This window comes from Dokdonella ginsengisoli (assembly GCF_042652785.1).
GTDB classification, from domain to species: domain Bacteria; phylum Pseudomonadota; class Gammaproteobacteria; order Xanthomonadales; family Rhodanobacteraceae; genus Dokdonella_A; species Dokdonella_A ginsengisoli.
This window is the reverse complement of sequence record NZ_JBHSHD010000001.1, coordinates 1-57,149: the sequence shown is the minus strand read 5'-3', so window position 1 is coordinate 57,149 and position 57,149 is coordinate 1. Positions and strand designations below refer to the sequence as shown.

49 protein-coding genes and 2 pseudogenes (1 of these 51 running past the window's edge) are annotated in these 57,149 nt (G+C 69.7%); 37 read left to right on the top strand and 14 right to left on the bottom strand.

Annotation, left to right across the window (positions count from 1 at the left end; genetic code table 11):
- Positions 1-3,465 carry the 3' portion of an InlB B-repeat-containing protein gene (locus tag ACFO6Q_RS00255; RefSeq protein ID WP_380018465.1) on the top strand. 1,410 nt of this gene lie to the left of the window's left edge, so 3,465 of the gene's 4,875 nt are visible here — the last part of the coding sequence; its start codon lies beyond the left edge, outside the window; the stop codon is at positions 3,463-3,465.
- A gap of 173 nt (positions 3,466-3,638) precedes the next feature.
- Here ACFO6Q_RS00255 and hemE read toward each other — a convergent pair whose 3' ends face one another.
- The 4 genes from hemE to ACFO6Q_RS00235 form a co-directional block, all read right to left on the bottom strand.
- Positions 3,639-4,682, bottom strand: coding sequence for a uroporphyrinogen decarboxylase (hemE, locus tag ACFO6Q_RS00250; protein WP_380018464.1), 1,044 nt, complete (start codon positions 4,680-4,682; stop codon positions 3,639-3,641).
- Between the two features lie 127 nt (positions 4,683-4,809).
- A complete protein-coding gene (locus tag ACFO6Q_RS00245) occupies positions 4,810-5,070 on the bottom strand; it encodes a WGR domain-containing protein (protein ID WP_380018463.1) in 261 nt (86 codons plus the stop codon).
- A gap of 130 nt (positions 5,071-5,200) precedes the next feature.
- Positions 5,201-6,277, bottom strand: a complete 1,077-nt coding sequence (gene aroB, locus ACFO6Q_RS00240; protein WP_380018462.1) for a 3-dehydroquinate synthase — start codon at positions 6,275-6,277, stop codon at positions 5,201-5,203.
- Positions 6,274-6,825, bottom strand: a complete 552-nt coding sequence (locus ACFO6Q_RS00235) for a shikimate kinase (RefSeq protein WP_380018461.1) — start codon at positions 6,823-6,825, stop codon at positions 6,274-6,276. Before ACFO6Q_RS00235 ends, aroB begins: the two co-directional genes overlap by 4 nt.
- A 72-nt stretch (positions 6,826-6,897) precedes the next feature.
- Here ACFO6Q_RS00235 and xrtH point away from each other — a divergent pair.
- From xrtH to ACFO6Q_RS00200, 7 genes and pseudogenes are all read left to right on the top strand, one after another.
- A pseudogene (gene xrtH / locus ACFO6Q_RS00230) lies at positions 6,898-7,431 on the top strand (exosortase H); the annotation flags it as partial.
- 134 nt (positions 7,432-7,565) lie between these two features.
- Entirely contained in the window at positions 7,566-7,769 is a 204-nt protein-coding gene (locus tag ACFO6Q_RS00225) for a dodecin family protein (RefSeq protein ID WP_380018459.1), read from the top strand.
- A 52-nt stretch (positions 7,770-7,821) separates the two neighbouring features.
- Positions 7,822-8,526 carry a response regulator transcription factor gene (locus ACFO6Q_RS00220; RefSeq protein WP_380018458.1) on the top strand — a complete coding sequence of 235 codons (705 nt, stop codon included), beginning with the start codon at positions 7,822-7,824 and terminating at the stop codon, positions 8,524-8,526.
- Between the two features lie 225 nt (positions 8,527-8,751).
- Positions 8,752-9,303, top strand: a complete 552-nt coding sequence (locus tag ACFO6Q_RS00215; RefSeq protein ID WP_380018457.1) for a hypothetical protein — start codon at positions 8,752-8,754, stop codon at positions 9,301-9,303.
- A 25-nt stretch (positions 9,304-9,328) separates the two neighbouring features.
- On the top strand, positions 9,329-11,128 hold the full coding sequence (locus tag ACFO6Q_RS00210; protein ID WP_380018455.1) for a hypothetical protein: 1,800 nt from the start codon (positions 9,329-9,331) through the stop codon (positions 11,126-11,128).
- A gap of 1 nt (position 11,129) precedes the next feature.
- On the top strand, positions 11,130-11,624 hold the full coding sequence (locus tag ACFO6Q_RS00205; RefSeq protein ID WP_380018454.1) for a Rab family GTPase: 495 nt from the start codon (positions 11,130-11,132) through the stop codon (positions 11,622-11,624).
- Positions 11,621-13,186, top strand: a complete 1,566-nt coding sequence (locus ACFO6Q_RS00200; protein ID WP_380018453.1) for a hybrid sensor histidine kinase/response regulator — start codon at positions 11,621-11,623, stop codon at positions 13,184-13,186. Before ACFO6Q_RS00205 ends, ACFO6Q_RS00200 begins: the two co-directional genes overlap by 4 nt.
- 267 nt (positions 13,187-13,453) lie before the next feature.
- Here the strand turns inward: ACFO6Q_RS00200 and ACFO6Q_RS00195 are convergent, their stop codons facing one another.
- Complete coding sequence (locus tag ACFO6Q_RS00195; protein WP_380018452.1) at positions 13,454-14,335, bottom strand: kinase; 882 nt, start codon at positions 14,333-14,335, stop codon at positions 13,454-13,456.
- On the opposite strand from ACFO6Q_RS00195, the gene pdxH reads away from it, so the two are divergent.
- From pdxH to ACFO6Q_RS00175, 4 genes are all read left to right on the top strand, one after another.
- Positions 14,334-14,945: a pyridoxamine 5'-phosphate oxidase gene (gene pdxH / locus ACFO6Q_RS00190; RefSeq protein ID WP_380018451.1), complete on the top strand. Its 612-nt coding sequence runs from the start codon at positions 14,334-14,336 to the stop codon at positions 14,943-14,945. The two genes, ACFO6Q_RS00195 and pdxH, sit on opposite strands and share 2 nt — an antisense overlap.
- Complete coding sequence (gene aac(6'), locus ACFO6Q_RS00185) at positions 14,942-15,400, top strand: aminoglycoside 6'-N-acetyltransferase (protein WP_380018450.1); 459 nt, start codon at positions 14,942-14,944, stop codon at positions 15,398-15,400. Before pdxH ends, aac(6') begins: the two co-directional genes overlap by 4 nt.
- Before the next feature lie 6 nt (positions 15,401-15,406).
- Positions 15,407-16,393 (top strand): NAD-dependent epimerase/dehydratase family protein, encoded by a 987-nt coding sequence (locus ACFO6Q_RS00180; RefSeq protein WP_380018449.1) that lies wholly within the window; start codon positions 15,407-15,409, stop codon positions 16,391-16,393.
- A 166-nt stretch (positions 16,394-16,559) separates the two neighbouring features.
- Positions 16,560-17,369, top strand: coding sequence for a cobalamin-binding protein (locus ACFO6Q_RS00175; protein WP_380018448.1), 810 nt, complete (start codon positions 16,560-16,562; stop codon positions 17,367-17,369).
- A 238-nt stretch (positions 17,370-17,607) separates the two neighbouring features.
- Here the strand turns inward: ACFO6Q_RS00175 and ACFO6Q_RS00170 are convergent, their stop codons facing one another.
- From ACFO6Q_RS00170 to ACFO6Q_RS00150, 5 genes are all read right to left on the bottom strand, one after another.
- Positions 17,608-18,009 (bottom strand): VOC family protein, encoded by a 402-nt coding sequence (locus tag ACFO6Q_RS00170; protein ID WP_380018447.1) that lies wholly within the window; start codon positions 18,007-18,009, stop codon positions 17,608-17,610.
- 11 nt (positions 18,010-18,020) lie between these two features.
- The gene (locus tag ACFO6Q_RS00165; RefSeq protein ID WP_380018446.1) at positions 18,021-18,599 is read right to left on the bottom strand and encodes a YggT family protein; all 579 of its coding nucleotides are present in this window, start codon (positions 18,597-18,599) and stop codon (positions 18,021-18,023) included.
- Positions 18,600-18,611: 12 nt separating this feature from the next.
- The gene (gene proC, locus ACFO6Q_RS00160) at positions 18,612-19,460 is read right to left on the bottom strand and encodes a pyrroline-5-carboxylate reductase (RefSeq protein WP_380018444.1); all 849 of its coding nucleotides are present in this window, start codon (positions 19,458-19,460) and stop codon (positions 18,612-18,614) included.
- 113 nt (positions 19,461-19,573) lie between these two features.
- On the bottom strand, positions 19,574-20,287 hold the full coding sequence (locus tag ACFO6Q_RS00155; protein ID WP_380018442.1) for a YggS family pyridoxal phosphate-dependent enzyme: 714 nt from the start codon (positions 20,285-20,287) through the stop codon (positions 19,574-19,576).
- On the bottom strand, positions 20,284-21,801 hold the full coding sequence (locus ACFO6Q_RS00150) for a hypothetical protein (protein ID WP_380018441.1): 1,518 nt from the start codon (positions 21,799-21,801) through the stop codon (positions 20,284-20,286). The genes ACFO6Q_RS00155 and ACFO6Q_RS00150 overlap by 4 nt, the downstream gene beginning before the upstream one ends.
- Before the next feature lie 176 nt (positions 21,802-21,977).
- Here ACFO6Q_RS00150 and ACFO6Q_RS00145 point away from each other — a divergent pair, with 176 nt between their 5' ends.
- From ACFO6Q_RS00145 to ACFO6Q_RS00100, 10 genes and pseudogenes are all read left to right on the top strand, one after another.
- Positions 21,978-23,015, top strand: coding sequence for a type IV pilus twitching motility protein PilT (locus ACFO6Q_RS00145; RefSeq protein ID WP_380018440.1), 1,038 nt, complete (start codon positions 21,978-21,980; stop codon positions 23,013-23,015).
- A 514-nt stretch (positions 23,016-23,529) separates the two neighbouring features.
- Positions 23,530-23,952, top strand: a pseudogene (locus ACFO6Q_RS00140) (DUF6531 domain-containing protein); the annotation flags it as partial.
- A gap of 588 nt (positions 23,953-24,540) precedes the next feature.
- Positions 24,541-28,035 carry an RHS repeat domain-containing protein gene (locus ACFO6Q_RS00135; RefSeq protein ID WP_380018480.1) on the top strand — a complete coding sequence of 1,165 codons (3,495 nt, stop codon included), beginning with the start codon at positions 24,541-24,543 and terminating at the stop codon, positions 28,033-28,035.
- Between the two features lie 964 nt (positions 28,036-28,999).
- Positions 29,000-29,242 carry a hypothetical protein gene (locus ACFO6Q_RS00130; RefSeq protein WP_380018439.1) on the top strand — a complete coding sequence of 81 codons (243 nt, stop codon included), beginning with the start codon at positions 29,000-29,002 and terminating at the stop codon, positions 29,240-29,242.
- A 739-nt stretch (positions 29,243-29,981) separates the two neighbouring features.
- Entirely contained in the window at positions 29,982-30,326 is a 345-nt protein-coding gene (locus tag ACFO6Q_RS00125; protein ID WP_380018437.1) for a hypothetical protein, read from the top strand.
- A 193-nt stretch (positions 30,327-30,519) separates the two neighbouring features.
- Positions 30,520-31,023 (top strand): hypothetical protein, encoded by a 504-nt coding sequence (locus ACFO6Q_RS00120; protein ID WP_380018436.1) that lies wholly within the window; start codon positions 30,520-30,522, stop codon positions 31,021-31,023.
- 217 nt (positions 31,024-31,240) lie between these two features.
- Complete coding sequence (locus ACFO6Q_RS00115) at positions 31,241-32,512, top strand: alpha/beta hydrolase family protein (RefSeq protein ID WP_380018434.1); 1,272 nt, start codon at positions 31,241-31,243, stop codon at positions 32,510-32,512.
- 111 nt (positions 32,513-32,623) lie between these two features.
- Positions 32,624-35,047: a winged helix-turn-helix domain-containing protein gene (locus ACFO6Q_RS00110; protein WP_380018433.1), complete on the top strand. Its 2,424-nt coding sequence runs from the start codon at positions 32,624-32,626 to the stop codon at positions 35,045-35,047.
- A gap of 365 nt (positions 35,048-35,412) precedes the next feature.
- Positions 35,413-38,721 carry a S8 family serine peptidase gene (locus ACFO6Q_RS00105; RefSeq protein WP_380018432.1) on the top strand — a complete coding sequence of 1,103 codons (3,309 nt, stop codon included), beginning with the start codon at positions 35,413-35,415 and terminating at the stop codon, positions 38,719-38,721.
- Between the two features lie 434 nt (positions 38,722-39,155).
- Entirely contained in the window at positions 39,156-40,346 is a 1,191-nt protein-coding gene (locus ACFO6Q_RS00100) for an NAD(P)/FAD-dependent oxidoreductase (protein ID WP_380018431.1), read from the top strand.
- A 25-nt stretch (positions 40,347-40,371) separates the two neighbouring features.
- On the opposite strand, the gene ACFO6Q_RS00095 is transcribed toward ACFO6Q_RS00100, so the two are convergent.
- The gene (locus ACFO6Q_RS00095) at positions 40,372-40,809 is read right to left on the bottom strand and encodes a universal stress protein (protein WP_380018430.1); all 438 of its coding nucleotides are present in this window, start codon (positions 40,807-40,809) and stop codon (positions 40,372-40,374) included.
- 325 nt (positions 40,810-41,134) lie between these two features.
- Here ACFO6Q_RS00095 and ACFO6Q_RS00090 point away from each other — a divergent pair, with 325 nt between their 5' ends.
- The 4 genes from ACFO6Q_RS00090 to ACFO6Q_RS00075 all read left to right on the top strand — a co-directional run bounded on the left by ACFO6Q_RS00090 (position 41,135) and on the right by ACFO6Q_RS00075 (position 44,714).
- Positions 41,135-42,166 carry a hypothetical protein gene (locus ACFO6Q_RS00090; RefSeq protein ID WP_380018429.1) on the top strand — a complete coding sequence of 344 codons (1,032 nt, stop codon included), beginning with the start codon at positions 41,135-41,137 and terminating at the stop codon, positions 42,164-42,166.
- Between the two features lie 106 nt (positions 42,167-42,272).
- Positions 42,273-42,824 (top strand): SH3 domain-containing protein, encoded by a 552-nt coding sequence (locus tag ACFO6Q_RS00085; RefSeq protein WP_380018428.1) that lies wholly within the window; start codon positions 42,273-42,275, stop codon positions 42,822-42,824.
- Positions 42,825-42,946: 122 nt separating this feature from the next.
- Positions 42,947-43,966: an N-acetylmuramidase domain-containing protein gene (locus tag ACFO6Q_RS00080; RefSeq protein ID WP_380018427.1), complete on the top strand. Its 1,020-nt coding sequence runs from the start codon at positions 42,947-42,949 to the stop codon at positions 43,964-43,966.
- Entirely contained in the window at positions 43,899-44,714 is an 816-nt protein-coding gene (locus tag ACFO6Q_RS00075; protein WP_380018426.1) for a hypothetical protein, read from the top strand. The genes ACFO6Q_RS00080 and ACFO6Q_RS00075 overlap by 68 nt, the downstream gene beginning before the upstream one ends.
- A 21-nt stretch (positions 44,715-44,735) precedes the next feature.
- On the opposite strand, the gene ACFO6Q_RS00070 is transcribed toward ACFO6Q_RS00075, so the two are convergent.
- Positions 44,736-45,470, bottom strand: a complete 735-nt coding sequence (locus tag ACFO6Q_RS00070; RefSeq protein ID WP_380018425.1) for a 16S rRNA (uracil(1498)-N(3))-methyltransferase — start codon at positions 45,468-45,470, stop codon at positions 44,736-44,738.
- 124 nt (positions 45,471-45,594) lie between these two features.
- On the opposite strand from ACFO6Q_RS00070, the gene ACFO6Q_RS00065 reads away from it, so the two are divergent.
- Positions 45,595-46,923, top strand: a complete 1,329-nt coding sequence (locus ACFO6Q_RS00065) for an FG-GAP repeat domain-containing protein (protein WP_380018424.1) — start codon at positions 45,595-45,597, stop codon at positions 46,921-46,923.
- A gap of 104 nt (positions 46,924-47,027) precedes the next feature.
- Here ACFO6Q_RS00065 and ACFO6Q_RS00060 read toward each other — a convergent pair whose 3' ends face one another.
- On the bottom strand, positions 47,028-48,401 hold the full coding sequence (locus tag ACFO6Q_RS00060; protein ID WP_380018423.1) for an adenosylmethionine--8-amino-7-oxononanoate transaminase: 1,374 nt from the start codon (positions 48,399-48,401) through the stop codon (positions 47,028-47,030).
- A gap of 47 nt (positions 48,402-48,448) precedes the next feature.
- On the opposite strand from ACFO6Q_RS00060, the gene gspG reads away from it, so the two are divergent.
- From gspG to ACFO6Q_RS00015, 9 genes are all read left to right on the top strand, one after another.
- Entirely contained in the window at positions 48,449-48,895 is a 447-nt protein-coding gene (gene gspG / locus ACFO6Q_RS00055) for a type II secretion system major pseudopilin GspG (protein ID WP_380018422.1), read from the top strand.
- Entirely contained in the window at positions 48,892-49,485 is a 594-nt protein-coding gene (gene gspH / locus ACFO6Q_RS00050; RefSeq protein ID WP_380018421.1) for a type II secretion system minor pseudopilin GspH, read from the top strand. Before gspG ends, gspH begins: the two co-directional genes overlap by 4 nt.
- Positions 49,482-49,850 carry a type II secretion system minor pseudopilin GspI gene (gene gspI / locus ACFO6Q_RS00045; protein ID WP_380018420.1) on the top strand — a complete coding sequence of 123 codons (369 nt, stop codon included), beginning with the start codon at positions 49,482-49,484 and terminating at the stop codon, positions 49,848-49,850. The genes gspH and gspI overlap by 4 nt, the downstream gene beginning before the upstream one ends.
- Positions 49,847-50,485, top strand: coding sequence for a type II secretion system minor pseudopilin GspJ (gene gspJ / locus ACFO6Q_RS00040; protein WP_380018419.1), 639 nt, complete (start codon positions 49,847-49,849; stop codon positions 50,483-50,485). Before gspI ends, gspJ begins: the two co-directional genes overlap by 4 nt.
- A complete protein-coding gene (gene gspK / locus ACFO6Q_RS00035) occupies positions 50,482-51,438 on the top strand; it encodes a type II secretion system minor pseudopilin GspK (RefSeq protein ID WP_380018418.1) in 957 nt (318 codons plus the stop codon). Before gspJ ends, gspK begins: the two co-directional genes overlap by 4 nt.
- A gap of 73 nt (positions 51,439-51,511) precedes the next feature.
- Positions 51,512-52,696, top strand: coding sequence for a type II secretion system protein GspL (gspL, locus tag ACFO6Q_RS00030; protein WP_380018417.1), 1,185 nt, complete (start codon positions 51,512-51,514; stop codon positions 52,694-52,696).
- Positions 52,693-53,184: a type II secretion system protein GspM gene (gene gspM, locus ACFO6Q_RS00025; protein ID WP_380018416.1), complete on the top strand. Its 492-nt coding sequence runs from the start codon at positions 52,693-52,695 to the stop codon at positions 53,182-53,184. Before gspL ends, gspM begins: the two co-directional genes overlap by 4 nt.
- A 46-nt stretch (positions 53,185-53,230) precedes the next feature.
- The gene (locus ACFO6Q_RS00020) at positions 53,231-53,998 is read left to right on the top strand and encodes a type II secretion system protein N (protein ID WP_380018415.1); all 768 of its coding nucleotides are present in this window, start codon (positions 53,231-53,233) and stop codon (positions 53,996-53,998) included.
- Positions 53,995-54,804, top strand: a complete 810-nt coding sequence (locus ACFO6Q_RS00015) for an inositol monophosphatase family protein (protein WP_380018414.1) — start codon at positions 53,995-53,997, stop codon at positions 54,802-54,804. Before ACFO6Q_RS00020 ends, ACFO6Q_RS00015 begins: the two co-directional genes overlap by 4 nt.
- A gap of 9 nt (positions 54,805-54,813) precedes the next feature.
- On the opposite strand, the gene ACFO6Q_RS00010 is transcribed toward ACFO6Q_RS00015, so the two are convergent.
- A complete protein-coding gene (locus tag ACFO6Q_RS00010; RefSeq protein WP_380018413.1) occupies positions 54,814-56,319 on the bottom strand; it encodes a dioxygenase family protein in 1,506 nt (501 codons plus the stop codon).
- Between the two features lie 124 nt (positions 56,320-56,443).
- Between ACFO6Q_RS00010 and ACFO6Q_RS00005 the strand changes: the two genes are divergently transcribed.
- On the top strand, positions 56,444-57,007 hold the full coding sequence (locus ACFO6Q_RS00005; RefSeq protein ID WP_380018412.1) for an RNA polymerase sigma factor: 564 nt from the start codon (positions 56,444-56,446) through the stop codon (positions 57,005-57,007).
- The last annotated feature ends 142 nt before the right edge of the window (positions 57,008-57,149 follow it).

Sequence of the window (57,149 nt, the reverse complement as noted above, 5' to 3'; positions counted from 1 at the left end):
CACGGCAAGCCGGAAGCTTTCCTCGTCACGCCGAAGGTGTTCCCGCTCGGCACGGGCACGACGAATCCGGCTGCTCCGCAACCCGTCGCGCACAGCGGGTTCGTGTACTTCACGCTCACGCCGGCCGCCGGCTACGCAATCCAGAACGTCACCAGCAACTGCGCCGGCACGCTGCTCGGCGACGTGTTCGTCGCCGGTCCGGTCACCGGCAATTGCTCGGTGAACGCGACGTTCGCCGCCGACGTCACCCTGACGTACCGGCCGGACGAGAACGGCATGCTGCACTGGGAGCAGGGATACGTGCAGCCGGGGCAGGAGATCGTGAAGATCGTGCCCTACGGCGGCAGCGGACCTTCGGTCGAAGCGATCCCGCTGGAGGGCTACAAATTCCTGAAATGGAATGACGACAGCGTCGCCAATCCGCGCGTGGATGCGAACGTGATCGGTTCGCTCAACGTCACCGCGAAGTTCGTGCCGAAGACGTACCTGGTTTCGCAGCAGCTTCCCAAGCCGGTCGGCGGCGACATGATGCCGTCGAGCCGGATCGTGAAGCACGGCAACCACGCGCCGTTCTCGATCCTGCCGGATCCGGGCTACGGTGTGGCGGCGGTGTCCAGCCCGGGCTGCGACGGAGTGCTGGCCGGAAGCACCTACGTCACCGGCGCGGTCACGGCCGATTGCCAGATCGACGTCGATTTCGTGCCCAGCGACGTGCACTACACGCTGACCTACCGGGCCGGATCGCAATGCGACATCGAGGGCGCCGTCGACGGCGTGCTCGAACAGAAGGTCGCTTCCGGATACGACGGCGCCACCGTCAAGGTCACTCCGAAGCCGGGTTACCAGTTCGTGGGATGGAGCGACAACTTCTCCGGCGAGATGGTCGGCGAAGTCGGCCAGCGCACCGACGCGCACGTGTTCGGACACCTCGACGTGACGGCGCAGTGCGCGCCGCTCGACGCCACGCTCCACAGCGTCACGCCCGTGTACGGCGACGGCGGCGTGCTCGATCCGCACGATCCCGTGCTGGTGCCCGCCGGCCATTCGCTGCAGTTCAAGGTGCTGCCCGCCGCCGGCCACGCGCTCGACACGATCGGCGGCTGCAATGGCGGCACGCTGGAAGCAAACGTCTTCACGACGGCACCGATCACCGGCGATTGCGAGATCCACGCCGCGTTCGTCGCCAGCCAGACGCAGTACCAGCTGCACTACGCGGCGGGCGACGGCGGCCTGCTCGAAGGCGTCGCCGAGCAGTCGGTGATCGCCGGCGGTTCGGGGGCCGCGGTCGAAGCGGTCGCCCATCCGGGGCACTTCTTCGTGCAGTGGAGCGACGGCTCCACCGACAACCCGCGCCAGGACGCAAACGTCATGGCCGACGTGGACGTGGTCGCGCAGTTCGCGGCCGAAGGCCAGCTGACGGTGACGCCGTCCGCCGGCGCCGGTGGCTCGATCTCGCCGGACCTGGTGCAGGCCGTCGCGCCCGGCACGGTGCTGCAGTTCACAGTCACGCCCGATCCGCATTTCGGCATCGCCGAGGTGTCCGGTTGCGGCGGCGTGCTGCAGGGCAAGCTCTACACGACGGCGCCGATCCAGGCGGACTGTCATGTGCAGGCGCAATTCGTCGGCAGCGACGTCACCTACTGGCTGACCTACGCGGCCGGCGCGCACGGCTCGCTGGAAGGGCAGCTCGTGCAGCAGGTGTCGTCCGGCGGGAGCGGCAGTGCGGTCCTGGCCAAGCCGGAAGCCGGTTACCAGTTCGTGCAGTGGAGCGACGGCTCGACCGTCAATCCGCGCACCGATGCCGGCGTCGTCGCCGACCTCGACGTGATCGCGCAGTTCGCGCAGAGCGGCAGTTTCGTGGTCAAGCCGGTCACCGGCCCGGGCGGATCGCTGTCGCCGGCTCTGGCGCAGGCCGTCGCGCCCGGCAACGTGGTCCAGTTCGGCGTGCATCCGGACGACGGCTTCCTGATCGGCGAGGTCGCCGGCTGCGGCGGCGCCCTCGTCGGCAACATCTACGTCACCGCGGCGATCCAGGCGAACTGCGAAGTGCACGCGAGCTTCGTCGCCAGCAGCGCGCAGTTCCAGCTGACCTATCTCGCCGGCCCGAACGGCAGCGTGGTCGGTGCGGTTCAGCAGAGCGTGCCGGCCGGCGGCGACGGCGAGCCGGTCACCGCGGTGCCGGCGGACGGCTACTTCTTCGTCAAGTGGAGCGACGGCTGGAGCGAGAGCGAGCGCACCGATGCCGACGTCTCGGCGGACCTCACCGTCACCGCCGAGTTCGCCGCGATCGGCACGCCGGTGCACGTCGTCACGCCGATCGCCGGCGCCGGCGGCTCGCTGTGGCCGGACGTGCCGCAGAACGTGGTCGACGGCGACAACGCGGTGTTCACGGTGAAGCCGAACCCCGGCTTCGCGATCGCGCAGGTGACCGGCTGCAACGGCACGCTGATCGGCAACCAGTACGTCACCGCGCCGGTGCTGGGCGACTGCGAGGTGCAGGCGAGCTTCGTCGCCAGCGCCGAGGTGTTCGTCCTGGACTATCACGCCGGACCGAACGGTGCGGTCAACGGTCAGGCGCAGCTGTCCATGCAGGTCGCGGCGGGCGGACAGGGCGAGCCGGTCACGGCGACGCCGGCGGCCGGCTTCACGTTCGTGCAGTGGAGCGACGGCAGCGTCGCCAATCCGCGCCAGGACAAGAACGTCGCCGGCGATCTCGACGTCACCGCCGAATTCGCCGCGGAAGGCACGACGATCCACGCGGTCGTGCCGCTGTCGGGCGAGGGCGGTGCGCTGGCGCCGCCGGTGCAGCAGCACGTCGCGGACGGCGACACGGCCGTGTTCGAGGTGGTGCCGAACGAGGGTTACGCGATCGCCGCGATCGGCGGCAGCTGCGGCGGCAGCCTGGTCGGCAACCAGTACATCACCGCGCCGGTGACCGCCGATTGCACGGTCGAGGCGTCATTCGTGCCGAGTTCGCAGACGTTCGCACTGGTCTACAACGCCGGCCCGAACGGCCGCGTCAACGGTCAATCGGCGGTCGCGCAGAACGTCGTCGCCGGCGGGTCGGGACCCCTCGTCGAGGCGCAGCCCGACGCAGGTCATCAGTTCATCCAATGGAGCGACGGCATGCTGGCAAATCCGCGTCAGGACACGAACGTGGCGGCCGATCTCGACGTCACCGCGAAGTTCGCGCCGGTCGGCGCGACCCTCTACACGGTGACTGCGATGGCGTCGGCCGGAGGCGGCATCTCGCCGGCCGTGCCGATGCAGGTGATCGCCGGCGAGACGGCCGCCTTCACGCTGCTGCCGAACCCGGGCTACGGCATCCAGAGCGTGGCCAGCAGCTGCGGCGGCACGCTGGTCGGCAACGTGTTCACCACCGAGCCGGTGCACGCGAACTGCCTGATCGAGGCCGCGTTCTTCGACGATCGCATCTTCGCCAGCGGTTTCGAAACCGCTCCGTAGGCGCAGCTTGTGCGGTCGGGGCGTTTCTCCGCGCGCCACGACCGTACGGTCCAGGGACGGACCTCTTTCACCGTCGACGGCGGCCGCTGCGGCCGCCGTCCATCCCAGCGGACGACTCCTTCCGGAACACGGATGCGCAAGGCCCAGGGAAGGGCCGCTTTGCGCGAGGCGTTTTACTCGCCGTGCACCGCGTCGACCAGCACCGCGACGCGCTCCGGATCGATGTCGGGCGTGATGCCGTGGCCGAGATTGAAGACGTGGCCCGGATGCGCGCCGAAACCGTCGAGGATGCGGCGCGCCTCGGTGCGGATCGCCTCCGGCGAGGCGGCGAGCACGGCTGGATCGAGATTGCCCTGCAGCGCGACGCGCGCGCCGACGCGGCGGCGCGCTTCGTCGATGTCGATCGTCCAGTCCAGGCCGAGCGCGGCGCAGCCGGTGTCGGCCAGCGCTTCGAGATGGCCGTTGGCGCCTTTCGAGAACAGGATGACCGGCAGGTTGCGCGCGACGCGGTCGGACTTCAGCAAGGCCACCACTTCGGCGAGGTAGCGCAACGAGAAGTTGCGGAACGCCTCCGGGGCGAGCAGGCCGCCCCAGGTGTCGAACACCATCAGCGCCTGGGCGCCGGCCGCGGCCTGGGCGCAGAGATAGCGGGCCACCGACTGCGCCAGCGTGTCGAGCAGGCGGTGCATCGTGGCCGCGTCGTCGAGCGCCAGCGCCTTCGCGCGCGAGAAGCTCGACGAGCCTTCGCCTTCGATCATGTAGCAGGCCAGCGTCCACGGGCTGCCGGAGAAGCCGATCAGCGGCACGCGCTCGGCCAGTTCGCGCCGGATCAGGCGCACCGCGTCCATCACGTAGCGCAGATCCGTTTCCGGATCCGGCACGCCCAGGCGCGCGACGTCGGCGACGCTGCGCAGCGGATGGCGCAGCTTCGGACCCTCGCCGTCGACGAAGTGCAGGCCCAGGCCCATCGCGTCGGGAATGGTCAGGATGTCGGAGAACAGGATCGCCGCGTCGAGCGGGAAGCGCGCCAGCGGCTGCAGGGTCACCTCGCAGGCCAGCTCGGGCGTCTGCGCCAGCGCCAGGAAGCTGCCGGCGCGTTCGCGCGTGGCGCGGTACTCGGGCAGGTAGCGGCCGGCCTGGCGCATGATCCAGATCGGCGTCTTGTCGACGGGTTCGCGACGCAGGGCGCGCAGGAAGCGGTGGTCGGGCGTAGTCATGCGGAAATCCACGGTTGAAATCGGAAAGGAAGGCCGGCGCCATTGTCGCCGGGCCGCGCCGGCGGCGGGCCGGGGGTGCGACGGTTGGTCCCGGCGGCGGCGCGCCGCACGCCGGGCCGCGGCGCGCTCAATTCGCGCGGCGCCCGTCGAAGCCCTGACTGAACATGACCTGGAAGCCGCGCTTGAGCTGCGCGTCGCGCGCGCGCTCGAAGGCGAGGATCGCCGCGTCGCGCTCGAGGAACAGCTCGCGCTTGCTGCTCGCGCGGCTGCCTTGCTGGCCCCATTCGCGGAACAGCATCCAGCCGCCGAGCAGGTCCTGCTCGAGCACGATCTGGTAGTAGCGCGGCGCTTCCGCGCCGGCGGCCTGGGTTTGCATGAAGAGGCGCATGGTCGGCGGCCATTGTAACTGCGCGCGCGCGATCGCCGACATGGCCGTCACGCATCGGAAGAGTTCCACGAGCCGAACGCCGCGGCGGCGGACCCGGATGGGGAGCGCCGCGCGCCGATCAGCGCGCGCCTCACCCCGCGGCGAGGCTGCGGCGGATCGCGTCCTCGTCGACGTCCGGCACGATCCCGGCGCGGCCGATGCCGCGCCACAGGATCAGGCGCAGGCGGCCGCTGAGGTTCTTCTTGTCCAGCCGCATCAGTGCGAGCAGGCGTTCGGGATCGTTCGGCGGCGGCGCCACCGGCAGGCCGAGCGCGACGAGCAGCCGTTCCAGCCGCGCGGCGTCCTCGCGCGGCGCCAGGCCGAGGTCGGCCGACAGCTGCGCCGCGAGCACCATGCCGATCGCCACGGCTTCGCCGTGCAGCAGGTGGCCGTAGCCGGTCGCGGTTTCCAGCGCGTGGCCGAAGGTGTGGCCGAAGTTCAGCAGCGCACGCTCGCCGTGTTCGTGTTCGTCGCGGGCGACCACGCCGGCCTTGTGCCGGCAGCTGGTCGCGATCGCCTCGACCAGCGCCGCCTCGTCGCGCGCATTCAGCGCTCCGGCGTGCGCCTCCAGCCAGCCGAAGAACGCGGCGTCGCCGATCGCGCCGTACTTGACGACTTCGGCGAGCCCGGCGCGGTACTCGCGCGGCGGCAGCGTCGCCAGCGTGGCGGTGTCGGCGACGACCGCGCGCGGCTGGTGGAACGCGCCGACCAGGTTCTTGCCGGCCGGCAGGTTCACGCCGGTCTTGCCGCCGACGGAGGAGTCGACCATCGCCAGCAGGGTGGTCGGCATCTGCACGAAATCGATGCCGCGCATCCAGCACGCCGCGGCGAAGCCGGCGAGATCGCCGATCACGCCGCCGCCGAGGGCGAGCAGGGTCGCGTCGCGGCTGGCACCCAGCCGCGCCAGCGCGTCGAACACCACGCCGCCGCTGGCGAGCGTCTTGTGCGCCTCGCCGTCCGGCAGGACGAGGGCGGAATGGGTGAACCCGTCCAGGCCGGCCTGCACACGCTGCAGGTACAGCGGCGCGATCGTCTCGTTGGTCACCACCAGCACGTGGCGGCCGCCGATCGCCGTGCGCCAGCGCGCCGGATCGCCGAGCAGTCCGGCGCCGATCCAGATCGGGTACGTACGCGCGCCGAGCGCGACCTCGACCGTCGTCGCATTCATGCCGTGGTCTCCGCGCGGCCGCGCTGCCAGCGCGCTTCGAGCAGGTCGAGCAGGTCGTGCGCGGCGTGCATGCTGTTGCCGACGCCGACCGAGTCCAGGTGCAGGTCGGCCGTTTCCGAATACAGGCCGTTGCGCTGCGCGGCGAGGTGTTCGAGCCGCTCGCGCCGGTCGGGCGCCTGCAGCAGCGGACGGTTGCGGTCGCGCGCCAGGCGTGCGAGCTGCGCGTCGACGCTGGCGTCCAGCCAGATCACGTAGCCGCGTTCGCGCAGCAGCCGGCGGTTGTCCGCGTCGAGCACGGCGCCGCCGCCGGTGGCCAGCACGATGCCCTGGCGCGCGGTGAGCTCGGCCAGCAGGGCGCTCTCGCGGCGGCGGAAGCCGGCCTCCTGCTCGAGTTCGAAGATCAGGCTGATCGCGGCGCCGGTGTGCGCTTCGATCTCGTGGTCGAGGTCCAGGAACGGCATGCGCAGCAGCTCGGCGAGATGGCGCCCCACGGTCGACTTGCCGGCGCCCATCGGCCCGATCAGGAACAGGTTGGGCGCGGGATTCATGCCGGAATGCTAGCAGTCGCGTCCGATGCGGGCACGTACCTGGCGTAGACTTGGCGACCATCCGGGCCACCCGTCCTCGACATGCTGCGCTTCATCGTCCTGTTCCTGTTCTTCCTGGCCGCGCTGTTCGTGCTCGAACTGCTGCAACCGGTCGAGCACTACGTGATCCTGCCGTTCACCGCGGCGATCGCGCAGGTGTGCGTGTGGATCGTCAGCCTGTTCGATCCGCACGCGATCGCCTACGGCAAGATCCTGCAGAGCACGACCAGCGATTTCGCGATCTCGATCGAGCGCGGCTGCAACGGCGTGGAGGCGGTCATCATCCTGGTCTCGGCGATGCTGGCGTTCCCGGCGCCGTGGAAGCACAAGCTGGCCGGCATCGGCATCGGTTTCGTCGCGATCCAGGCGCTGAACCTGGTGCGCATCATCAGCCTGTTCTATCTCGGCCAGTGGAGCCGGCTGTGGTTTGAGTGGTTCCACCTGTACCTGTGGCAGGCGCTGATCGTGCTCGATGCGCTGGTGGTCTTCCTGATCTGGCTGCGCTACCTGCCGCGCCCGGCGCCGGCGCCGACTCAGGCACCGACTCAGGCGCCGGCCGGGGCCTGAGTCGGCGCGCTCCGCGGGGGCGGAGTGTGCGCGCAGTCACACTGAACGGAAGCCTCGCCAACGGTCAACGGCTGGGCTTTCGCCGCGTTTGGGCTTTGTTATAGTGTCGGAGTCGAATCCTGGGAGATGACGCCATGTCGGTTGCCAAGGTTATCGAACTGAGTTGTTCATCGCCGAAAGGCATCGAGGACGCAGTGCAGAAGGGACTCAGCAAGGTGTCGCAGACCGTCAAGAACATCAAGGGAGCGTGGGTCAACGACATCAAGGTGTTGACCGACGGCGACGGCCGCGTCACCGAATGGCGCGTCAACATGCGCGTCAACTTCGTCGTCGAGTGAAGCGAGGACACGACCGATTGACGCCCCCCTGCGCCCGGAACCAGGCGATCGCATGAACAAGCTCGGCGTGGTCGTGGGCCTGCTCGAGGACGATCCGGACATGGCCGCCCTGGTCGGCCAGTGGCTGGAGGAGTCCGGCTACACGGTGCGCCTGTTCCGCAACGCGACCGAGTTCCGGCGCCGCCAGGGCACCGAGGCGATCGACCTGCTGCTGCTGGACTGGATGCTGCCCGACAGCACCGGCATCGAGGTCATCGGCACGATCCGCTCGTCGGCCAACGGCAAGCTGCCGGTGGTGTTCCTGACCGCGCGCGACGCCGAGGACGACATCGTCCGCGGCCTGGCCAGCGGCGGCGACGACTACGTCATCAAGCCGCCCAAGCGGCGCGAGCTGCTGGCGCGCCTGGGCGCGGTGCTGCGCCGGCACGGCGGCGACACCGACACCGGCACCAGCGAGGTCGTCGAGCTGGCGCCGTACCTGGTCGATTCCAAGCGGCGCAAGGTCAGCATCGACGGCCGCGAGATCGACCTGACCCAGCGCGAGTTCGATCTCGCCAACTTCCTGTTCCGCCGCCACGGCCGCATCGTCAGCCGCGACGCGCTGCTGGAGAACGTGTGGAACCTCAGTGCGGCGGTGTCCACGCGCACCGTCGACACCCACGTCAGCCGCCTGCGCAAGAAGCTCGACCTCAACGGCGAAAACGGCTGGCGCCTCGCCGCGATCTACCAGCACGGCTATCGTCTGGAGCAGGTCTAGGGCGCCTGCCGGCCGCCGCGTCCCGGTTCGCCGCCGTCCGTACGGGTGGGCAGCGGCGCCCGCGCAATGCCACAATGTGGCTCGTGATGGCGCCCGTCAGGGGGGATCGTGGCAACCACAGCGAAGTCGCTTCCACGCAGCAGCAAGAAGGCCGGTTCGCGCACGCGCGCGCCGGTGGCGGCGCGCCGGACGGCCGCGCCGCGTCCGCAACCCAGGAGCAAACCCATGGCAGACCCGAAGAAGCCAGCCGCCGATGCCGGCGCCGACCGCAATGTCGACCAGATCCGCGACATCCTGTTCGGCGGCCAGATGCGCGACTACGAGCGCCGCTTCCAGGAGCTGAACCAGCGCCTCGAGGCCGAGCTGACGCGCATGCGCGAAGCGCAGGAAAAGCGCCTCGCGCAGATCGACAAGCGCATCGACGACCAGCTCGACAAGCTCGGCAAGCTCGTGCGCCAGGAAGTGCAGGACCGCAACAGCGCCGTCGACGATCTCGAGTCGCGCCTGCAGCAGGCCGCGCGCACCGCGCGCGGCGAGGTCAACAAGGCGCTCGAGGCGCTCGAGCAGGAACTGGCCAACGGCGACGAGCGCCACCGCGCCGCGCTGGCCGACCTGGAGGCCAGCACCACGACGCGCGTCGGCGAGACCGAAGCGGCGATGTCGCGCGGCAACGAGGAACTGCGCGCCGAGAAGGTCGGCCGCGACGATCTCGCCGCGCTGCTGACCGAATTCGCGCTGCGCCTGAAGGGCGATTTCGACCTGCCGACGCTGAAGTAAGATCGGCCCGCGGTCGACCGCCGACGTGACCTCGTCAGGACCCGGCCAGGACTCGCGCGAGCCGCCTGCGCAGGCCGCGGCGTCCGTCGCGCTTCCGCAGGCGGAGGCGTCGCCGTCCGCCGGCGACTTCGAACGCCTGCGCGAACTCCTGCTCGGCGACGAGCGGCGCGAGCTGCTCGCCGCGCGCGCGCGCATCGCCGAACTGGAGCGGGCGCAGCAGGCCCTGCCGCAGCGCCTGCCCGGCGCGCTCGAATCGCTCGCCGACGAGGCCTCCACCGCGCGCGTGGCGAACGCGCTCGCCGAACCGGTCTCGCAGGCGCTCGGCGCCGCCGTGCAGCGCAATCGCCAGAGCCTGATCGACGTGCTGTTCCCGATCATCGGCCCGCTGATCCGCAAGTCGATCGCCGAGGCGCTGCGCAACCTCGTCGCCGACCTCAACGGCGCGATCGAGAGCAGCTTCACGCCGCGCGGCATCAAGTGGCGGATCGAGGCCTGGCGCGCCGGCGTGCCGTACGCGCAGGTCGTGCTCAAGCACCGCCTCGCCTACGCCATCGACCACGTGTTCCTGATCGAGCGCGAGTCCGGTCTCGTGCTGCACCACGAAGCCGCACCGGGCCTGCCCGAACTCGACAAGGACGCGATCGCCGGCATGCTGACCGCGCTCGGCGACTTCGTCGGCGACTCGGTTGGTCGCGACGCCGGCGGCACGCTGGAATCGGTGCGCGTGGGCGAGCATCTGGTCTGGATGCTGCACGGCCCGCGCGCCAACCTCGCCTGCTTCATCCGCGGCGTACCGCCGCCGGCGCTGCACGGCCTGCTCGAGCAGCGTCTGGAGGAAATCCACGCGCGTCTCGCCGCGGCGCCGGACGACGATCCGCGCACGCCGGAAAACCAGATCGCCTGGCACGACGCGCTGCAGCCGCCGGCGCTGGTGCAGGAGGCCGGCAACGCGGAGCAGGCCGAGCCGCGCACCTCGCCATCGCGGCTGCCGCTGTTCCTGATCCTGCTGGTGCTGGCCGCCGGCCTGTTCGCCTTCGCGCTCAGCCGCGAGCGCTGGAACACGCGCGTCGAGGCGCTGCGCGGTCGGCTCCAGGCGCATCCCGGCTTCGTGCTCGGCGCGATCGAGGCGAAGCCGTGGCGGCGCGTCGTCGTGCACGGCCTGCTCGATCCGGACGCCGCGCCGCTGGCGCCGCTGCTCGACGCGGCCGGATTCGGCGGCGTGGAGCCGGTGGTGGACGCGGCCGGTTACCTGTCCACCGAAGACGCCGTGATCGAACGCCGTGCGCAGCGCCTGCTGCAGCCGCCGGCCAGCGTGCGCGTCGCGGTCGAGAAGGGCGTGCTGAGCCTGTCCGGTTCGGCGCCGCAGGCCTGGCTCGACACGACCGCGCAGCGTGCCGGCTGGATCGCCGGTGTGGCGCGCGTGGAGTCCGCGCTGACGCCGGAAGTCGACGCCGTCGCCGCGGCCCGCGCCGAACTGGAACGATTGACGAAGGCGCTGCCGGCGATGCGGATCGAGTTCGTCGACGACGCGGCGCCGGCCGACGGCACCGCGAATGCGGTCGACGCGATCGCGCGCGAGGTGCGGCGCGCGGTCGAGCTGGGCAAGGTCGCGGGCGTCCGCGTCGGCCTGACCTGCGTCGGCACCAACACCCACGTCGGCAGCGAGCAGACCAACCAGCGCCTGCGCGCCGAGCGCGCCCAATGGCTGGCGCTCGCGCTGGCCGCACGCGGCGTCGCCGGCGCCGACGGCGGCGCGCTCGCCGTCGAAGGCGACGGCGGACTGGATCTGCGCGCGGCCTTCGTGCGCCTGTCGGTCGGGGACTGACGTGCGCACCCACAAGCTCTGCATGCTCGGCGACTTCGGCGTCGGCAAGACCAGCCTGGTCGCGCGCTTCGTGCGCAGCACGTTCTCGGCGAAGTACCTGACCACGGTCGGCGTCAAGGTCGACAGCAAAGAAGTCGCCCTGCCCGGGCGCGAGGTGCTGAAGCTCGTCGTGTGGGACATCGCCGGCCGCGGCGCGCTCGATGCGCCGAGCGAGAACTACCTGCGCGGAGCCTCGGCGCTGCTGCTGGTCGCCGACGGCACGCGCGAGGCGAGCCTCGCCTCGGCGCTGAACCTGCTCGAGCAGTCGCGCCGCAGCCTGCCGCACGCGGCCGTCGCGCTCGTGGTGAACAAGCTCGATCTGATCGACCGCTGGGAAGTCGCGCCGGCGACGCTGGCCGAGCTGCGCCGCAGCCTGCCGGTGTTCGAGACCAGCGCGCTGTCGGGCGACGGCGTGGAAGCGGCGTTCGCCGATCTCGCCGCGAGGCTGGCGCCGTGACGTCCGCGCTGCCGCAGGCGGTCGAGGGATACCTGCGCGACACGCTGATGCGGCGCGCGCACCCGCTGCTGCTCAGCTTCGACGAGGACTGGCGCCTGCGCGACGTGCACGGCGACGCCGCGTTCTACGGCCTGGACGCGACCGACGCGGAGCGCGGCCTGCGCGAGCTGCAGGACCTGTTCATCGGCCTGCCGCTCGACGATCACCACGATCTTCCGTTCGTGGAGTTCTCCAACGGCCGCAGTGCGCACGTGCACCTGATCGCCGATGCGCCGGGCTTCCACGTCATGCTGATCGATGCCGACGAGGAGCGCGAGCGCCAGCGCGCGCAGCAGCAGCTCGGCCACGACGCCGTGCTGGCCGGCCACGAGAAGTCGAAGGCGATCGGCAGGCTCACCCAAATCCGCAACGAGCTCGAACGCCAGCGCGCCAGCCTGGAGGAGGCCAATGCGCTGAAGAACGCGCTCATCGCGACGCTCAGCCACGAGTTCCGCACGCCGCTGACGTCGATCTTCGGCTACCTGCACCTGCTCGAGCGGCGCCTGGGCGGCGGCGACAACGCGGCGCAGGCGCTGCAGGCGGTGCGCCGCAACGCGACCTACCTGTTCACGCTGGCGGAGAACCTGCTCGAGTACGGCCGCGGCGAATCCGGCGCGGCGCTGCTCAATCCGGTCGAGGTCGACCTGGCCCTGCTCGCGCGCGACCTGGACGCGATGTTCCGGCCGCTGGCCGAGGACAAGGGCATCGCCTTTCGCGTCGACCTGGTCGTCGAGGAACCGGCGCCGCCGGTGTTCGACGAGGTGAAGCTGCGCCAGATCGTCGTCAACCTGCTCTCCAACGCGGTGCGCTACACCTCCGTGGGCGGCATCTCGTGCGACATGGCGTGGCGCGCGGGGCGCTTGCACGTCGACGTCGCCGACAGTGGCATCGGCATCTCGGCCGAGTTCCGCGACAGTGTGTTCAAGCCGTTCAATCGCGGCGGCCAGTCCGGCAGCAAGGGTGCCGGGCTCGGGCTGAGCATCGTGCGCCGGCTGATCGAGCAGATGCATGGCGAGCTGCAGCTGGAATCGGAGCTCGGCCGCGGTACGCGCTTCCACGTCGAACTGCCGCCGCTGCAGCGCTCGCGGACATCCGCCACGGCCGCCGCGCGTGCGGACGCGCCGTTCCGGCCCGGCGCCAGCGCGCTGGTCGTGGACGACGATCCCGACGTCGCGCAGCTGCTCGAAGTGCTGCTGGTCGACCTCGGTTTCCGCGTGCGGCTGGCCGAGGACGCCGCGGGCGCCATCGCCGAGGCGACGCGGCAACCGCCGGACGTGCTGCTGATCGACGTCGAGATGCCGGGCCTGTCCGGCAACGCGGCCGTGTTCCAGCTGCGCTCGCACGGCTATCGCGGGCGCATCGTCACGTTGTCGGCGACCTCCACCGGCGATGCGCGCGACGCCTCGCTGCGCGCCGGCGCGGACTACTACCTGACCAAGCCGCTGAACCTCGATCAGTTCGTCGGCGTGATGCAGCGCGCCTTGCAGAGTGAGACGTCGGAGCAGAGCCCGGGCGCGGATTGACGCGAACGAGTGCGGACCAGTGGGATGAACGCGGGTCGATTCGAGTGAATGCGCATCGATGCTCATCTATGCGCATCAGCCCGCGCGCCGTCATTCCCGCGAGAGCGGGAATCCATTTTGATACACGAGCAAGAGCAAGATGGATTCCCGCTTTCGCGGGAATGACGGGACGCTTCGCGCTTTCACCGGATCCGTGTCGCTCCGAGCCTTCGCCAAGCAGCGAGAGCGGCGACGTCCAGACTCGCCGCCGCGCCGACACGCAACGAATCAGGCGGACACGTCCGCCCCGCGTTCGTCGACATCGATCCGCATCCAGCTGGCCTCCACCACGCGACGTTCCCGATCGAGCCGCAGGCGAAGATCCGCGCGCGCCGGCAGCTCGCGCAGCGCGACGCGGCTCAGGCGTTCGTAGTGCATCAGGAAACGCGCCAATGCGGCGCGGTCCATCGCCTGCGGCGCGCCGCGGCGGCGCAGTGCGCGTTCCTGCTCGTCGCGCCAGCGCGTCACCACGTCGAAGCCCGGCGCCTGCAGCAGCACCAGCGCGTCGAAGCGGCGCCACAGGCGCGCGTAGCCGTGCGCCAGCTCTTCGTTGACGCGACCGCGCCAGCGCCGCTCGCCGTCCTCGTCGCGTTCGAGCGCGTTCAGCGGGCGCCGCAGCGTGGCCTCGTCCTGCGCCGGCACGCCGACGCACCAGCCTTCGAGCAGGATCAGCCGCGGCGGTACGTGCACGCGCCGCCAGCGCGACGGCGCCACGCGCGTGTCGCGGCCCTTGTCGAAGCGCGGCAGCAGGGCGGGGCTTCGCGCGCTCGCGCGGCGCAGGGCGTCCAGCGTGCGCGTCAGCAGGGCCAGATCGTGCGTGCCGGGTACGCCGCGCGTGGCGAACAGCGGATGCACGCGGCGCGCGAGCTGCCGACGCGCGCGGCGGCCGAGATAGAAGTCGTCGAGCGAGAGCACGACGCAGCCGATGCCGCGCGCGTTCGCCGCCGCGGCGAGTTGTCGCGCGAACGTGCTCTTGCCCGAACCCTGCAGGCCGGACAGCCCCGCCAGCCACGGCGGCCGGCGCGACTTCAGGCGCGCGAGCAAGGCGTCGAGCGTCGCCGCGACGATCGCATCGGCGTAGCCGGAACGCGTGCTAGCATCGCTGCGCATGACTCCTTCCTCCGACGATTCTTCCGCACTCTACCAAGAGGCGCTGCAGACCTTCCGCCGCCTGCTCGACGAGGCCGGCGCGAGCGGTGATCCCGAACCGACCGCGATGACCCTGGCCACCGTCGAGGACGGTCGCGTCAGTGCGCGCACGGTCCTCAACAAGGGCGTGGACGAGCGCGGCTGGCGCTTCTTCACCAACTACGATAGCGACAAGGGCGCGCAGCTCGCCGCACATCCGCGCGCCGCGCTGTGTTTCCACTGGAAGACGCTGCGCAGCGGCGTGCAGGTGCGCGTCGAAGGCGACGTGACGAAGCTGCCGGCAGACGAGTCCGACGCGTACTTCGCCAGCCGCCCGCGCGGCAGCCAGATCGGCGCCTGGGCCTCGCGGCAATCGCACACCCTGCGCGACCGCGCCGAATTCGAGGCGCGGCTGGCCGAGATCGAGCGCCGCTTCGACGGCGTGCCGGTGCCGCGGCCGCCGCACTGGGGCGGCTTCGTGCTCGCGCCGCGGCGCATCGAGTTCTGGTACGGCGCGGATTTCCGCCTGCACGAGCGCGTGCTGTACGAATCGGGCGCGCAGGGGTGGACGAAGCGGCTGCTGTACCCGTGACGGCAGCGACGATCCGCACGGTCGACGCCGGCAGCGTCGCCGTGCTGGCGCGACTGCGCGCCGAGCTGTGGCCCGACGAGGACGAAGCCGGACACCTGGAAGAAGCGCGCGACGCGCTGGATCACGCCGATCGCGCCGCCGCCTTCCTTGCCTTCGACGCCGACGGCACGGCGATCGGCTTCGCCGAGGCGAGCCTGCGCCACGACTACGTCAACGGCACGGACGATTCGCCGGTCGGTTTCCTCGAGGGGCTCTACGTGGCGCCGGCCGCGCGCCGCCGCGGTGTCGGCGCCGCGCTCGTCGCGGCGGTCGAACGCTGGACGCGCGAGCGCGGCTGCGCCGAACTGGCCTCCGACGCCGCGCTCGACAACGCGGACAGCCACGCCGCGCACGCTGCGTACGGTTTCGAGGAAACCGAGCGCGTGGTGTACTTCCGCAAGCTTCTGGGCGGGTAGCCGGACATGAGCATCCTCGTCACCGGCAGCGCGGGTCATCTGGGCGAAGCGCTGATACGAACCCTGCGCGCGCAAGGGCGCGCGGCGGTCGGGCTCGACCTCGTCGCCTCGCCGTACACCGATCTGGTCGGTTCGATCGTCGACCGCGCCTTCGTCGATCGCGCGATGCGCGGCGCGCGGGCCGTGCTGCACGCGGCGACCCTGCACAAGCCGCACGTCGCCACCCATGCGCGGCAGGATTTCGTCGACACCAACATCAGCGGCACGCTGAACCTGCTCGAGGCGGCCGCCGCGAGCGGCGTCGAGGCTTTCGTGTTCACCAGCACCACCAGCACGTTCGGCGATGCGCTGGTGCCGCCGCCCGGTGCGCCGGCGGCGTGGATCACCGAGGACGTCGCGCCGGTGGCGAAGAACATCTACGGCGCGACCAAGACCGCCGCCGAGGACCTGTGCCGGCTGTTCCACCGCAAGCAGCGCCTGCCGTGCCTGGTGCTGCGCACCTCGCGCTTCTTCCCCGAGCCGGACGACGATCCGCAGCGGCGCGAGGGGTATTCCGACGCGAACCTGAAGGCGAACGAGTTCCTCTACCGCCGCGCCGACGTGCAGGATCTGGTCGATGCCCATGTGCTGGCGATCGAGCGCGCGCCGGCGATCGGCTTCGGCCGCTACATCCTCAGCGCGACGACGCCGTTCCTGCCCGAAGACCTGGCCGAGCTGCGCGCCGACGCGCCGGCCGTCGTGCGCCGCCGCGTGCCGCAATACGAGGAGACCTACGCGCGGCTCGGCTGGCGCATGCACGCCTCGATCGACCGCGTCTACGTCAATGCCAGGGCGCGCGAGGAACTCGGCTGGCGGCCGCGCTACGACTTCGCGCATCGGCTGGAAAGTCTGCGCACGGGCGAGGATCCGCGCAGCCCGCTGACGCAGTCGATCGGCGTCAAGGGCTATCACGGCGACGCGTTCGCCGACGGACTGTATCCGGTCGAAGGCTGAATTCCATTCGACGCCGCGGCCTGCCTTCTCCCGGCGGGAGAAGGTGGCGCGCAGTGCCGGATGAGGGAGGCCTTGCGAATCCTCGTCCGACGGCCGGTGCGGCGGATGTCGGTACCTCTACGCAATCGATCGCGCTTCGAGGCGGAGCGGATGCGACAATCGCCGCATGTCCCGACCCATCGGCCCGCGCCGCATCGTCTGCCTCACCGAAGAACCGACCGAGGTGCTGTACGCGCTCGGCGAGCAGGAGCGCATCGTCGGCATCTCGGGCTTCACCGTGCGGCCGGCGCGCGCGCGCAAGGAAAAACCCAAGGTCTCGGCGTTCACCAGCGCGAAGATCGAGGCGATCCTGGCGCTCGAACCGGATTTCGTCGTCGGCTTTTCCGACATCCAGGCCGAGATCGCGCGCGATCTGGTCAAGGCGGGCGTGGAGGTGTGGATCAGCAATCATCGCAGCGTCGAGGGCATCGTCGAGTACATCCGGCGCCTCGGCGCGCTGGTCGGCGCGGCCGAGCGCGCGGACGCGTACGCGCGCCGCGCCGAGGCGCATCTGGCCGAAGTCGGGAAGGCCGCCGCCGCGCTGCCGCGGCGGCCGCGCGTCTACTTCGAGGAATGGGACGAGCCGCCGATCACCGGCATCCGCTGGGTGGCCGAGCTGGTGCGCATCGCCGGCGGCGACGACGTCTTTCCCGAGCGCGCGGAGAAGCCGCTGGCGCGCGATCGCATCCTGGCCGACGCGAGCGAGGTGGTGCGGCGCGCGCCGGAGCTGATCCTCGGCTCGTGGTGCGGCAAGAAATTCCGGCCCGACAAGGTCGCCGCGCGGCCGGGCTGGGACGCGATTCCCGCAGTGCGCGACGGCGAGCTGCACGAGATCAAGTCGCCGATCATCCTGCAGCCGGGGCCGGCGGCCTTGTTCGACGGGCTCGATGCGATCCACCGGATCGTCGCCGCGTGGGCCAGGCGGCGCTCGCCGTAAGGGCGTTCGCCGTGATGCGCGCATGCGCGAGACTCGCGCCTTCCTTCTCCCGCGCGCGGGATCGACGGTCGCCTTCCGACGGCCGGAGGGTGGCCCGGAGGGCCGGATGAGGGAAACTCGGTGTGAGGCGCCTTACGTCGAAAGCCCTCACCCGCGCCTGCGGCGCGACCTCTCCCGCAAGCGGGAGAGGTAAGCATTTGCCAGCCTGCGCATGCGCGGAGTTCGAGCCTGGCGTGTTCTATTCGGCGGGACCGGCGAACAGGATCAGGTTGCCGTCGGGATCGAGCACGATGAAGGTGCGCGCGCCCCAGGGTTCGGTTCGCAGCGTCTGGTGGAAGCGCGCGCCGGCGTCGCGGTAGTCGAGGAACAGCTGCTCGATCTCCGACGCCGTCTCGACCGTGATCGATGCCGACAGCAGATCCTCGCGTGCGCGGACGCCGTCGATGAACACCGGCTGGTGCACCTGCCGCAGCGCGAGCTTGGCGCGGTCACGGCCGACCTGGGCGTAGAACGGCGGGTCGCCGTAGGCGAAATCGAGCGCGAAACCGAGCGTGCCGACGAAGAAGTCGCACGACGCGCGCACGTCGGCGACGAACAGCTGTGCGGCGACCGAGCTGAGCGTGACCTCGACGGGATTCATCGCGATGGTCCTCAGGCGCCTTGCGACAGACGCAGGCCGAAATCCAGCACCGGCCCGACCAGCAGCACGCGCGCGAGCAGGATCACCAGCATCGCCACCATCGGCGAGAGGTCGATGCCGGAGATCGCCGGCAGGCGCCGGCGGATCGGCCGCAGCACCGGATCGGCGAGCTGGTACACCAGCGGCACGACCGGATTGGCGCGGTCGACGTTGACGAAGCTGAGCAGCACGCGCACCAGGATCAGGCCGAAGTACAGCATCAGCACGAAGTCGAGCAGATCGGCCAGCGCGATCAGCGGCAGCCCGGCCAGGCCGAGATGGCGGCCGTCGAGCGCGTACAGCAGATACAGCTTGATCGCGCTGAGCAGCCAGGCCAGCAGCACGCCGGCGAGGTCGAGGTTGCGCCAGGCCGGAATCAGCTTGCGCATCGGCATCAGCACCGGATTGGTCACCTTGTACAGGAACTGGCAGACCGGGTTGTAGAAGTTCGCGCGCACGATCTGCAGCAGTACGCGCAGCACGATCAGCGAAATCAGGATGACGAAGGCGAAGTTGACGAGGATCTGACCGGCGCTGGCGAAATAACCCATCGTTTCTCTTCCTCAGGACTGGGACGCCGAGAGCTCGCGCCCCCGTGCGGTCGCCGCGGCGACCGCGTTCGCAACGAGTTCGCGCAGGCCGCCGGCGGCGAATGCATCGAGCGCGGCGGCGGTGGTGCCGTTGGGCGAGGTGACGCGCTCGCGCAGGATCGACGGCGCCTCGCCGCTCTCCACCAGCATGCGGCCGGCGCCGAGGCAGGTCTGCGTCGCCAGCGCACGGGCGGTCTCGCGCGACAGGCCCTGCGCCACCGCGGCGTCCTCGAGTGCTTCGACCAGCAGGAAGAAATACGCCGGCCCCGAACCCGACAGCGCGGTCACCGCGTCCATCAGTTCCTCGCGCTCGATCCAGGCGGTGCGCCCGGCGGCGGCGAGGATCGCCTCGGCCTGTGCGCGCCGCGTCGCGTCGGCGGTGGCATTGGCGATCAGCCCGGTCGCGCCGGCGCCGATCAGCGCCGGCGTGTTCGGCATGCTGCGCACGATCGGCAGCTCCACGCCGAGCCACTCGCGCAGCTGCGCGATGCGCACGCCGGCGGCGATCGAGATGACCAGCGGGCGCGTGTCCGCGACGAGCGGCGCCAGCGACCGGCAGACGTCCTTGAGGACCTGCGGCTTGACCGCGAGCACGAGCACGTCGGCGTTCGCCGCGGCGGTGTCCGCGCGTTCGTGCGCGGTCACGCCGAAGTCGTTTGCCAGCGCTTCGCGCAGGGCGGCGTTGGGTTCGGCCACGGCGATCGAGGCCGCCTCCGTGCCGCCGCGCACCAGCGCGCCGATCAGGCTGCGTGCCATGTTGCCGCCGCCGACGAAGACGATCCGGCGGGAGCCGGAGAGAGGGGATTCCGGATTCGAGGGCATCGGTCCGTCAGGTTCGATATCGTCCGGCTAGCATAGCAAGCCGGATTGCGGCGCATGCATCCGGGGCCCTCCCGCCGCACAGGGAGGAGAAGCGACAGGGCTGCGCCGTTCTCTTACCCCGGCCCGCCCGTGCCAGCGGAAACACGACGAGCCCCGAACAGCGCCGTGCCGATGCGCACCATCGTCGCGCCGTGCGCGATCGCCGGCTCGAAATCGTCGCTCATGCCCATCGACAGGGTGTCGACGCCCTCGTGCTCCGTGCGCAGCGCGTCGAACAGCGCGCGCATGCGGTCGAAGGCGGCGCGGCGATGCGCCGGGTCCGGCGAGGGCTCGGGAATGGCCATCAGTCCGCGCAGGCGCAGTCCCGGCGCGGCAGCGACGCGGCGGGCGAGTGCGTCGACCGCGTCCGGTGCGCAGCCGGACTTGCTCGCCTCGCCGTCGACGTTGACCTGGATCAGCACGTTCAGCGGCATCGCCGCGGCGGCGCGATGGCGCGACAGCGCATCGACCAGCTTGTCGCGGTCCAGACTCTGCACCCAGTGGAAATGCTGCGCGGCCTCGCGCGCCTTGTTCGATTGCAACGGCCCGATCAGATGCCACTCGATCGCGTCCGCGGCGACGCCAAGCGCCGCCAGCTCGCGCTGCTTGGCGAGGGCCTCCTGCACGTAGTTCTCGCCGAACGCGCGCTGGCCGAGTTCGTGCAGCGCGCGGATCGCCGCGGCGGGCTGCGTCTTCGACACGGCGAGCAGACGCACCTCGCCCGGCCGTCCGGCGGCGCGCGCGGCGGCGTCGATGCGGTCGAGTACCGGTTGCAGCAGCGACGTCACGGCGGCGCGTCCTCGGCGAGCTTCTCGTCCCAGCGGTGGCGGCGCAGGAACTCTGCGGAATACACGTTGAGGCCGCCGCGCTTGAGCACGTCGATGACCGAATGGCGCCGCTGCGGCGGCCAGCTGCAGATCTCGATGCGGTTGAGCGGGCACGCGTTCGGCTCGTCCGGGCCCTGGCGGCCGAGCGCGAGGATCTGCCGCCCGATCTGCAGCTCGTACCAGCGCAGGTGGCCCATTTCCTGGTAGCGCACGCAGTACATGAAGAACAGCGCCAGGCCGGTCAGCACGCCGACTGCGCCGGCGAGGAAGGCGGTCGGCGGCGCACGCAGGCCCGCCGGCGCGTCCGCGGCGCGCGCGCGGCCGACCAGGAACGCCCACATCAGCAGCATCGCCACCACCTGCAGCGCGTAGAACGCCAGGTAGCGCGGCTGCGTCAGGTAGTCGAAGCCTTCCTTCGGCACGCGCGCCCAGACGATGCCGGCGAGCGTGGCGTAGAAGAACAGCATCAGCCCGGCGGCGAGGAACGGCAGCCGTTCCTGGCGATGTGCGGCACAGCGCCGCCAGAACCAGACGTGGCCGAGGATCACCAGCAGTGCGCACGGAACCGCGACCGGCCAGACCCAGCGCGGACCGAATTCGGCGTGCACGCGGCTGGTGGAGATCAGCGCGTCGCCGGCCGGGATCACCAGCAGCTTCCAGGCGTCGCCGATCCGCCCGAACAGGCCGGCGAACTGCCCGGCCGCGCTGATCGGCGAGCCGGCCGCGCCGGGCATCAGCAGGCCGTAGGCGATGCGATAGAGCACCACGCCGCCGGCGATCGCGGCGAGGCGGCCGGCCGCCGCCGCGTAGCGCCGGTCGCGCAGCGCGGCGAAGGCGACCAGCGCACAGCCCGCCGCCGCGGCGAGCACGCCGGAGGTGTCGAGCAGGGTGCAGCAGGCGAGGGTGGCGGCGAACATCGGCCAGCGCCGGTCGCGCGCCATCGCGCCCTGCAGCACGAGGAAATACAGCGAGATGCCGAGCAGGTACACGAACACCAGGGTGGCCAGCGGCCAGGTGAACAGGTCGCGGTTGTTGAACGAGAACACCGTGACCGCCAGGCCGATCAGCACCAGCTCGCGCGTCGCCAGCGTGTTCGGCTTGCCGCGCAGCTCGCGCGCGACCAGGGTCGCCAGCAGCCCGAAGAAGGCGATGCCGAACAGCGCGCCGACCAGGCCCTCGAAGGTGAAGTCCATGTCGAACCAGGCCAGGTTCGCCAGCAGCACCAGCCGGTGCACGGGCTGCGCGTGATCGAAACCGCCGCGTTTGTTGAAGAAGTCGGCCACGCCGAGCTGGCCGTCGACGTAGTGGCGCACGAAGGTGTCGGTGAACCACCAGCCGTCCGCGAACACGGTGGGCACCGCGGCGCGCACGACGTAGGCGAGCGTGCACAGGACGACGAAGGCGACGAACGCGCGCGAGGCGACGACGAGGGCAGCACGCGCCCAGCGGGATCGCTCGAGATTCAGGACCGGCATGGACGGACGGGCAGGGATCGGCAGGGGTCGTCCGGCTCGGACGGGCGCGAGTTTGCCACATCGGCGGCGAGCACCGGTGTCGTTCCGCGCGGCTTCGCAGATTGCCGCGATGCGGATTACATATACTCGGCCGCGGCGGCAGGGGCCGCGACCTAACCATCTATCCGGGGGAACGCATGGACATCGCCGAGCTGCTGGCGTTTTCGGTCAAGAACAAGGCGTCGGACCTGCACCTTTCCGCAGGCCTGCCGCCGATGATCCGCGTCGACGGCGACATCCGCCGCATCAACATCCCGGCGCTGGACCACAAGCAGATCCACTCGCTGATCTACGACATCATGTCGGACAAGCAGCGCCGCGACTACGAGGAATTCCTCGAGGTCGACTTCTCCTTCGAGATCCCCAGCCTGGCGCGCTTCCGCGTCAACGCGTTCAACCAGAACCGCGGCTCGGGCGCGGTGTTCCGCACGATTCCGTCGGAGGTCCTCACGCTCGAGGATCTCGGCGCGCCGCGCATCTTCAAGGAACTGATCTCGCAGCCGCAGGGCCTGATCCTCGTCACCGGGCCGACCGGCTCGGGCAAGTCGACCACGCTGGCGGCGATGGTCGACCACGTCAACAAGAACGAGTACGCGCACATCCTCTCGGTCGAGGACCCGATCGAATTCGTGCACACCTCGCAGAAGTGCCTGATCAACCAGCGCGAGGTGCACCGCGACACGCACGGCTTCAACGAGGCGCTGCGCTCGGCCCTGCGCGAGGACCCGGACTACATCCTGGTCGGCGAGTTGCGCGATCTGGAGACGATCCGCCTGGCCCTGACCGCCGCCGAGACCGGCCACCTCGTCTTCGCCACGCTGCACACCAGCTCGGCCGCCAAGACCATCGACCGCATCATCGACGTGTTCCCCGCCGGCGAGAAGCCGATGGTACGCTCGATGCTGTCCGAATCGCTGCGCGCGGTGATCTCGCAGAGCCTGCTGAAGAAGGTCGGCGGCGGCCGCATCGCCGCGCACGAGATCATGGTCGGCATCCCCGCCATCCGGAACCTGATCCGCGAGGACAAGGTCGCGCAGATGTACTCCGCCATCCAGACCGGCAGTCAGCACGGCATGCAGACGCTGGATCAGTGTCTGCAGGATCTGGTGAAGCGCGGGTTGGTGACGCGGCAGCAGGCGGGGCAGTATGCGAAGAACAAGGAGATCTTTAAGTAGCTCCGGGAAGGGACATTACTGGCGTTGACGTATCGAATTTTTTAGGAGAGCGATCTTGAATATTGGTTCGATACGCGAATCGGGGAAGTTTTCCATTAATCCAGGGCCGGGATTGGATGGGTTCTTATATAGCGCAGAAAATAGCATCGTCCATGCATCAATATTATTGTTGATATTTTTCTTCTTATGTCTTGGGGGTGTCCAGGCTCAAGAGATCTATTGCGACGACTCGCCGCCGCCCGCAGAGCCGGCTGCGTGCCCTTTGTTGGCGGGGCTGAGGGGCGAATGTGTAAGCCCTGTCACTGAGCCTTGGTATTGGTATGCGGTAAGTTGGAATTGGACAAGCGCCTTTGAGTGCGATCATCCCGCCTCTGGAGCGGGAGGGTTATGTGGTTCTGAAGATATAGCTTGGCAGGTTTGGCGCTCTCATATCACTAGGCCGGTATGTCAAGAGCCGTCAAGGAAATATATTTGCACCAGGGTACAGAGGTCTCTTGGGCTTGAATCGAATAAGATGCATAAATATGATATGGAGATTGGATATGGAAGCTCTGCAGAATGTCCAATTTCCACGGAGTGGGACGCTCATTCTGTTCAAGTGCGCACGGTGGTTTGTCCTGCGGGATATGCCGCAGCCAGTGCAACTGGACCTTGTTATCGTATAAAGCCAGAAGCCTGTCCGGCTGGAAATCCGATTCAATGCGCAGGTGGTCAAAAAATACAAATTGAGACGGACATTCCCTTCGGTGATTCTTCGTCTTCGGGATTCATTCGATACTATTCGAGTTCTGGTTTCTATTCCTCGCCGGGCGTGGAGCGTCCACATGAAGTGCTTGGCGAACATTGGCGGCATTCCTGGCAGAGCTCCATTGTCGTGGAACCCGCCTTGGCTGTGGGACAGGACACCTACGCCTACGTCGTGCGCCCGGATGGAGACTATCGCCACTTTCGGTTGAGCGGTGGCACCTGGGTCGGTCGAACGGACAAGTCGGAATCCTTGCAGGAGGTCGTATCGGGTGGGCTTCGCACCGGCTGGGTTTACGTTGCTGGTGATGACTCAATTTACCGATATGATGCCGATGGCGTATGGCTCTCGTTGGAGCGCCACGGGCAAGTCACTGCGCTGACGTATAGTATCGCCACGACCCCTCCTGCCATTGCCCCCAAGCCGGGTCTTCTGATTCGCGTTACCGACGCGAAAGGCCGATCAATCAGTTTTCGGTATGATGCAGATGCCTATTTGAGCGAAGTGGTCGATTCGGCAGGGGAGGAGATTGGTTACCGATACCTCATGCACGAGGTGGCCGGCTTTCCATCTACCAATACAGGTCTGCTTCAATTTGTGGATCGTCCTGATGGATCGAGTAGAGAGTATCTCTACGACGAACCTGACCATGTTCAGGAGAACATCACATATTCGAGTTTGTTGACCGGAATTCTAGACGAGAATGGTCAGCGCTATGGCACATACAAATATGACCTGGGAGGTCGTGCCTATCAGGAGTATCACGGCACTGGCGCCGGATTGCTAAGTCTGACGTACAGCGGTACCTATACCACTACGACTAGCTCCACCATCCTCGTCACCCCCGCCGGACAGGTCGAACGCCGCCGCTTCGTCGCCAAGAACGGCATCCTGCGCGACGCAGGCACCGACCGCTGTGCCACCGCGAACTGCTCCTCGATCACCCGCAGCTCCACCATCACCTACGACGCCAACGGCAATCGCGATCTGGTGACCGACTTCAACGGCGTGACGACGGACTACGGCTACGACACGCGCGGCCAGGAGACCTCGCGCATCGAAGCTGCCAACACCTCCGGCGCCAGCTCCCCCAAGCGCACCATCGAGACCCAATGGCACGCGAACTTCCGCGTCCCCGTCTCGCGCACGACGAAGAACGCCAGCGGCACCCTCGAAGCCAGGACCACCTGGACCTACAACACCCGCGGCCAGGCCACGGCGCGCTGCGAGATCGACCCGGCCGACGCCACCGCGATGGCCTATGCCTGCAGCGCGACCTCCGCGCCGCCCGCCGCGGCGAAGGTGCGCCGCACGGTGACGACGTACTGCGAGCCGGCCGACGTCACCGCCGGTACCTGTCCCCTGGTCGGCCTGGTGACCTCGGTCAACGGTGCGCGCCCGGCCGGCGACGCCGGCATGGCGGCCGGGCAGGACGATCGCACGACCTACACCTATTACCCGTCCGACGACGCCAGCTGCGCGTCGAACGGTGCCTGCCCGCACCGCAAGGGCGACCTGTGGAAGCTGACCAACGCGCTCGGCCAGGTCACCACGTATGTCACCTACGACAAGAACGGTCGCGTCACGCGCACGCAGGACGCCAACGGCACCGTCACCGACTTCGTCTACCACGTGCGCGGCTGGCTGACCGACCGCATCGTGCGCGCAGGCGCCACCGGCACGCCGGGCGCAGGCGATGCGGCCACGCACATCGACTACGACGCGGTCGGCAACGTCAAGAAGGTGATCCAGCCCGACGGCGCGTTCCTCGCCTACACCTACGACGACGCGCACCGGCTCATCCGGATCGCCGACAACCTGAGCAACACGATCGACTACTGCCCCGGCGGTGCCGGCAGCGCGCAATGCCTGGACGCGGCCGGCAACCGCCGCGTGGAGCAGGTGAAGGATCCGTCCGGCGCGATCAAGCGCGCCCTCAGTCGCAGCTACAACCAGCTCAGCCAGCTGGTGCGCCTGAACAACGCGGCCGGCAGCGCCGTCGAGCAGTCGCAAGGGCTGTCGGAGACCGGCGTCGCCGACGGCTACGACGGCAACGGCAATCGCGTGCGGGTGCAGGACGGGCTCGGCATCGCCACCCGGCAGCGCTACGACGGCCTGAACCGGCTGATGGAGACGCTGCAGAACGACAACGGTAGCGACCCGGCCACCACGAACGCCAGCACCGGCTACGTCTACGACACGCGCGACAACCTGCGCCAGGTCACCGATCCGGACGGCCTCAACACCGTCTACGACTACGACGGCCTCAACAACCTGACCGGCCTGCACAGCCCGGACACCGGCGACAGCAGCTACACGTATGACCTGGCCGGCAACCGCCGCACGCAGACCGATGCGCGCGGCGTCACCAGCAGCTACGCCTACGACGCGCTGAACCGGCTGACCGGCGTCGGCTATCCGACCGCCAGCCTCAACGTCGGCTACGCCTACGACCAGTCGAACGCGGTCACCGGCTGCGCGACCTCGTACCCGCTCGGCCGCCTGACCACGATGAGCGACGCCTCTGGCAGCACGACGTACTGCTACGACCGCCGCGGCAACGTCACGCGCAAGAAGCAGGTCACCGGCGGCACCACGCTCACCACCGACTACGCCTACACCGTCGCCGACCGCCTCGCCTCGATCACCTACCCGAGCGGCGCGATCGTCGCCTACGCCCGCGACACGCTCGGCCGAGTGACGGCGGTGACCTGGAAGGCCAACGCCGGCGCGGCGGCGACCCCAATCGTGAGCAACGCGAGCTACTACCCGTTCGGCCCGCTCAACGTGCTGACCTACGGCAACGGCCGCACCCTGAGCAAGGGCTACGACCAGGACTACGCGATCGACTACGTGCTCAGTTCCGTCGCCGGCGGACTGGCGCTGAACCTCGACGTGGACGTGATGGGCAATATCGTCAGCGCGGTGAAGCCCGGCGACCTCAGCCGCGGCCCGACGCCGATCCCGACCCTGTACGCCTACGACCCGCTGTACCGGCTGAAGGACGTGCAGCAGCCCCTGACCACCGGCACGCTCGAGTCCTACACCTACAACAAGACCGGCGACCGGCTCAGTGCCCAGCTCGACGGCGGCGCGGTCACGTCGTACGCCTACGCCGCCGGCTCGCACCGGCTGGCCAGCGTCGGCGGCGTGGCGCGCACCTACGACGCCAATGGCAATACGCAGACGGGAACCGCGCCGAGCCTGAGCCTCGGCTACGACGCGCGCAACCGTCTCAATAGCGCGACCAAAGGCGGCCTGGTCGCCACCTACGTGCACAACGGACGCGGCGAGCGGGTCTCCAAGGGGGTGAGCTCCGGCGGCCTGGGTTCGCCGCCGACGCTCTACAGCTACGACGAGAGCGGGCGACTGCTGAGCGAGTACGGCGGCACCGGCGTGGCCCAGGCCGAGTACGTCTACCTCGACGGCGCGCCGATCGCGGTGGTCAAGAGCGGCAGCCTGTCCTACATCGAGACCGACCACCTCGGCACCCCGCGCGTGGTGGCCGACCCGGCCACCAACGCCGCCCGCTGGGCGTGGAACTTCTTCGGCGACACGTTCGGGGCGGAGGCGCCGGATCCGAGTCCGGGCGGCGCGGCGGCGTATACGCTGAATCTGAGGTTTCCGGGGCAGTATTACGATGCGGAGACCAAGCTCAACTACAACTACTTTCGGAGCTACGATCCTGCGACCGGACGGTATGTCGAGAGCGATCCGATTGGCTTATCTGGAGGGGCGTCTATTTATTCTTATGTCTCCGCGGCACCCATGATAATGGTGGATATTTGGGGTTTAGTGGAAGATAGTCCCTCCAATCGAGCTATTCGTGAAGAGATAGATAAGATAGCTAATGGCTATGAGGGCAGTACTGCATGGAGTCTAATGGGGAAGAAGGATGATTTCGGAAGCGGAGTAAATAAATGCAATAAGTTCGTCGCGGATGTTACGGACGAAGCTGGGGCCCCGCTTGTAGTGAAAATAGGGAAGGGAAAAGGATGGGGAAGGCCCCCTACCGCCGCCGAAATTGCTAACATAAATGCGGTTATACCGAATTGGCGGCCGTTGAAGCCTGGAGAGAAGCCGCTGCCCGGTGATATTGCTGCTTATAAAATACCAGGCGGGGGCGTCGGCGGAACAGGGCATACTGGTATTATTACTTCCTGCGAATGTGAGGGCGGAATCTCAAATCAAAGTGCTCATCAGAATTCAATTGGCCCAGTTCCCGGACAGTTTGATCTTCCAGATGTTGTAATAAGAAGATATACGGGGGATTGAGTATGAAATATATTTTCTTGATAGCTCTTGTAGTGCTTCATTGCGGGTTCGCAATGCGTAATTCATTTGCGTCTCCTGAAGAAACTGTTGGGATGACTATCGATTTGGATGAAGCCGGTAGCACAAGATTCAGGATCGACGGTACTTATTGCAAGTTGGATCAGGTATATAAATTGGCATCCTTGCAGAACTCAAAATATGGGGAAAATGTCGAGTACCATGTGATGTTTATGGATGAAATTCCATTTCTGCAAGTTATTAATGCAAAGAAGACATTGCAATCTATTGGGTTTAGGAAGGTAAGATTTTTTGTATTTTCTTCTGATAGGCGTTATATGACGGAGATCGAGTTCGATAAAATTTATCCATATCATAATGGATTCTCTAAGAATTAAAGGGGCGAATATCCATGGTTCCGCGTCAGGCACATAGGAAAATAGCTCTGGCTCTGGTGTATGCGAGGCGGGAAGGTGCATGATCTGTTGCAGCGACAAATAAAAAAATGAGCGGGACGGCGAAGGCTGGCCTTCTTCTGTTGACTGGGTCTATCTTGGCTATTATCGATAGGGCCTCCAGAGAAAAAATTCTGTTTAATGCTGAGTGGCCGAATTTCTTCTTCACAACAAATTTAACCGTATTTATATATTTAGCATCTGCCGTTACTGGGCTTGCAATGATCGTATATGGTCTCTTAAAAAGAAGGGATGGAGATTAGGCGCAACTTTATATCGGGCCGGAGTGTCTTCTGGGTTCGAGAGCGATGTGCCAGGCGCACGATCGCGCAACAGGCGAGGTCGTGACAAAGAGGCTCGCTATGGTCGTCTCAGCCTAGCGCCGTGCTCGGCGAGTCAAGGCCAGGCCCTTCGGGCGCGCTTCGCGCGGCCTTGACCCGCCTGCGCGCGGCGCTCCGGGTCTCCCGCCCACAGCGACCCATTCCGGGCCGCGGGCGAATCGGAGAACGGTCATGAATAACTTGCTCGATAAAGCTCAGCGCGACAAACCCGACGAACGCACTCTGCAGATCGCCAACCTGCGCTACGCGCTGCGATGCCACATCCCTGCGATGAAGCGTCACGTCTACATCCGTACCGGCTACGGCGCGGTTGATTTTTACGGCACGCAGGCGCGCAAGGTCACCGCCTTGTGCGAGGAGTTGCTGCAGAAGCAGTTGCAACGCCTGGAGCGCAAAGGCAGTACGCGCCGCTGACGCGTCGCGCCGGGCGGCTTCGCGCCGCCCGGCGTCTTCCTCGTTGGGCAACCTGGAATAGGGGCAGTGTGCCTTCCGGGCTCAAGGGAGGCGTGGCGGTCGCGCGTGCGCAACGCTCGAGTTGCGGCGACCCGCGAGCTTGAGGCGGGGTAGGCGGGCCGTGGGGTAAGCTTCGCGGAGGTTCTGTCCGGGGAAATCGCGGTATGCCACGCTTCGACGTCAGAGCGATCCGAAAATCTTTTACAAAAAAGCATCCTGGCCCCGTTTGCACGCAATGAAACTCTATCCGACAGCAATGGTTGTGATTTCTTTGTTGAATATCTCTGCGCAGGTATGTGGCGCGGAAACGAAGGATCGTGTCACGCCGCCGCCTTCCAAGTTTGATTTCCAGACTAAGCCGTTTGATCACTGCAGAGCTTTGCCTGAAGAGGGAATAATCTTGACTCCGCGAGAGTCGTGCCTTATCGATAAATTAAGCGGGCGTTGCGATATGGCTGACGACTGCCTGGTATCTTGTATTTACAGTGGTCGGGGGAGGGAAGTCGGAGGTGGTTGCTGGCACGTTTGTTTTGACGTCAAGAATGATCTTTCCAAATGGAGGCCGCCTGAAGGAATGGATAATTGCATCCGTGAATAATGGTGTTGCCTGTGCCATTTATAGATCGCACTCTACCAACTGCCGTAGGTAAGCTTGATGTAGCCCTGCGAAGGAAAATAGCTGCAGGGCTGATGACGATCCGTGGCCTATAGGGTGGTGCTGGAAATGACAACAATTGTCCGTTGGCTGCTGGTAGCAGATTTTTGCAGTGGCCCGAAAGGGTCTGGCTCTGTTCGCGAGGAAGTTTTTGCGGAAGGACAGGTTTCACCATACGACCCTTCGGTAATCGAGTCTATTGTTTTTGATGCTCTTGGTCAGGTGCGAAGGCGCATGAGCGGCCAGCCTAAAGAAAAAATGCCGGTCGCAATGCAGTTAAGTCTTAGGCCGATATTGTCGGGAGAGAGCCGGCCTTCATTTGGGTTGTCAGTTGAAGCTCTTTGTGCGCTCGCAAGTATGAGTGTTTCTATTGATTTTGATCCATACTAACGCCCCGGAAACAGGGGGCAGATTACCTTCCGAATTCGAGGGCGACGGCCTGCCACGCGCATGTTCACGCTGCGGGCGAGGCTGTAACAAAGAGGTTCGCGGTGGTCGTCACAGCCTAGCGCTATGCTCGGCGCCTCAATTTGAACATTTTCTTTTTTTTTATTCACTCTGATCATGTTTATAGAAATCGGCTGTGCAGCAGCATGTGCGGATAACTCCGGTCTCTATTGGGCAAGTGTTCCTTGGTATTACGTGGCGGGGATTCCAGGGTCGCACTATTGAGGCAGAGGTGAATATGCGAAAAGATATTGTTTTATTAGGCTTCGGTTTATTGTTTGCAACAGTCGATGTGGGTGCCTTCCAGCTTTCCGCTGAGTTTCGGCCGGTCGAAGATCGCTTGCGGAAGGATGAGAAATCTGAGCCCATAGTTGCTCAGGTCGCCCGCTGTTCCGAAGCGCGGAGAGAGCTTCAGATCACAGGCGAAACGTTTCCGATGACGTATCCCGATGGTCTTTTTGTTGTTTGTGATACGTCCGCTTCCGAGAATGCAGCTGACGCGACGGTTTTGCGCTATCTTTTTAGCGATTCAAAAAAAGAAGTTCTAGTGGCAGGTGCAGTCAACGTTAAGTTGTCCAAGGCGTTTGACGGCTGGAAGATTCATTCCTGGAAAAAATCTTTCTTTGAGTACGCTCCATAGTGCTTCCACGCGGCAGTCGCTTTTGTGATCGAAGCGTGACGTGCTCGAGCAACGATTTCACCTTCGCATGTACGGCCTTGATGCGGCTCGGGCAGTCGGTTGGTGAGATTGCTGCGCCTCCCCAAGGCGGATGCATGCAGGGGTGACCCGTCCCGCGTCACTTCATCTTGCCCTTCGACTCCTCTAAGGTCCGAGGTTCCCTCCTCGGACCTCGCCAATGACCCCATTCCTCCTCGCCCTCAGCCTCTCGATGTCGGCGCTCTCAGCGCCCGCCGCGGCACAGTGCCTGCGCGGCGCCTACACCTCCGGCAAGGGCGACTTCGTGGTCGTGTCGACGCCGGCGGAGGGGACGGGCGGCAAGGCGCGCTATCTGTTTCTCGACGGCCGTCGCGGTGCGGTCGACGACGCGGGTTCGCCGGTGCGCTGCGCGGGCGAGGCGGTGAGCGTGCGCGGGGCGGAGGGGCGCGAGGGGACGTGGCCGCGGCTGGCGTTGCGCGAGACGCGCACGACGTTCTCCAGCGACGCGACGACGTTGGCGGGCGTGCTGATCGAGCCGGTCGCCGCGGCCGGTGCTTCCGCGCCGCTGGTGGTGATGGTGCACGGCTCGGAGCGGCGCGCGGCGATCGGCAGCGTCTACGCCTACGCGATGGCCGCGCAGGGCATCGCCACCTTCGTCTACGACAAGCGCGGCACCGGCGAGTCGGAGGGCGAGTACACGCAGAATTTCGAGCTGCTGGCCGACGATGCCGCGGCGGCCCTGGCCGAGGGGCGGCGCCTGGCGGCGGGGCGGGTCGGCCGCGCCGGCTACTACGGCGGCAGCCAGGGCGGATGGGTCGCGCCGCTGGCGGCGACGCGTTCGGCGGCGGATTTCGTCGCGGTGGGCTTCGGCCTGGTGGCCTCGCCGATCGAGGAGGACCGCGACCAGATGCTCGGCGAGGCGGCCGAGGCGGGGCTGGACGAAGCCGCCGTCGCGGCGATCGGCAAGCTGTCGAAGGCGACCGCGCGGCTGGTTTCCTCGCATTTCACGAGCGGGTTCGAGGACCTCGAACGCCTGCGGCGCGAACTGGCCGGCCAGCCGTGGCTGTCGAAGATCCACGGCGAGTACAGCGGCGACATGCTGCGCATGAGCGACGCCGACCTGCGCCGCATCGGGCGCGCGCGTTTCGACAACCTGGAGCTGATCTGGGACTACGACGCGACCGCCGTGCTGCGGCGGCTGAAGGCTCCGCTGCTGTGGGTGCTCGCCGGCGAGGACCGCGAGGCGCCGATCGCGCAGACCGGCGCCGCGCTGAAGCAGCTGGTCGCGGCGGGGCGGCCGGTCGAGGTCTACGTGTTTCCCGACACCGACCACGGCATGATGGAGTTCACGACGAACCCCGACGGTTCGCGCACCATCACGCGCGTCACCGACGGGTACCTGCGCCTGCTCGCCGACTGGATCAAGCGCGACCTGCATCCGCCGTACGGGCGCGGCCGCAAGATGGATTGACCGCAACTGCGGGAACGCCGCGCCGGCCCTGCCGGCGCGCGATGTGACGAGGCCGCTACAATCGCCGCGCAAGTGGACGGCGCGCCGACGCGCCGAAGCGTTTCGAGGGCGATGATCCGGCGGCTCTATCATTTCGGCGACTGCACGGTGGACGTCGCCGCGCGCGAACTGTGCCAGGCCGGAACGCGCGTGCCGCTGTCGCCGTCGGTGTTCGACTGCATCGCCTACCTGCTCGAGCACCGCGACCGCGCCGTCGGCCGCGACGAGCTGGTCTCGGCGGTGTGGGGCCGCACCAGCGTCACCGAGAGCCTGGTCGGCAAGACCCTGGTCAAGGCGCGCCGCGCGGTCGGCGACAACGGCGCGCAGCAGGACGTGATCCTCACCGTGCCGCGCTTCGGCTTCCACTGGATCGCGCCGGTGCGCGTGGAGGAGAGCGAGGCCGACGCGGCGCCGGTCGTGCCGGTGGCCGCGACGGCCGTGCCGCCGGTGCCAGCCGCGCCTTCGCCGTCGGTTCCGCCGTCGTCATCGGCGCCGGCGCGCCGCGTGCGGCGGATGCCGGTCGCGATCGGTGCGCTTGCGCTGGTCGCATGCGCGGTGCTCGGCGGCTGGCTTTACCGATCGAATTCGTCGGTGCCGGGTTCCGCAGCGACGGCCGCCGTCGCCCGCGACGAGCGCCTCGCCGTGGTGCCGGTCGAGATCACCGGCCGTGCCGAGGATGCCTGGCTGCGCCTCGGCCTGATGGACCTGATCGCGCAGCGGCTGCGCGCCGACGGGCTCGCCGTGGTGCCCAGCGACGTGGTGGTGCGCGTATCCGGCCAGGCGCCGGCCGACGACGCCGCGCGCGTCCTGCGCGAGGCCACCGGCGCCGGCACGCTGGTCGCCGCTTCGGCGCGGCGCAGCGGCAAGGACTGGATCGTCAGCGCCGTGCTGCGCGAGGCCGACGGCCGCGAACGCGAGGTCGAGGCGCGCGCCGCCGATGCGGTCAGCGTCGGCCGCGAGACCGCCGACCGGCTGCTGCGCCTGCTCGGGCGCGAGGTGCCGGAGGAACGCATGGCGCTCGCGCTGTCGCTGGCGGAAGTCTCGCAGCGCGTCGACGCGGCCCTGCTCACCAACGACTTCGACGCCGCGCGCCGCGCGATCGCGGCGGCGAGCGCGGCGGATCAGGCCGCGCCGGAGCTGCAGCTGCGCCTGTCCGAGATCGACTACCGCCTCGGCGTCTCCGATGCCGCGCGCGAGCGGCTGGAACGCCTGCTGCCGGCGCTGCCGGTCGAGACGGAACCGGCGCTGCGCGCCCGCGCGCTGACCGGGCTCGGCGCGATCGCGCTGAAGCAGAACCGCGCCGAAGTCGCGCTGCCGCCGCTGGACGAGGCGATCGCGCTGCTCGATCGCCAGAACGAGCCCGAATCGCTCGGCCACGCGCTGACCGGGCGCGGCATTGCGCATGCGATGCGCGCCGAGTACGACGAGGCCGGGCGCGACTTCGCGCGGGCGCGCATCGCGTTCGAGCTGTCCGGCGACGCGCACGCGGCCGCGCGCGTCGACATCAACGAAGGCGCGGTGGCGACGATGCGCGACCGCCCGGGCGATGCGCTGCCGCTGTTCGAGCGCGCCGCGCAGCGCTTCGAGCGGCTGGATGCGCCGACCGACCTGGTCAACACGCTCGGCAACGAGGTCGACGCGCGGCTCGCCCTGCTGCAGCCGGCCGCCGCGCTGGCGGCGAGCGAACGCATGATGGCGCGCATGGAGCGGATCCGGAACCCGATCGAGCGGCGCGTGTTCCTGGTGATCCGCGCGCGCGCGCTGGCCGCGGTCGGGCGCATCGCCGAGGCGCGCGCGCTGCTGGCCGACCTGCTGCAGGACGCCGATCCGGAACGCGAGGCGAGCGTGCTCGGCGAGGCCCGCGCGCAGCAGGCCGCGATCGACCTCGCCGCCGGCGAGACGGCGACCGCGGCGGCCTTGGCGCGGCAGGCGATCGCCGCGCTCGACGGCGCCGAGTTCGCGCACGCGCGGGCCGAGGCCTGGCGCGTGCTGGTGCTGTCCCTGCTGCGCCGCAACGAGCAGGCCGCCGCGACGCAGGAGGGCGCGCGCTTCGCCGACTGGGCCGGCGCGGCCGGGCGCGTCAGCGTGCTGGCGCTGGCCCGGCTGGCGCAGGGCGAGCTGCTCGCCGCGCGCGACGGCAGCCTCGCCGCCGAGCCGGCCTTCCTCGACGCGCGCCGCATCGCCGAACAGGCCGGCGTGCCGAAGGACATCGCCACCGCCACGATCGCCGGCGCGCGCGTGCTGATCGCCGCCGGAGACCTGCCGCGCGCGGCCGAAGCGGCCGGCCAGCTCGCGCGCTGGGCCGACCGCGACTTCGACTGCGCCCTGCTGCAGGTGCACCTCTACCACGCGCTCGGCCAGCGCGAGGCCTGGGACACCAGCCTGGCCAGGGCGCGTGCGCTGGCGGGCGAGCGGCGCATCGCCGCCGACCTGCAGCGCGAACCCGGCGCACCGGCGCCGATCGGCCGCGCCGAACCGGTGGTTTCCCTGCACTGAGCCGCTCCGGCGCGCGGCGGGCGGGCCGCGGGTATGGAACGGGCATGACTCGGGAATGGCGCGGACTCGTGCCGGTGGCGGTGATCGCCGATGATCGCGAGGAGTGCGCAGCCGTCGTCCACGTCGGCTGCGCGCGCAAGCTCCACGCTCTGGGGCGTCCACGGACGAAGCGAGGATTCGGCGGCGTTGCTTCTCCTGTACGGGAGAAGAGGCCGAAGCGGATGAGGGGAACCTTCGCGGGCATCCCTCACCCGCGCCTGCGGCGCGACCTCTCCCGCATGCGGGAGAGGTACGGCTCAGGCACGTCGCGGGCGCTGGCCGGAGCGGGGGCTTTCGGATTCGGGTTTTCCATCGCGAGGTCATTCATGCCGTTGCCGTTCTCCCTGCCGCTCCGCCGGCTGCCGCTCGTCGCCGCCATCGCCCTGGCCACCGTGCCGGTCGCCGCCTTCGCCCAATCGATGACGCAGGGGAGGGCCGGCGACTCCGCGCGCGTGCTGCGCGCCGTGGACGGCCGCGCGACGCCGTACCTGATCCGCTTCGAGGCGCCTTCGCTGGTCGCCGCGGCGCGCGAAGGCCAGCTGGCGGGCGCGAGCGCCGGCAAGCGGCTGGACGTGCACGCCGCCGCCTCGGTGGCCTACCTCGACGGACTGCATGCCGCGCAGCAGGCCTTCCTGCAGCAGGCTTCGGTCGCGCTCGGCCGCAGCCTGGCCTCGGTCGGCTCGCCGTTCGAGTTCCGCCACGCCTACAACGGCATGGTCGTGCGCGTGACCGCCGCGGAAGCCAGGAAGCTGGCGACGCTGCCCGGCGTCGCCGCCGTGCGCCCGGCGCGCAGCGTGCCGGTCTCCACCGACCGCGGCCCGCAGCTGATCGGCGCGCCGAACGTATGGAACGGCACGCTCGACGGCGTCACCGACCGCGTCTTCGGCGACGGTTTCGACGGCCCGGCGACGCAGCCCAACCACGGCGAGGGCATCGTCGCCGGCATCGTCGACACCGGCCTCAACTTCGCCAATCCGTCGTTCGCCGCGGCGAGCGGCGACTACCAGCACGTCAATCCGCTCGGCGCGGGCCACTATCTGGGCCTGTGCGGCCCGCTGCCGAGCCCGGACTGGACGCCGCAGTGCAACGACAAGGTCATCGGCGCCTACGACTTCGTCAGCGAGTTCATGCCCGACGTCCTCGTCGACGATCCGGGCGCGACCAACGGCCCCGGCCCGGTCGACGAGAACGGCCACGGTTCGCACACCGCCTCGACGGTGGCCGGCAATCCGGTCGTGGCGCAGGTGCCGGGCGGTCCGAAGCTGCCGATCACCGGCGTGGCGCCGCGCGCCAACCTGATCGTCTACAACGCCTGCTACACCACCGGCGACGGCCGCGGCAGCTGCCTGTACCCGTCGCTGGTCGCGGCGGTGAACCAGGCCGTCGCCGACGGCATCGTCGACGTGCTCAACTACTCGATCGCCGGCGGCGAGGATCCCTGGAACGAGGAACCCTCGCAGGCCTTCCTCGATGCCGTCGACGCCGGCATCTTCGTCGCCGCCTCGGCCGGCAACAGCGGTCCGTCGGCCGGCACGACCGGCCACGCCGAGCCGTGGGCGGCGACCGTCGCCGCCAGCACGCACGGCCGCGGCGCGTTCGTGAACATGCTGCGCGTGACCGGCCCGGCGCCGGTGCCGCCTGCGCTCGAGGCGATTCCGATGACGATCCCGACCTCGGCCATCCCGCTGACCGCGCCGGTCGCCGGACCGCTCGCCTACAACGCCGCCGATCCGCTGCAGTGCGCGCCGGCCGCCGCCGGCAGCTACACCGGCAAGATCGTGCTGATCCGCCGCGGCACCTGCACCTTCATCGCCAAGGTGCAGAACGCCGAAGCGGGCGGCGCCGCCGCCGTGGTGATGTTCAACAACGTGGCCGGCGACATCAATCCAGGCGTGGACGGCGCGACCATCCCGGTCGCGGTGGTGACGCTGGCGCAGGCCGAGTCGATCGCCGCGTTCTACGCCAACACCAACAGCGCCGACGTGCGGCTGGACTACCCGTCCGAAGCGACCGCCGCGCAGCCGGACCAGATCGCGAACTTCAGCTCGCGCGGCCCGACCGCGTTCTCGCTGCTCAAGCCGGACATCGCCGCGCCGGGTTCGAACATTCTCGCCGCGTATGCCGGCGAGGCGAACTCGTTCGGCGTGATCAGCGGCACCTCGATGGCCTCGCCGCACATCGCCGGCGCCGCCGCGCTGGTGCGCAAGGCGCACCCGGACTGGACACCGGCCGAGGTCAAGTCGGCGCTGATGCTGACCAGCAAGAACGACGGTCTCGTCACCCTGCCGGCCGCCACGCCGTCGACCGCGTTCGAGACGGGCGCGGGCCGCGTGCGCGCCGACGCCGCGATCGGCTCCGGGCTGGTCATGAACGAGACGAGCTACCGCTACCTGCGCGCCGATCCCGCGCGCGGCGGCGATCCGGCCAGCCTCAACGTGCCGAGCCTGGGCAGCGACAGCTGCGTGGGCAGCTGCACGTTCACGCGGACCTTCCGCAACGCCGGCACCGCGACGCGCAGCTGGAACGTCACCGTCGCCGGCATCGACGGCACGGCCACGCCGGCCACGCTGACCCTCGAACCGGGCGCGAGCGCCGACGTCCGCTTCGAGCTGGACGTCGAGGGTCGCGACCAGGGCGCGTACGCGTTCGGCGAGATCGGCCTCGCCGCCGACGACGGCAGCGCGGCGCTGCACCTGCCGGCGGCGGTGTTCGTCGATCCGTTCAAGCTCGAGCTGACGCCGGCGCGCTTCGACGTCGAGGTCGCCGCCGGCGGCAGCACCACGGCGACGTTCAACGTGCGCAACCTCGGCAACGCCGGGCTGACCTGGAACCTGCTCGCCGGCGTCAACCCGGTGCCGGTGGTGAACCAGGCGCCGGACACGCGCGACGGCCTGGTCAGCTCGCTCTACGCCGACGTCAACAGCGGCGCCTTCGTCGGCGACGACATCGTGCTCGACCAGCCGACCACGTTCCGCAAGCTGTCGGTGCCGGGCTTCCTGTTCGCCAACTTCGGCGACACCGTCGACATGTACGCCAGCAGCATCACCTGGTCGATCTACGCCGACGACGGCGGCAAGCCGCTGGGCCATCCGGGCGACGGCACCGCGCCGCTGTGGACGCTGAACCTTCCGGTCGGTTCGCCCGGCGTAGACCTGTCGGCGAACGCGCTCGACGTGGATCTCGCCCAGGCCGGCACCTCGCTGGACCTCGGCGCCGGCAAGTACTGGCTGGTCGCCTATCCGGTGTTCGATTCGCACACCGTCAACGGCGTCGGCGTGATGTGGTTCCGCTTCCTGATGGGCGTGCAGGCCAACGGCATGGGCCAGGCCTACAACAACGATCCGGAGTTCGGCGGCGATCCGGCCAACGCGGCTTGGGAAGGCATCAGCGCGAGCTGGGACGGCCACTACGACGCGGCCATGATCGGCACCGCCGACCGCCAGTGCACGCCGAGCTGGGCCACGCCGGCGGCGACGTCCGGCGCGGTCGGCGCCGGCGCGACGCAGAACGTGGACCTGGCGATCGACGCGTCCGGCCTGCCCGCCGGCGAACACGTCGGCCAGCTGTGCGTGGCGAGCAACGATCCGGCCAGGCCGATGACGCTGATCCCGATCCGGCTCAACGTCACGCCGTAGCGGACTTTCGACATCGGAGCGGCCTCGCTCTACTCGCCATTCTCCTCCCTCGGGGATGGCGAGTTTTTTCTGCCTCGAAGGCAGCTCCCGTTGGATGTTCGCGGGCGCGCGCCAGGATAGTGCTTTCCCTTCTCCCGTCGCGGGATCGACGGCCGCCTTCCGGCGGCCGGAGGGTGGCCGAAGGGCCGGATGAGGGGAGTCGGAGTGAGGTGCTTCACTTCGAAAGCCCTCACCCGCGCCTGCGGCGCGACCTCTCCCGCGAGCGGGAGAGGTGAAATCCGATCTATCGAAAGCGGGAACCTCTGTGCTTTCCCTTCTCCCGCTTGCGGGAATGGGGATTTCACGCCGGTGGCCTTCCAACGTGTGAACGTCGAATCGGGAGCGCGCCGGATCGCGCATACTCCGCCGAGACTCACCGGTTCGGAGACGCGGCCATGCAGCACGACTACGACTACCTCATCGTCGGCGCCGGCATGACCGCCGACGCGGCGGCGAAGGCGATCCGCGAGGCCGACGCGGGCGCGCGCATCGGCCTGGTCGGCGACGAGCCGCGCGCACCGTACGAGCGCCCGCCGCTGTCGAAGGCGCTGTGGAAGGACGACAGGCCGAGCGATTCGGTCGACCTCGGCACCGAAAAAAGCGGCGCCGCGCTGCATCTGGGACGGCGCATCGTCGAGCTGGATCGCGCCGCGCATCGCGCGATCGACGACGCCGGGGACGTCTACGCCTATCGCCGCCTGCTGCTCGCCACCGGCGCGTCGCCGCGGCGCCTGCCGTTCGGCGGCGAGCACGTGATCCACTTCCGTACGCTCGACGACTATCTCGCGCTGCGTCGCCACGCCGTGCCGGGCGCGAAGATCGCCGTCGTCGGCGCCGGCTTCATCGGCAGCGAGATCGCCGCCTCGCTGGCGACGAAGGGCTGCGAAGTGACGATGCTGTTTCCCGGCGAAGGCATCGGCGCCGGACGCTATCCGCCGGCGCTGTCGGACTTCCTCGACCGCTACTACCGCGAACGCGGCGTGACCCTGCGCGCGGGCGTGCGCGTGAGCGGCGGTCGCGACGACGGCGACGGCGTCGAACTCGTGCTGTCGGACGGCAGCCGCGCACGCTACGACGCGGTGGTCGCCGGCCTCGGCGTGACGCCGAACGTCGAGCTGGCGGAAGCCGCGGGCCTGGCGGTCGACAACGGCATCGTCGTCGACGCGCGGCTGCGCACGAGCGATCCGGACGTGTTCGCCGCCGGCGACGTCGCCAATTTCCCGTGCGCGCCGCTGGGCATGCGCCTGCGCGTCGAGCACGAGAACGCGGCGATCGGCATGGGCCACCACGCCGGCCGCGTGATGGCCGGCGCGGACGAGGACTACGTCACGCTGCCGTTCTTCTATTCGGATCTTTTCGACCTCGGCTACGAAGCGGTCGGCCTGCTCGACGACCGCCTCGACGTGGTCGAGCAATGGACGCAGCCGTACCGCGAAGGCGTGGTCTACTACCTCGACGACGGCCGCGTGCGCGGCGTGCTGCTGTGGAACGTATGGGGCCAGGTCGACGCCGCGCGCGAGCTGATCGCCGACACGCGGCGGATCGACGCCGACAGCGTGCGCGGGCGCCTGCCGCGCCCGGCCTGAGCGCCCGCGCCGCCTTCCGCGCGGCTCAGTGGCAGACCAGTACCGGCACGCTGCAGTTCGTCGTCACTTTCTGCGTCTCGCTGCCGGCCAGCAGGCGCGCCAGTCCGCTGCGGCCGTGCGAGCCCATCACGATCAGGTCGCAATGCCATTGTCTGGCTGCGCTGACGATCGCGACGTAGGGACGCGGATCGGACACGTACTTGCCGTCGCAGGCGACGCCGGCCGCTTCCGCGCGGCGCTGCACTTCGGCCAGCAGCTGCCCGGCGCGCGTGGCGGCGCTGCCGTCCTCCGCTTCGATCGCGAGCGGCGCCGCGTGCATGGTCTGCACCACGCCCTGGAAGGGATGCAGCACATGGATGGCGTGGACCTGCGCGCCGTAGCGCGCGGCCAGTTCGATGCCGATGTCGACGGCGCGCAGGGACAGTTCCGAACCGTCGGTGGGAAGAAGGATGTGCGTGAACATGGCGGGCCTCCGAAGCTGTGTCGGCGGCTGCATGCGCATTCCGATGGCTTTCGCCGCCGTCCGCGAAACGACTCGGCGGCATCGCGTCGATGCGTTCCGGTCGAGCGCCATCGGACGGATGGATTGTAGTGCGGCGGCGGCGCGAAGGCGTGACGCGCCGCATCGAGAACGCGCCTTGGCGACGAGCGTCGCAGGCCGCCGGGCCTTGCGTTGCGCGGGATGTGACGGGCTTGGACAAACCGGCCGCGTAGCCTCGGGTTTGTCCCAGATGGCCGTCGCGGCGAGGTGAACTAGGCTGACTCCGATTCGACAGGAGGACGCGGCCATGACTTCGCTCACGCTCGACACGGGACTTCGCGGCATCGGCAACGCGAGCGCGCCGGCGGCATCCAGCACGCCGATCCCGGCCGACAACGCCACCGTCGCGGGCAACGTCGCCGACCTGTTCCGCGCCGGCCGCTCCGGCGAGGCGGTGGTCGCGCTCGACGCCGCGCGCCAGGGCCAGCCGCAGGCGGTGCAGGACGCGCTCGACCGCATGGTCAGTACGCGCCTGCAGGGTTCGCTCGATCCGTCGCCGTCGCTGGGCCTGCAGTCGATGTACGCCTCGCCGGCCGAGATCGGCAGCACGATCCGCCGCATCAACGAGGCCGGCAGCCATCCGCCGTCGATGCCCGATACCGCCAATCTCAGCGACCAGCAGAAATACGACGTCTATTCGAGCATCGTCGAAACGCGCGGCACGCAGGCCTCGCACGATGCGCTGGAAGCGGGCGACCGCGTCATCCTCGGCCTGCGCAACGAGACCAATACGCTCGCCAACAAGGGACAGGGCGTGTACGACGACCGTCTGGTCGTGCTGGCGCGCGACACCGACGGTACCGTGCACGTGCAGGAATTCAACCGCACCTCGACCGAGCCGACCGCGCAGTACGACGGCAACCAGAGCGCGAACCCGGACGTCACCTTCCGCCGTTCGGAAGGCGACGACATCACCGGCGACGGCGTTCCGGAATTGGGTAGACTCGCGCAGGGCACGACCGAGCTGATCGAGACCACGCATGCCAATCCGCGTTCCGCCGGTACCTCGTTCTCGCTGCGTCCGTCCGCTGCGGCGGTCGCCGACGGCGCCGGCCGCGTCGAGCGCGACGCGAACCACGACGGCCTGTTCAACGCCGACGACGTCAACGGCGTGGTCGACCTCAACAACACCTTCAAGATCCACTCCGGCAGCCGCACGAATACCGATTCGGCCGGTTGCACGACCCTGCATCCGGACGACTTCGGTTCGTTCCGGAGCGCGGTGAAGGCCGATGCCTCGCAGACGCGCTGGCAGTACGTGCTCACCACCACGCAGTAGCCGCGGAGCGGCCGCGCGTGCGGTCGCCCCGTTCGCCGCCGCCGCCCTCGTCGTCGCTGCCGCGACCGCGACGGCCGCGCGCGGCGGCGAGGTCGAGGTTCCCGCCGTGCAGACTTCCTGCTCGCTCGAAGGCTGGGCCGTCGACCGCGATCCGCGCGGACTCAACGTGCGCGCCGCACCGTCGGCGCAGGCGCGCGTGCTCGGCACGCTGCCGCCGCTGAGCGTCGGCGAGGACCGAGCCGACTTCGGCATCCTGTTCCGCATCACCGCCTCGCGCAACGGATGGCTGCGCATCGAAGGCGCGCGCGACGATCCCTCGCGCAGCGGCGAAGCGGCGCGCCCGACCTACGCCGGCAGCGGCTGGATCAGCGGCGGCTTCGTGCGCTTCAAGGTGCAGTCGGCGCACGGCCATCGTGCCGCGGATGCCGCCAGCGAACGCATCGTCGACCTGGGCGACGACGCGCTGACCGACATGGCCGCGCTGACCCGCGTGCTGGCATGTTCCGGTTCTTGGGCGCTGGTCGAGTTCGTGCAGGAGAAACACCGCGATCCCGCCACCCAGGCCCTGCGCGACGAGGCCGACCGCACGCCGCGTCGCGCCTGGTTCCGCGGCCTCTGCGCGAACCAGGAAACCAGCTGCGATTCGGTCGCGGACTGAGCGTCCACCCGCGGTATTTTCGAGCGCTGCTTCACGATACGCGCCGGCGCACGGGTTTCCCCTAGCTGTCCGCGCCGACCCGCAGGCCTATCGTCGCGTGCATCGTTACGAGGAGCACAGCCATGAGCCTGGGGGTCGACAGTCGCAGCAATGCCGGTTCGTTAGCCGATTCGATGCGCGCATCGCTCGACGCGTCGCAGCAGCCCGCGCAGGCCGCCGCGCCGGTCGACGAGGTGAAGCCCGGAATGATCCTGGCGATCCCGGCCGCCACCGAAGGCCTCGGCATCCAGTACCAGGCCGTCGCCGGAGACACGCTGCAGTCGATCGCGGACCGCTGGGGCGTTTCCGTCTCCGACCTGCGCGCCGCCAACCAGGCGACCTTCGGTGCCGGCTTCGTCGAATCCGGCCCCGGCGCGCTCGGCGCGATCGACACCAGCAAGCTGGCCGGCAACCAGCTGACCGTCGCCGAGATCTACAACCATCACGGCAAGGACATCGAGAGCATCGCCGGCAAGGCCGGCCTCAACGTCAAGGACGTGATCGGCATCATCGCGCAGGAGACCGGCGGCAACATCGACCCGGCCGCGCGCATGACCATCCGCTTCGAGGTGCACAAGTTCGCCGACCGCATCGATGCCACGCAGCAGGCCGACTTCGACGCGCACTTCAAGTTCGACGCCAAGACGACCTGGAAGGGACACAAGTTCAACGAAATCGGCGAGGGCAAGGTCGCCGCCGACGGCACCGCCGGCACCTGGAAGTCGATCCATCCCACCGGCGGCCCGCAGGACCAGGACATCAACTGGGACGCGTTCGACTACGCGCACAGCCTCAACCCCGAGGCCGCGGCGGCGTCGATCTCGATGGGGCCGGGACAGGTCATGGGCTTCAACTACGCTTCGGCCGGCTACACCAGCGCCGAAGCGATGTTCACCGCGCTGAAGGACAACCCGATCAAGCAGTTCGAGGCGATGACCGATCACATCGGCAGCGACAGCAAGCTGAAGGACGCGTTGAACGACGGCAAATACGATACATTCGCGACGCGTTACAACGGCGGCGGCATTGCGGACTATGGAACCCATCTCAAGAACTACGCAGACGCGTTCGCAGCCGTCACCACGCCGCCCGCGGCGAAGTAGTCCGGCACCGGCGGCGGCGTTCGCGCTGCTGCTGGCCCTGTGCGCCGGTCCGGCCTGTGCCGCCGGCGCGATCTGGAGCGTGCAGGCCGAGCACGGCGACATCGTCGCCAGTGCCGCGCACGACGGCGCTCCGGCCTTTTCCGCGCAGGCCTACGCGCGCTCGCTGCTGCCGTCCGGCTACCGGCCGGCCACGGCCGCGCCGGGCAACGAGTGCGCGATCGAAATCGACCTCAGGCCGCTGTCCCTGCTCGGCGATGCGCTGAGCCTGGAGGTCACCTATCGCCGCCTGCCCGGCGAGTGCGCCACGCCGCTGCGCGACGGCGGCTACCAGGCGGTCCGCGCGATCCGCCTGGGCTCCGACGCACCCGTGCGCATCGAGGACTACGCCCAGCCGGCCGCGCTGCTGCAGGAGCTGCGCAAGACGCGCGAAGTGGTCGACCTGATCGGCGCCGATGCGGCGTCCGTGCCGACCTTGCCGGCGCTGTTCGAGCGGCTCGCCGAGGCCACTGCCAAGCGCTGCGAGCGGCGCCTGTCGGCGACGTCGACCTCGCAGTTCTACGTCGCCCAGGCGAGCGGGGAATCGATCGAGCTGCGCATCGCCTGGAGCAACGACTGCGGCCAGCTCGGCGACGAGCCGCAGATCGAGAGCTTCCCGCTGACCTTGCGCGAAACCGATCTGAAGGGCGCGCCGCGCGCGCGCGTCCTCGACGTGCCGCCGCTGCACCTGCGCTTCGTCGCGGGCGACTGAGACGCGCTCGAGGGCGATCCTTCAGAGATCGCCGTGGATCGCCTGCAGCGCGGCGAGCGCGGCGAGGCCGGCGGTTTCCGTGCGCAGGATGCGCGGCCCCAGGCGCAGGCCGCGGAAGCCGGCCTGGTCGAGCGTGGCCAGGTCGTGCTCGGACAGCCCGCCCTCCGGGCCGACCGCGAGCGTGGCCTGCGCGCCGACGACCAGATCGCGCGCGCCGACGTCGCCGTGCGGATCGAGCGCCAGGCGCAATCCGGCCGCGTCGCCGAGCGAGGCGGCCCAGTCGGCGAGCTTCATCGGCTCGGCCAGTTCCGGCAGGCGGTTGCGTCCGCATTGCTCGCAGGCCGAGGCGATCACCGCCTCCCAGTGCGCGAGGCGGCGTTCGGCGCGCTCGGCGTCGAGCTTGACCTCGGTGCGGTCGGTGACCAGCGGCACGATGCAGGCGACGCCCAGTTCGGTCGCTTTCTGCAGGATCCAGTCCATCTTCTCGCCGCGCGCGATGCCCTGGCCGAGGGTGATGCGCAGCGGGCTCTCGCGATCGGGCGCGGTGGCGGCGTCGAGCACGCGCGCGGTGACCGAGCGCTTCGCCAGCGAGGCGAGTTCGCCGGCGTACTCGCCGCCGTCGCCGTTGAACAGGCGCAGCGGATGGCCGCGGTCCAGGCGCAGCACGCGCGCGATGTGTTCGCCGGCCTGGATCGGCAGCTCCACTTCGCCGCCGGGGCGCAGCGGTTGCGGCACGTAGATGCGGGGGATGCGCATGGGAATCTCCGTGGCGCCGTGATGGGGGGATTGTGCGCAAGCACACGCAACGATGCCAGCCGCGGCGGGCCTGGAGCGCCGCGCGCGTTATGCTGACCCGATCGCCGCCGCGGAGTTCGCCTCGATGCTGCAAGCCGCCCTGATTTGCGCCGCCGTGCTGTCGGGCACGCCGGCTCTCACGTCCGCCGACTCGCGCCCCGATTCGCGCCAGGTCACTGCGGACGGTCGTGTCGTCGCGCACGTGCACGCATCGCCCTCGCATGCGCCGGCCGGCGACGCGCCGTACGCGGCGACGCCGGACTGGCAGAACGCGTTGCGCCTGCAGGTCGCCGGGCTCGCCTTCGGCGACCTCGACGGCGACGGCCGTGACGATCTCGCCGTCGCCACGTATCGCAGCAACAGCTTTCCGCCGTTCGAGGACTGGCACGACTACGTCTACTTCAACGTCGGCGGCGCCCTCGAAAGCGAGCCCTCGTGGCAGTCGGAGGACCAGAGCCACAGCAGCGAGGTGGCGATCGCCGACGTCGACGGCGACGGCCTGCGCGACCTCGTCGTCGCGCGCGGCGGCTTTTCCTACGATCCGAACGTCGTCTACTTCGGCTCGGCCGAGGGACTGGCGACCGCGGCCGGCTGGCAGTCGCAGCAAGCCGCCTGGGCGGTCGGCATGACGCTGACCGACATCGACGGCGACGGCGATCTCGACCTGGTCACCGCCAACCAGGGCAACGGCAGCAACGATCCGCATCGCCCGCTGTACCTGTTCCGCAACGACGGCGGCGGCTTCGCCGCGACGCCGGACTGGCAGTCCGCCGAGGCCGCCGTGCAGAACTCGGTCGCCGCCGGCGACCTCGACGGCGACGGCGATCCGGACCTGGCGGTGGCGAAGTGGAGCGGCTTCGAAAGCGCCGCCTACGCCAACGACGGCACCGCGCCGGCGGCGACGCCGTTCTGGAGCACCGGCTCGACCGACGGCGACCGCGGCGTGGCGATTGCCGATTTCGACGGCGACGGCGATGCCGACATCCTGCTCGGTCAGGCCCGCCTGACCCTGTACGCGAACGACGGCGCCGGCGGCTTCGCGCCGGTCTGGCAGGCCGACAACACCGAATCCGACCACCAGGGCGTGGCGGTCGCCGACGTCAACGGCGACGGCCTGCCCGACGTCGCCGAGATCGACTTCTCGCGCGGCAAGGTCTGGCTGTACCTCAGCCGCGACGGCGCGCTCGACCCGCTGCCGGCCTGGAGCTACGACGGCGAAGGCGCCGGCACCGCGCTCGCATTCGGCGACGTCGACGGCGATGGCCTGCCGGATCTCGCCGTCGGTTTCTCAGGGCAGCCTTCGGTGGTTGTCTTCCTCAACACCGGCGCGCCGGTGGACGACACGATCTTCGCGGACGGATTCGAGGCGGCGAACGGCAGAACGGGCGCGGCGGATGCGGGCGGGGATTCGTAGCTGCCGCAATGGTCGGATGACGCCGGCGTCGACTTCTGCGCCGTGGCGGTGACGGAGCGAAGCGAGAACGGTGGGTTCATTTCATCGAGACCGGCCGCCGCGAATCAGCCCACCGCGCGCTCGATTCCCTCCACCGCCACTTCGACCATGAAGTCGATCTCCTCCGGCGTGATGCAGTACGGCGGCATGAAGTAGACGACGTTGCCGAGCGGGCGCAGCACGGCGCCGCGTTCCAGGCCGTGGCGGTAGACGCGCAGGCCGCGGCGCTCGGACGAGGGGAACGCCTCGCGCGTGGCCTTGTCGCGCACCAGTTCGACCGCCGCGATCAGGCCGGTCCGGCGCACCTCGGCGACGTGCGGATGGCCGGCCAGCGGCGCCAGGCGCGCGTCGAGGTGCGCGGCCAGTGCGCGGTTGCGTTCGAGCACGGGTTCCTCGCGCAGCACCGACAGGGTCGCCAGCGCGGCGCGGCAGGCGATCGGGTTGCCGGTGTAGCTGTGCGAATGCAGGAAGGCCTTGCCGGAGGCGTACTCGGCGTAGAACGCGGCGTAGACGTCGGCGGTCGTCAACACCGCCGACAGCGGCAGCGTGCCGCCGGTCAGGCCTTTCGACAGGCACAGCAGGTCCGGTGCAATGCCGCCCTGTTCGCACGCGAACAGGGTGCCGGTGCGGCCGAAACCGACCGCGATCTCGTCGGCGATCAGGTGCACGTCGAACTCGTCGCACAGCGCGCGCAGGCCGGTCAGGTACGACGCATCGTGCATGCGCATGCCGCCGGCGCACTGCACCAGCGGCTCGACGATGACCGCGCACAGTTCGTGCGCCTGGCGTTGGAGGATTTCGCGCAGCGCGTGGAGGGCGCGCTGCGCGCAGTCGGCCGCGCTTTCGCCGGGCGCGCGCTCGTAGGCGTCCGGCGACGGCGCGAACACCGGCTCGAGCAGCAGCGGGGCATAGGTCGCGCGGTACAGCGCCACGTCGGTGACCGACAGCGCGCCCAGGGTCTCGCCGTGGTAGCCGCCGGTCAGCGCGACGAAGCGCGTGCGCTCGCCGCGGCCGTGGTTGCGCCAGTAGTGGAAGCTCAGCTTCAGCGCGACCTCGATCGCGGACGAGCCGTTGTCGGCGTAGAAGACGCGCGTGAGCGGCGAGGCATCGTGCGCCTGCGGCCGCGGCGCGATGCGCACCAGTTCCTCGGCCAGCTCGATCGCCGGCTCGTGCGTGAAGCCGGCCAGCATCACGTGGTCGATGCGGTCGAGCTGGTCCTTCAGTGCCTCGACAATGCGCGGGTGGCGGTGGCCGAGCAGGCAGGTCCACCAGGAGCTGACCGCGTCGAGCCAGCGGCGTCCGTCGTGGCCGTACAGCCACGCGCCTTCGGCGCGCGCGATCGGCAGCATCGGCAGGGTTTCGTGGTCGTGCATCTGCGTGCACGGGTGCCACACGACGGCGAGGTCGCGTGCGGTGAGGTCGGCGGAGTAGGAGGGCATGGCCCTGATATGATCCGGGCCGCCTTCGCCTCCGCACAAGTCTTGCCATGCGCCGCCTTTCCCAGTCCGCCGTTCCGCGCCGCGCATCCCGCGGCTTCACCCTGATCGAAATCCTCGTCGTGGTGGTGATCCTCGGCATCCTCGCCGCGATCGTCGTGCCGCGCGTGATGGAGCGCCCCGGCGAGGCGCGCGTGACGCGCGCCAAGCAGGACGTGACCAGCATCCAGACCGCGCTCAATCTCTACAAGCTGGACAACTTCGCCTATCCGAGCAGCGAGCAGGGCCTGGAGGCGCTGGTCGCCAAGCCGTCCGGCCAGCCCGACGCGCCGAACTGGAAGGGCCCGTATCTCGACCGCGTGCCGAAGGATCCGTGGGGCAAGCCCTACCAGTACCAGCGCCCCGGCCAGCACGGCGAGATCGACGTCTACAGCAACGGCGCCGACGGCAAGCCCGGCGGCGAAGGCGAGGCGGCCGACGTCGGGAACTGGGAGTGACGCCGGGAATCGAGAATCGGGAATCGGGAATCGCGGGAAAGCATTCCACGTGTAATCGGTGGAGTGATAGATCTTCCGATTCCCGATTCCCGATTTCCGATTCCCACGGCTTCACCCTCATCGAACTCCTCGTCGTCGTGGTGATCGTCGGCGTGCTCGCCGCCGCGCTGACCCTGGCCGTGGCCGGCAATGCACAGCGCCGCCTCGCCGACGAGGCCGAACGCTTCCGCGCCTTGCTCGCCCATGCCTGCGGCCAGGCTGAACTGTCCGGGCGCGAGATCGGCGCCGTGCTCGACGCGGACGGCTACGCGTTCCGCCGCCTCGACGGCAGCCAATGGAACGAGCCGGGCGAGAGCGAACTGCGTACACGACGCTGGCCCGAAGGGCTGCGGCTGGAACTCGGCCGCGGCGGCCGCCCGCTCGAGCTGGCCAGCGCGCAGCGGCCGGCGCCGCAGCTGGTGTGCTTCTCCTCCGGCGAGTTGACGCCGTTCACGCTGACCCTGACGCTGGGCGACGCGGCCGTGCGCTACCGCGTGACGGGCGAGGAGGACGGCACGCTGAAGGCCGAGCGCGTGGACGCGGCGCCATGAACCGCGCGCGCGGCTTCACGCTCATCGAAGTGCTGGTCGCGCTGGCCGTCGTCGCGCTGGCCCTGCTCGCGCTGACGCGCGCGGCGACCGTGCAGGTGCGCAGCTTCGACGGCCTGCGCGAACGCACCCTGGCCGGCTGGGTCGCCGCCAACACGCTGGCCGAGACGCGCCTGGCCGCGTTCCCGTCGACCGGGCGCAGCGAGGGCCGCACGCGCCTGGGCGATCGCGACTGGCGCTGGACGCGCGAGGTGCAGTCCACGCCCAATCCCGGCATCCGGCGCATCGAAGTGCGCGTGTTCGCCGCGGATGCGAACGAGCCTTCGGCCACCCTCAGCGGCTTCGTCGGCCGGAGCCTTTCGCCGTGAAGCCGTCGCGCGGTTTCAGCCTGCTCGAACTGCTGGTCGCGCTGGCCGTGTTCGCCGCGCTCGCCGCCGCGGCCTACGGCGGACTCGGGCAGCTCGCGCGTACGCGCGCCGCGCTCGCCGAACGGCAGGATCGCCTCGCCGCGGTGACGCGCGCGGTCGCCTCGCTCGAACGCGACCTGCGCCAGGCCGTGTCGCGCCCGGTGCTCGGCAACAGCGGCAGCGACGCGTTGCCCGCGCTGGCCGGCGCGCCGGCCGCGGTCGAGTTCACCCGCCTGGGCTACGCCAATCCGCGCGCCGAACCGCGCAGCCATCTCGAACGCGTCGCCTATTCGCTCGACGCCGGAACCTTGCGCCGCGGCCGCTACGCCGTGCTCGATCGCGCACCGGGTTCGGCGCCGGCGACGACGACCCTGCTCGAGCGCGCCGGCGAACTGCGCCTGCGCTACCTCGGCTGCGAAGGCAGCTGGCGCGACACCTGGCCGCCGTCGGCGCCGACGGCGTGCTCCCCCGTCGCTGTGCGCGAACGGCTGCCGCGCGCGGTCGAGTTCCGCCTCATGCTGCCGGACCTGGGCGAAATTCGCCGCCTGGTCGAGCTGCCTTCCACGCCGCTGCCGGTCGTCGGAGGTGGCCAATGACCGCACCGATGCGCCGGCAGCGCGGCGTGGCCCTGCTCGTCGCCCTGCTGGTGGTGGCGCTGGCGACGATCCTGATCGCCGCCCTGCTCGACCGCGGCGAGCTCGCGCTGGCGCGCACGCGCAACGTGCTGCGCGGCGAGCAGGCGGAAGCCTACGCGCAGGGCCTGGAAGCCTATGCGGCCGAAGTGCTGCTCGAAGCGAAGAGTGACGCAACGGACACGAACGCCAGCCCCTGGGCGATGCCGCTGCCGACGCAGCCGGTTCCCGGCGGCACCATCGGCGCGACGATGAGCGACCAGAACGGGTGCTTCAATCTCAACAATCTCTCGCCGGAAAACACGCCGCTGGCGCGCGAGGAATGGAGCAAGATCTTCCGGCGTCTGCTGGAAGTGCTCGGCCTGAGGGCCGATGTCGGCGCTGCGATCGCAGGCTGGCTCGACCCCGAGCGGCGCGGCGAGGAAGCGAACTTCTATCTCGCCCAGGCGCTGCCGTACCGCCCGCGCGGCGGCCTGTTCGCCCACGTCTCGGAACTGCGCCTGGTGCGCGGCGTGAGCGGCGATGTCTATGCCCGGCTGGCGCCGTACGTCTGCGCGCTGCCGCCGGGCACGAAGCTCAACGTCAACACCGCGAGCGTGCCGGTGCTGATGAGCCTGGGCGACGGATTGACTCGCGCCAGTGCGGAGAAGGTGTGGGCCGGTGGTCAGGCACGATACGGGGACCCCGGCGTCCTCCTCGACGAAGCCGGGATCGTCAGGACGCCGGGCCTCACGGGTGTGCTCGACACCTCCAGCACCTATTTCCTCGCCCGCAGCGACATCGTGCTCGACGCGGTGCCGTACACCTTCTACAGCCTGATCCAGCGCGAGCCCGACCTGCGCGTGCTGCAGCGCAGCCGCGGCGCCGACACGGCGCTGGTGACGGCGGCGCCGATCGCGGCCGACGAAACGCCGTAGCGGGCTGTCTATTGGCTAGCGAAATCCCGGCGGGCGCTGCCTTACAATCCGGACGAATTTCCCGGCGGTTCCCATGCCCGATCGTCTCTATCTGCGCCTCGCTGCCGACGGCGGCCTGAGCTGGCTGCGCCAGGCGGCCGGCGTCCGCGAGCCGGCTTCCAGTCCCGGCGCGCCGCCGGCGTCGGCGCTGGCGGCGGCCGCCGAAGTGGTCGTCGCGGTGCCGTCCGAGGACGTGCTGCTGACCGAGGTCGGCCTGAGCGCGCGCAACCGCACCCAGCTGCTGCAGGCGCTGCCGTACGCGGTGGAAGACCAGCTGCTGGCGCCGGTGGAGGATCTGCACTTCGCCGCCGCGGATGTGCAGGGCGGCCGCGTCGGCGTCGCGGTGGTGGCGAAGGAACGCCTGCGCGGATGGCTGCAGCATCTCGAGCAGGCCGGCATCCGGCCGGACCGCATGCTGCCCGATTCGCTGGCGCTGCCGCTGGCGGACGATCGCGCCACGGCGCTGATCGAGGGCGGCCGCGCGACGGTGCGCCTGAAGCCGTGGTCCGCCTTCGCCTGCGCGCTCGACGAGCTGCCCGGCTGGCTGGCCCAGCTGCGCGCCGAACTCGCGCCGCTGGAGGTGCACGACTTCCGTGCGCAGCCGGCGCTGGCACTGGCGGCACCGGTCGCCGCGTATCACGAACGCCGGCGCGATCCGCTCGCCTTTCTGGCCGCCGCGAACGCCGCACCGATCAACCTGCTCGACGGCGAGTTCGCGCCGCGCCACCGGCGCGCCGGCGGCGCGCGCGTCTGGCGCATCGCGGCCGTCGCCGCAGCCGCCGCGCTGGTGCTCGCCGTCGCCAATCTCGGCCTGGAAGTGCTGCAGCTCTCGCGCAGCGATGCGCAGCTGCAGACGCAGGCCGCCGACGCGCTGCGCAAGGCGTTTCCCGACGTGGACGCCGCGCAGCTTGCGCGCATGAGCCCCGAGCAGCTGATGCGCGGCCGCGTCGAACGCCTGCGCGGCGGCGCCGAATCCGGCGGCCTGCTGACCCTGCTCGGCCGTCTCGCGCCGGTGCTCGGCAGCAGCACGCGCATCCAGACGAGCGGCATGGAATACCGCAACGGCGGCTTCGAGCTGGCCCTGCGCGCGCCCGACGTCGCCGCGGTCGACGGCGTGCGCGAACGCCTCGCTGCCGCCGGGCTGCAGGCCGAGGTCACCGCGGCCAATCCCGGTCCCGAGGGGATCGACGGCCGCATCCGCATCGGAGCCGCACGATGATCGCCGAACGCTGGCGCGCCATGGCGCCGCAGGAACGCCGCACGCTGCTCGCCGGCGGCGCGCTCGCCGTGCTGCTGCTCGGCTGGGCGCTGGTCTGGCATCCGCTGTCGCAGCGCCGCGCCGAGCTGCGCCAGCAGGTCGAGCGCAGCCGCGCCGAACTCGACTACGTGCGCCGCGGCGCCGCCGAGATCGAACGCCTGCGCGCCGCCGGCACGCGTTCGCTGGCCGACCGCCAGGGCCGCTCGCTGCTCGCGCTGGCCGACGCCACCGCGCGCAGCGGCGGGCTGGAGAGCGCGCTCAAGCGCGTGGAGCCGGCCGGCGCCGGCAGCGTGCGCGTCAGCTTCGAGTACGCCAACTTCGACGCGCTGGTCGAGTGGATCGACGCGCTGGCGCGCAGCTACGGCGTCCAGACCACCGATTTCTCGGCCGATCGCGCCGACGGCGTCGGCCTCGTCAACGCGCGCGTAACACTGCAGGATGCACCATGACGGGCCGGGCGCCGTCGTCCTGTCGCCACGAATTCCCAAGAGAACCATGCGCATCACCAAGATTCTGCTGTTGCTCGTCGTGGTCGGGCTGGTCGCCGCCGGCCTTTTCTTCTGGAAGCTGCCCGCCAGTTTCGCGATCCGCTACGGCACCAAGTACCTCGGTCCGGTCACCCTGACGGGCGTGCGCGGCACGCTGTGGGACGGCCACGCCGACGGCATCAGCGTGCTCGGGCGCGACCTGGGCGAGCTCGACTGGCGCGCGCAGAAGGCGCCGCTGCTGGAGGGCCGCTTCGTCGCCGACGTGCGCGTCAAGGGCGCCGACGTCGATGCCGCCGGCGCGATGACGCGCAACGGCGACGGCTCGATGCAGGTGCACGACATGCGCTTCAGCGTGCCGGCGGAACTGCTCGCCTCGAGTCTGGACCTGGGCGAGGCCAAGCTGCTCGGCACGATCAGCGGCGTCGTCAGCCAGGCCAAGTTCGCCACCACTGCGCTCAGTGACGCCAGCGGCAACGCGCGCTGGACCGGCGCCGGCGTCGCCGCGCAGGGCGAGACGCGCCTGCCCGACATGCTGGCCGAGTTTTCCTCGCAGCCGGACGGCAGCATCGGCGGGCAGGTGCGCGACGACGGCAGCGGCAACCTCGCCGTCGACGGCACGTTCAAGGTCGGCTTCAACGCGCTCGACGCGCAGGCCACGCTGTCGGCGCGCAACGACGATCCGCAGCTCGCCGAGATGCTGCGCCGCATCGGCGAGCCGCAGTCCGACGGTTCGACCCGCTTCGTCGTGCACGGCCAGATGTTCAAGTTCCCGTGAGCGCGGCGTCGCCGGCGTTCCTCGAGCAGGCCCTGGCGGTGGCGCAGCGCGCCGCCGACGCCGCCGAGGCGATCACGCGGCCGCGCTATCGTGCGCAGGATTTCTCGGTCGTCACCAAGGACGACGCCACGCCGGTGACCGAGGCCGACCGCGAGGCCGAGGCGGCGATCAAGCGCGTGCTGCGCGAGGCGTTTCCGCAGCACGCCTTCCACGGCGAGGAGGAAGGTCGCGAAGGCGAGGGCGACTGGCTGTGGCTGATCGATCCGATCGACGGCACCAAGGCCTTCGTGCGCGGCTATCCGATGTTCTCCACGCAGATCGCGCTGATGCACGCGGGCGAGCTGCTGCTGGGCGTGTCGGCCGCCGGCGAGTACGGCGAGCGCGCCTGGGCGGTGCGCGGCGGCGGCGCGTTCCTGCGCGGCCGCGGCGGCGAAACGCGCACGCTGCGCGTCTCGGAGGCGGCCGCGTTCGACGCGCGCAGCGCGATCTCGAGCGGCAACCTCAAATCGCTGGCCGCCGATCCGGCGCGCTGGAGCGCCTACGCCGATCTGGTGCGGCGCGTCGGCCGCATCCGCGGCTACGGTGATTTCCTGCACTACCACCTGCTCGCGCGCGGCGCGATCGACCTGGTGGTCGAGTCCGACCTCAACATCCTCGACATCGCGCCGCTGGTGGTGATCGTGCGCGAGGCCGGCGGCGTGTTCACCGACCTGGAAGGCCGCGCCATCGGCCTCGACACGCGCAGCGCGCTGGCCGGCACGCCGGCGCTGCACGCGCAGGCGCTGGCGGCGTTCGCGCACGGCTAGCGGCGCGCGTCAGGGGAACGGCTGCGCGCAACGCGCGTAGTCCGGCACGCCGAGCCCGAGCACCACGTCGCGCTGTGCGCGCCAGCCGTCGCCGTCGCGCTGCGGCCGCACGATGCCGCTGCCGCCGTGCGCGGCGCGCTCGCGTTGGCGCAGCACTGGCGTCAGGCGCGGGTCGTCGTCGAACAGCACGTCGCCGAGGTAATACGTGCAGCGCCCCGGTTCGATCACGTGCAGGTGCACGTGCTGCGGCACGGACTCGCCGGGATAGCCGCCGGGGCGGATGCTGCGCAATTCGTAGCGTCCGTCGGCATCGGTGCGCACCCAGCCGCGCAGGCGGCCGTGGCGCGCGGCTTCGCCGTGCAGGTTCGCATCCTCCGGATAGCGGCCGCCGCGATCGGTGTGGTAGGCGTAGACGACGATGCCGGGCCGCGCGCGTCCGTCGGCGTCGCGCACGATTCCCGACAGCCGCAGGGGTTCGCCCGGCTCGGCCGGCGGGGCCAGGCGCGTGGACGAGGCGAGCCGCGCCGGCAGGCCGTCGAACACGGCCTCGCAGCCTTCGCAGGGCAGGCCGACGATGCGCTCGCGGCCGCTCACGCCGGTCGGCGCGGCGTCGTCGAGCGTCACCTCGAGTGCGTGCGCGGACGACCGTTCGCGCGTGTCGACGTCGACCACGGCCGCCGCCTGCAACGCACTGAACAGCTCGACGTGCAGGCGCGGCGAGTCCGGCATCCCCTGCAGCCAGACGCAGCCGTCGCCGTCGCTGCGCGCCCAGCGCACGCGCTGCGGCGAGGCGGAGTCCGGCAGGCTCAGCGCGAGCAGGGCATCGGCGCGCGGAGCCTTCGCGGCGTCGGCGAAGCAGAGCCGGCTCGCCTCCGCCGCGGCCGGTGACAGCACCACGTTCGACGACAGGCGCTCCGGCGCGGTCCACAGGCGGCCCCGTGGCGTGTCCGGATCGTCGCCGCCGGCCGCCTGCGCGTAGGTCGCGCCCAGGAACTCCATTGCGTAGCGCGCCTGCGCGTCGAGCGCCGACGGCCACTGCGCGGACAGCGGATCGAAGCGCCACAGCACGCGGCGCTGGGCGAACACGTAGCCCTGGCCGAAGCCATCCAGCGGCGCGGCGAAGTCGCGCGAGGCGTCCGGCAGTCGCGCCGTCGGCAGATGTGCCACGTACCAGCCCGCTTGCGGGCCGGCGACGGCGTCGAGCAGCGCGCGTGCTGGCGGCTCGCCGGTGAGGATCAGGAAGGCACGGAACCGTTCGCTGCCGATCGCCGCGGTCGACCGCCGCAACGCCTGCGCGATGCGCGCCGCGTCGGCGGGCGCCGTGGCCGAGGGCAGCAGCACGAGCAGGCCGGCGTCGTAGCCGTGCCGGCACATCGGGCAGACGCTGCGGCCGGCGTAGGCGCCCTGCAGGTGCTGCACGTCGACGGCCGGCAGCGCATCCCAGCGCGGCAGGCCGCCCTGTGCTTGGACGAACGAGGCCAGCCAGAGCAGGATAAGGCAGAGCCAGCGGGGCATGACGGATTCTCCGGACGGGGGACTTCCGCAAGAGCGCCGCGGAGCGCGTCGCGTTAACGGGCGCGCCGCGGTTAACGCTTCGCGCGGTGACACCCTCTGCAAGGCCACGAGACGAGGAATTGTGTTGCGCGAACCGGCCGGCGCCCCGATCAACGCCTTCGACGTGGCGCGCGCCGTGCGCGAGGCGCGGCGCGGTTCGCAGTCCGCGTTCGCGCAGCTGCATCGCCGCTTCGCGCCGCTCGTGCACGGCATCCTGATCGGCCGCTTCCGTCCGGCGCTGGCGGACGAGCTGACGCAGGAGTGCTTCGCGCTCGCCTTCGCGCGCCTGGCGCAGCTGAAGGAGGAGCACAAGTTCGGGCCGTGGATCGCGACGATCGCGCGCCGCATGCCGCCGGCGACGGCCGCCGAGGTGACGGCGGCGGAAGTGCCCGAGCGCGCCTCGACCGCCGCCTCGCCGGAGGACCGCGCCGAGGCCGCGCGCGTCCTGCATGCGCTGGCCGCGCTGCCGGAGGCGTACCGGGAGACGCTCGCGCTGCGCCTGGTCGAGGGGCTCGGCGGCGCGGAGATCGCCGCGCTGACCGGGCTCACGCCGGAATCGGTGCGGGTCAACCTGCATCGCGGCATGGCCAAGCTGCGCGCGGCGCTGGGTCTGGATCGCGCGCGAGCGCTGGAGTTCGGGCATGAATGACCTCGACGATCCGTTGTGGAATCCGGCCGCGGCCGGCGATGCGGACCTGCGCCGCCTGCGCACGCTGCTGGCGCCGTACGCCGGCGCGGCGCGCGGCGTCGGCGAGCGGAAGCCGCGGGCGGCCGCGCGTGCGCGCTGGCGG

What these genes read in the sequence shown, in the direction of transcription:
- hemE (WP_380018464.1), bottom strand. Translation starts at nt 4,682, where the DNA reads ATGACTACGCCCGACCACCGCTTCCTGCGCGCCCTGCGTCGCGAACCC.
- ACFO6Q_RS00245 (WP_380018463.1), bottom strand. Translation starts at nt 5,070, where the DNA reads ATGCGCCTCTTCATGCAAACCCAGGCCGCCGGCGCGGAAGCGCCGCGC.
- aroB (WP_380018462.1), bottom strand. Translation starts at nt 6,277, where the DNA reads ATGAATGCGACGACGGTCGAGGTCGCGCTCGGCGCGCGTACGTACCCG.
- ACFO6Q_RS00235 (WP_380018461.1), bottom strand. Translation starts at nt 6,825, where the DNA reads ATGAATCCCGCGCCCAACCTGTTCCTGATCGGGCCGATGGGCGCCGGC.
- ACFO6Q_RS00225 (WP_380018459.1), top strand. Translation starts at nt 7,566, where the DNA reads ATGTCGGTTGCCAAGGTTATCGAACTGAGTTGTTCATCGCCGAAAGGC.
- ACFO6Q_RS00220 (WP_380018458.1), top strand. Translation starts at nt 7,822, where the DNA reads ATGAACAAGCTCGGCGTGGTCGTGGGCCTGCTCGAGGACGATCCGGAC.
- ACFO6Q_RS00215 (WP_380018457.1), top strand. Translation starts at nt 8,752, where the DNA reads ATGGCAGACCCGAAGAAGCCAGCCGCCGATGCCGGCGCCGACCGCAAT.
- pdxH (WP_380018451.1), top strand. Translation starts at nt 14,334, where the DNA reads ATGACTCCTTCCTCCGACGATTCTTCCGCACTCTACCAAGAGGCGCTG.
- ACFO6Q_RS00195 (WP_380018452.1), bottom strand. Translation starts at nt 14,335, where the DNA reads ATGCGCAGCGATGCTAGCACGCGTTCCGGCTACGCCGATGCGATCGTC.
- ACFO6Q_RS00180 (WP_380018449.1), top strand. Translation starts at nt 15,407, where the DNA reads ATGAGCATCCTCGTCACCGGCAGCGCGGGTCATCTGGGCGAAGCGCTG.
- ACFO6Q_RS00175 (WP_380018448.1), top strand. Translation starts at nt 16,560, where the DNA reads ATGTCCCGACCCATCGGCCCGCGCCGCATCGTCTGCCTCACCGAAGAA.
- ACFO6Q_RS00170 (WP_380018447.1), bottom strand. Translation starts at nt 18,009, where the DNA reads ATGAATCCCGTCGAGGTCACGCTCAGCTCGGTCGCCGCACAGCTGTTC.
- ACFO6Q_RS00165 (WP_380018446.1), bottom strand. Translation starts at nt 18,599, where the DNA reads ATGGGTTATTTCGCCAGCGCCGGTCAGATCCTCGTCAACTTCGCCTTC.
- proC (WP_380018444.1), bottom strand. Translation starts at nt 19,460, where the DNA reads ATGCCCTCGAATCCGGAATCCCCTCTCTCCGGCTCCCGCCGGATCGTC.
- ACFO6Q_RS00150 (WP_380018441.1), bottom strand. Translation starts at nt 21,801, where the DNA reads ATGCCGGTCCTGAATCTCGAGCGATCCCGCTGGGCGCGTGCTGCCCTC.
- ACFO6Q_RS00145 (WP_380018440.1), top strand. Translation starts at nt 21,978, where the DNA reads ATGGACATCGCCGAGCTGCTGGCGTTTTCGGTCAAGAACAAGGCGTCG.
- ACFO6Q_RS00130 (WP_380018439.1), top strand. Translation starts at nt 29,000, where the DNA reads ATGAATAACTTGCTCGATAAAGCTCAGCGCGACAAACCCGACGAACGC.
- ACFO6Q_RS00115 (WP_380018434.1), top strand. Translation starts at nt 31,241, where the DNA reads ATGACCCCATTCCTCCTCGCCCTCAGCCTCTCGATGTCGGCGCTCTCA.
- ACFO6Q_RS00110 (WP_380018433.1), top strand. Translation starts at nt 32,624, where the DNA reads ATGATCCGGCGGCTCTATCATTTCGGCGACTGCACGGTGGACGTCGCC.
- ACFO6Q_RS00105 (WP_380018432.1), top strand. Translation starts at nt 35,413, where the DNA reads ATGCCGTTGCCGTTCTCCCTGCCGCTCCGCCGGCTGCCGCTCGTCGCC.
- ACFO6Q_RS00100 (WP_380018431.1), top strand. Translation starts at nt 39,156, where the DNA reads ATGCAGCACGACTACGACTACCTCATCGTCGGCGCCGGCATGACCGCC.
- ACFO6Q_RS00095 (WP_380018430.1), bottom strand. Translation starts at nt 40,809, where the DNA reads ATGTTCACGCACATCCTTCTTCCCACCGACGGTTCGGAACTGTCCCTG.
- ACFO6Q_RS00090 (WP_380018429.1), top strand. Translation starts at nt 41,135, where the DNA reads ATGACTTCGCTCACGCTCGACACGGGACTTCGCGGCATCGGCAACGCG.
- ACFO6Q_RS00080 (WP_380018427.1), top strand. Translation starts at nt 42,947, where the DNA reads ATGAGCCTGGGGGTCGACAGTCGCAGCAATGCCGGTTCGTTAGCCGAT.
- ACFO6Q_RS00075 (WP_380018426.1), top strand. Translation starts at nt 43,899, where the DNA reads ATGGAACCCATCTCAAGAACTACGCAGACGCGTTCGCAGCCGTCACCA.
- ACFO6Q_RS00070 (WP_380018425.1), bottom strand. Translation starts at nt 45,470, where the DNA reads ATGCGCATCCCCCGCATCTACGTGCCGCAACCGCTGCGCCCCGGCGGC.
- ACFO6Q_RS00065 (WP_380018424.1), top strand. Translation starts at nt 45,595, where the DNA reads ATGCTGCAAGCCGCCCTGATTTGCGCCGCCGTGCTGTCGGGCACGCCG.
- ACFO6Q_RS00060 (WP_380018423.1), bottom strand. Translation starts at nt 48,401, where the DNA reads ATGCCCTCCTACTCCGCCGACCTCACCGCACGCGACCTCGCCGTCGTG.
- gspG (WP_380018422.1), top strand. Translation starts at nt 48,449, where the DNA reads ATGCGCCGCCTTTCCCAGTCCGCCGTTCCGCGCCGCGCATCCCGCGGC.
- gspI (WP_380018420.1), top strand. Translation starts at nt 49,482, where the DNA reads ATGAACCGCGCGCGCGGCTTCACGCTCATCGAAGTGCTGGTCGCGCTG.
- gspK (WP_380018418.1), top strand. Translation starts at nt 50,482, where the DNA reads ATGACCGCACCGATGCGCCGGCAGCGCGGCGTGGCCCTGCTCGTCGCC.
- gspL (WP_380018417.1), top strand. Translation starts at nt 51,512, where the DNA reads ATGCCCGATCGTCTCTATCTGCGCCTCGCTGCCGACGGCGGCCTGAGC.
- gspM (WP_380018416.1), top strand. Translation starts at nt 52,693, where the DNA reads ATGATCGCCGAACGCTGGCGCGCCATGGCGCCGCAGGAACGCCGCACG.
- ACFO6Q_RS00020 (WP_380018415.1), top strand. Translation starts at nt 53,231, where the DNA reads ATGCGCATCACCAAGATTCTGCTGTTGCTCGTCGTGGTCGGGCTGGTC.
- ACFO6Q_RS00010 (WP_380018413.1), bottom strand. Translation starts at nt 56,319, where the DNA reads ATGCCCCGCTGGCTCTGCCTTATCCTGCTCTGGCTGGCCTCGTTCGTC.